Annotated in this window: 52 protein-coding genes and 1 pseudogene (1 of these 53 cut by a window edge); 28 read left to right on the top strand and 25 right to left on the bottom strand. The window is 59.6% G+C overall.

The annotated features are described in order from the left end of the window. Positions 1-5: 5 nt before the first annotated feature. The 4 genes from trkA to def are packed head-to-tail and all read right to left on the bottom strand — an operon-like array spanning position 6 to position 4,232. Positions 6-1,379: a Trk system potassium transporter TrkA gene (trkA, locus tag ACYZT8_RS30160; RefSeq protein ID WP_461956429.1), complete on the bottom strand. Its 1,374-nt coding sequence runs from the start codon at positions 1,377-1,379 to the stop codon at positions 6-8. 22 nt (positions 1,380-1,401) lie between these two features. Further along, complete coding sequence (gene rsmB / locus ACYZT8_RS30165; RefSeq protein WP_461978140.1) at positions 1,402-2,712, bottom strand: 16S rRNA (cytosine(967)-C(5))-methyltransferase RsmB; 1,311 nt, start codon at positions 2,710-2,712, stop codon at positions 1,402-1,404. After that, entirely contained in the window at positions 2,709-3,668 is a 960-nt protein-coding gene (gene fmt, locus ACYZT8_RS30170) for a methionyl-tRNA formyltransferase (RefSeq protein ID WP_461978142.1), read from the bottom strand. The genes rsmB and fmt overlap by 4 nt, the downstream gene beginning before the upstream one ends. 57 nt (positions 3,669-3,725) lie before the next feature. Then, on the bottom strand, positions 3,726-4,232 hold the full coding sequence (gene def / locus ACYZT8_RS30175) for a peptide deformylase (protein WP_109627010.1): 507 nt from the start codon (positions 4,230-4,232) through the stop codon (positions 3,726-3,728). A gap of 167 nt (positions 4,233-4,399) precedes the next feature. On the opposite strand from def, the gene ACYZT8_RS30180 reads away from it, so the two are divergent. The 3 genes from ACYZT8_RS30180 to ACYZT8_RS30190 all read left to right on the top strand — a co-directional run bounded on the left by ACYZT8_RS30180 (position 4,400) and on the right by ACYZT8_RS30190 (position 7,220). After that, positions 4,400-5,425, top strand: a complete 1,026-nt coding sequence (locus ACYZT8_RS30180; protein WP_461978144.1) for a LysM peptidoglycan-binding domain-containing protein — start codon at positions 4,400-4,402, stop codon at positions 5,423-5,425. 79 nt (positions 5,426-5,504) lie between these two features. Beyond that, on the top strand, positions 5,505-6,608 hold the full coding sequence (gene dprA / locus ACYZT8_RS30185) for a DNA-processing protein DprA (protein ID WP_461978146.1): 1,104 nt from the start codon (positions 5,505-5,507) through the stop codon (positions 6,606-6,608). A 54-nt stretch (positions 6,609-6,662) separates the two neighbouring features. Further along, the gene (locus ACYZT8_RS30190; protein ID WP_461956434.1) at positions 6,663-7,220 is read left to right on the top strand and encodes an L-threonylcarbamoyladenylate synthase; all 558 of its coding nucleotides are present in this window, start codon (positions 6,663-6,665) and stop codon (positions 7,218-7,220) included. Between the two features lie 129 nt (positions 7,221-7,349). Here the strand turns inward: ACYZT8_RS30190 and ACYZT8_RS30195 are convergent, their stop codons facing one another. After that, complete coding sequence (locus ACYZT8_RS30195; RefSeq protein WP_461978148.1) at positions 7,350-8,327, bottom strand: NADPH:quinone reductase; 978 nt, start codon at positions 8,325-8,327, stop codon at positions 7,350-7,352. A 155-nt stretch (positions 8,328-8,482) separates the two neighbouring features. Here ACYZT8_RS30195 and hemF point away from each other — a divergent pair, with 155 nt between their 5' ends. Together hemF and aroE are read left to right on the top strand one after the other, a co-directional pair. Continuing rightward, positions 8,483-9,397: an oxygen-dependent coproporphyrinogen oxidase gene (gene hemF / locus ACYZT8_RS30200; protein ID WP_461978150.1), complete on the top strand. Its 915-nt coding sequence runs from the start codon at positions 8,483-8,485 to the stop codon at positions 9,395-9,397. 13 nt (positions 9,398-9,410) lie between these two features. Beyond that, the gene (aroE, locus tag ACYZT8_RS30205) at positions 9,411-10,232 is read left to right on the top strand and encodes a shikimate dehydrogenase (RefSeq protein WP_461978152.1); all 822 of its coding nucleotides are present in this window, start codon (positions 9,411-9,413) and stop codon (positions 10,230-10,232) included. Between the two features lie 128 nt (positions 10,233-10,360). On the opposite strand, the gene ACYZT8_RS30210 is transcribed toward aroE, so the two are convergent. From ACYZT8_RS30210 to betC, 3 genes are all read right to left on the bottom strand, one after another. Continuing rightward, on the bottom strand, positions 10,361-11,929 hold the full coding sequence (locus ACYZT8_RS30210; RefSeq protein ID WP_461978154.1) for a SulP family inorganic anion transporter: 1,569 nt from the start codon (positions 11,927-11,929) through the stop codon (positions 10,361-10,363). 171 nt (positions 11,930-12,100) lie between these two features. Further along, positions 12,101-13,021 carry a choline ABC transporter substrate-binding protein gene (choX, locus tag ACYZT8_RS30215; protein ID WP_461978156.1) on the bottom strand — a complete coding sequence of 307 codons (921 nt, stop codon included), beginning with the start codon at positions 13,019-13,021 and terminating at the stop codon, positions 12,101-12,103. Between the two features lie 16 nt (positions 13,022-13,037). Next, on the bottom strand, positions 13,038-14,552 hold the full coding sequence (gene betC, locus ACYZT8_RS30220; protein WP_461978158.1) for a choline-sulfatase: 1,515 nt from the start codon (positions 14,550-14,552) through the stop codon (positions 13,038-13,040). Positions 14,553-14,666: 114 nt separating this feature from the next. On the opposite strand from betC, the gene ACYZT8_RS30225 reads away from it, so the two are divergent. Beyond that, the gene (locus ACYZT8_RS30225; protein ID WP_461978160.1) at positions 14,667-15,617 is read left to right on the top strand and encodes a choline sulfate utilization transcriptional regulator; all 951 of its coding nucleotides are present in this window, start codon (positions 14,667-14,669) and stop codon (positions 15,615-15,617) included. Here ACYZT8_RS30225 and ACYZT8_RS30230 read toward each other — a convergent pair. Then, entirely contained in the window at positions 15,604-16,281 is a 678-nt protein-coding gene (locus tag ACYZT8_RS30230; protein ID WP_461978162.1) for an NAD(P)-dependent oxidoreductase, read from the bottom strand. The genes ACYZT8_RS30225 and ACYZT8_RS30230 overlap by 14 nt on opposite strands. 86 nt (positions 16,282-16,367) lie before the next feature. Here ACYZT8_RS30230 and ACYZT8_RS30235 point away from each other — a divergent pair, with 86 nt between their 5' ends. Next, positions 16,368-16,694 carry a DOPA 4,5-dioxygenase family protein gene (locus ACYZT8_RS30235; protein ID WP_461978164.1) on the top strand — a complete coding sequence of 109 codons (327 nt, stop codon included), beginning with the start codon at positions 16,368-16,370 and terminating at the stop codon, positions 16,692-16,694. Here the strand turns inward: ACYZT8_RS30235 and ACYZT8_RS30240 are convergent, their stop codons facing one another. Continuing rightward, a complete protein-coding gene (locus ACYZT8_RS30240) occupies positions 16,695-17,096 on the bottom strand; it encodes a GFA family protein (protein ID WP_461978165.1) in 402 nt (133 codons plus the stop codon). A gap of 433 nt (positions 17,097-17,529) precedes the next feature. Between ACYZT8_RS30240 and ACYZT8_RS30245 the strand changes: the two genes are divergently transcribed. From ACYZT8_RS30245 to ACYZT8_RS30300, 12 genes and pseudogenes are all read left to right on the top strand, one after another. Next, positions 17,530-18,837, top strand: coding sequence for a CitMHS family transporter (locus ACYZT8_RS30245; protein WP_461956445.1), 1,308 nt, complete (start codon positions 17,530-17,532; stop codon positions 18,835-18,837). 85 nt (positions 18,838-18,922) lie between these two features. After that, positions 18,923-19,690, top strand: a complete 768-nt coding sequence (locus ACYZT8_RS30250) for a TerC family protein (RefSeq protein ID WP_461956446.1) — start codon at positions 18,923-18,925, stop codon at positions 19,688-19,690. 273 nt (positions 19,691-19,963) lie between these two features. Next, positions 19,964-20,207, top strand: a pseudogene (locus ACYZT8_RS30255) (PAAR domain-containing protein); the annotation flags it as partial. Then, complete coding sequence (locus ACYZT8_RS30260) at positions 20,202-21,155, top strand: DUF2515 family protein (RefSeq protein ID WP_461982653.1); 954 nt, start codon at positions 20,202-20,204, stop codon at positions 21,153-21,155. The pseudogene ACYZT8_RS30255 and the gene ACYZT8_RS30260, both read left to right, overlap by 6 nt. After that, the gene (locus tag ACYZT8_RS30265) at positions 21,155-21,787 is read left to right on the top strand and encodes a hypothetical protein (protein ID WP_461978167.1); all 633 of its coding nucleotides are present in this window, start codon (positions 21,155-21,157) and stop codon (positions 21,785-21,787) included. The genes ACYZT8_RS30260 and ACYZT8_RS30265 overlap by 1 nt, the downstream gene beginning before the upstream one ends. Before the next feature lie 284 nt (positions 21,788-22,071). Then, positions 22,072-23,730 (top strand): Na/Pi cotransporter family protein, encoded by a 1,659-nt coding sequence (locus ACYZT8_RS30270; RefSeq protein ID WP_461978169.1) that lies wholly within the window; start codon positions 22,072-22,074, stop codon positions 23,728-23,730. A 222-nt stretch (positions 23,731-23,952) separates the two neighbouring features. Further along, positions 23,953-25,329 (top strand): M16 family metallopeptidase, encoded by a 1,377-nt coding sequence (locus ACYZT8_RS30275; RefSeq protein WP_461978171.1) that lies wholly within the window; start codon positions 23,953-23,955, stop codon positions 25,327-25,329. Positions 25,330-25,567: 238 nt separating this feature from the next. Next, complete coding sequence (locus tag ACYZT8_RS30280; RefSeq protein ID WP_461978173.1) at positions 25,568-26,596, top strand: DUF5924 family protein; 1,029 nt, start codon at positions 25,568-25,570, stop codon at positions 26,594-26,596. A 55-nt stretch (positions 26,597-26,651) separates the two neighbouring features. Next, on the top strand, positions 26,652-27,800 hold the full coding sequence (locus ACYZT8_RS30285; protein WP_461978175.1) for an ABC transporter permease: 1,149 nt from the start codon (positions 26,652-26,654) through the stop codon (positions 27,798-27,800). Then, positions 27,797-28,600 carry an ABC transporter ATP-binding protein gene (locus tag ACYZT8_RS30290; RefSeq protein WP_461978177.1) on the top strand — a complete coding sequence of 268 codons (804 nt, stop codon included), beginning with the start codon at positions 27,797-27,799 and terminating at the stop codon, positions 28,598-28,600. Before ACYZT8_RS30285 ends, ACYZT8_RS30290 begins: the two co-directional genes overlap by 4 nt. Position 28,601: 1 nt before the next feature. After that, positions 28,602-29,540 (top strand): MlaD family protein, encoded by a 939-nt coding sequence (locus ACYZT8_RS30295; protein WP_461978179.1) that lies wholly within the window; start codon positions 28,602-28,604, stop codon positions 29,538-29,540. Next, on the top strand, positions 29,537-30,163 hold the full coding sequence (locus tag ACYZT8_RS30300; protein ID WP_461978181.1) for an ABC-type transport auxiliary lipoprotein family protein: 627 nt from the start codon (positions 29,537-29,539) through the stop codon (positions 30,161-30,163). The genes ACYZT8_RS30295 and ACYZT8_RS30300 overlap by 4 nt, the downstream gene beginning before the upstream one ends. A gap of 117 nt (positions 30,164-30,280) precedes the next feature. On the opposite strand, the gene ACYZT8_RS30305 is transcribed toward ACYZT8_RS30300, so the two are convergent. From ACYZT8_RS30305 to ACYZT8_RS30325, 5 genes are all read right to left on the bottom strand, one after another. Continuing rightward, entirely contained in the window at positions 30,281-31,510 is a 1,230-nt protein-coding gene (locus ACYZT8_RS30305; protein ID WP_461978183.1) for a nucleoside recognition domain-containing protein, read from the bottom strand. A gap of 221 nt (positions 31,511-31,731) precedes the next feature. After that, positions 31,732-33,063: a glutamate/aspartate:proton symporter GltP gene (gltP, locus tag ACYZT8_RS30310; RefSeq protein WP_461978185.1), complete on the bottom strand. Its 1,332-nt coding sequence runs from the start codon at positions 33,061-33,063 to the stop codon at positions 31,732-31,734. A gap of 701 nt (positions 33,064-33,764) precedes the next feature. Then, positions 33,765-34,229: an inhibitor of vertebrate lysozyme family protein gene (locus ACYZT8_RS30315; protein ID WP_461978187.1), complete on the bottom strand. Its 465-nt coding sequence runs from the start codon at positions 34,227-34,229 to the stop codon at positions 33,765-33,767. 2 nt (positions 34,230-34,231) lie between these two features. Then, positions 34,232-34,396 (bottom strand): DUF1328 domain-containing protein, encoded by a 165-nt coding sequence (locus ACYZT8_RS30320; protein WP_003177151.1) that lies wholly within the window; start codon positions 34,394-34,396, stop codon positions 34,232-34,234. Positions 34,397-34,478: 82 nt separating this feature from the next. Then, positions 34,479-34,766, bottom strand: coding sequence for a hypothetical protein (locus ACYZT8_RS30325; RefSeq protein WP_461978189.1), 288 nt, complete (start codon positions 34,764-34,766; stop codon positions 34,479-34,481). A 460-nt stretch (positions 34,767-35,226) separates the two neighbouring features. On the opposite strand from ACYZT8_RS30325, the gene algB reads away from it, so the two are divergent. Both algB and ACYZT8_RS30335 read left to right on the top strand, forming a co-directional pair. Further along, the gene (algB, locus tag ACYZT8_RS30330) at positions 35,227-36,573 is read left to right on the top strand and encodes a sigma-54-dependent response regulator transcription factor AlgB (protein ID WP_010465602.1); all 1,347 of its coding nucleotides are present in this window, start codon (positions 35,227-35,229) and stop codon (positions 36,571-36,573) included. 7 nt (positions 36,574-36,580) lie between these two features. Beyond that, complete coding sequence (locus tag ACYZT8_RS30335) at positions 36,581-38,368, top strand: ATP-binding protein (protein WP_461978191.1); 1,788 nt, start codon at positions 36,581-36,583, stop codon at positions 38,366-38,368. Between the two features lie 15 nt (positions 38,369-38,383). Here ACYZT8_RS30335 and ACYZT8_RS30340 read toward each other — a convergent pair whose 3' ends face one another. The 7 genes from ACYZT8_RS30340 to ACYZT8_RS30370 form a co-directional block, all read right to left on the bottom strand. Beyond that, positions 38,384-39,997 (bottom strand): EAL domain-containing protein, encoded by a 1,614-nt coding sequence (locus tag ACYZT8_RS30340; RefSeq protein ID WP_461978193.1) that lies wholly within the window; start codon positions 39,995-39,997, stop codon positions 38,384-38,386. A gap of 75 nt (positions 39,998-40,072) precedes the next feature. Further along, positions 40,073-40,852 carry an N-acetylmuramoyl-L-alanine amidase gene (locus tag ACYZT8_RS30345; RefSeq protein WP_461978195.1) on the bottom strand — a complete coding sequence of 260 codons (780 nt, stop codon included), beginning with the start codon at positions 40,850-40,852 and terminating at the stop codon, positions 40,073-40,075. Between the two features lie 103 nt (positions 40,853-40,955). Further along, positions 40,956-42,992 carry a GGDEF domain-containing protein gene (locus tag ACYZT8_RS30350; RefSeq protein ID WP_461978197.1) on the bottom strand — a complete coding sequence of 679 codons (2,037 nt, stop codon included), beginning with the start codon at positions 42,990-42,992 and terminating at the stop codon, positions 40,956-40,958. Further along, positions 42,993-43,868 (bottom strand): endonuclease/exonuclease/phosphatase family protein, encoded by an 876-nt coding sequence (locus tag ACYZT8_RS30355; protein WP_461956466.1) that lies wholly within the window; start codon positions 43,866-43,868, stop codon positions 42,993-42,995. Positions 43,869-43,882: 14 nt separating this feature from the next. Next, complete coding sequence (locus ACYZT8_RS30360; RefSeq protein ID WP_461956467.1) at positions 43,883-44,524, bottom strand: thiol:disulfide interchange protein DsbA/DsbL; 642 nt, start codon at positions 44,522-44,524, stop codon at positions 43,883-43,885. A 200-nt stretch (positions 44,525-44,724) separates the two neighbouring features. Further along, entirely contained in the window at positions 44,725-45,336 is a 612-nt protein-coding gene (locus ACYZT8_RS30365) for a c-type cytochrome (RefSeq protein ID WP_461978199.1), read from the bottom strand. Positions 45,337-45,382: 46 nt separating this feature from the next. Next, positions 45,383-45,673 carry a c-type cytochrome gene (locus ACYZT8_RS30370; protein ID WP_060540368.1) on the bottom strand — a complete coding sequence of 97 codons (291 nt, stop codon included), beginning with the start codon at positions 45,671-45,673 and terminating at the stop codon, positions 45,383-45,385. A gap of 191 nt (positions 45,674-45,864) precedes the next feature. Between ACYZT8_RS30370 and yihA the strand changes: the two genes are divergently transcribed. After that, positions 45,865-46,509, top strand: coding sequence for a ribosome biogenesis GTP-binding protein YihA/YsxC (gene yihA, locus ACYZT8_RS30375; RefSeq protein WP_046055303.1), 645 nt, complete (start codon positions 45,865-45,867; stop codon positions 46,507-46,509). A gap of 287 nt (positions 46,510-46,796) precedes the next feature. Here yihA and polA read toward each other — a convergent pair whose 3' ends face one another. Then, positions 46,797-49,568 carry a DNA polymerase I gene (gene polA, locus ACYZT8_RS30380; protein WP_461978202.1) on the bottom strand — a complete coding sequence of 924 codons (2,772 nt, stop codon included), beginning with the start codon at positions 49,566-49,568 and terminating at the stop codon, positions 46,797-46,799. Positions 49,569-49,642: 74 nt separating this feature from the next. Between polA and ACYZT8_RS30385 the strand changes: the two genes are divergently transcribed. After that, on the top strand, positions 49,643-49,933 hold the full coding sequence (locus ACYZT8_RS30385) for a DUF2782 domain-containing protein (RefSeq protein ID WP_034149452.1): 291 nt from the start codon (positions 49,643-49,645) through the stop codon (positions 49,931-49,933). A 58-nt stretch (positions 49,934-49,991) separates the two neighbouring features. Then, the gene (locus ACYZT8_RS30390) at positions 49,992-50,942 is read left to right on the top strand and encodes a homoserine kinase (RefSeq protein WP_461978204.1); all 951 of its coding nucleotides are present in this window, start codon (positions 49,992-49,994) and stop codon (positions 50,940-50,942) included. 123 nt (positions 50,943-51,065) lie between these two features. Here the strand turns inward: ACYZT8_RS30390 and ACYZT8_RS30395 are convergent, their stop codons facing one another. After that, the gene (locus ACYZT8_RS30395) at positions 51,066-51,986 is read right to left on the bottom strand and encodes a zinc ABC transporter substrate-binding protein (protein ID WP_461978206.1); all 921 of its coding nucleotides are present in this window, start codon (positions 51,984-51,986) and stop codon (positions 51,066-51,068) included. Between the two features lie 66 nt (positions 51,987-52,052). On the opposite strand from ACYZT8_RS30395, the gene zur reads away from it, so the two are divergent. The 4 genes from zur to ACYZT8_RS30415 are packed head-to-tail and all read left to right on the top strand — an operon-like array spanning position 52,053 to position 54,855. Continuing rightward, positions 52,053-52,535: a zinc uptake transcriptional repressor Zur gene (zur, locus tag ACYZT8_RS30400; RefSeq protein WP_461978208.1), complete on the top strand. Its 483-nt coding sequence runs from the start codon at positions 52,053-52,055 to the stop codon at positions 52,533-52,535. Continuing rightward, entirely contained in the window at positions 52,535-53,320 is a 786-nt protein-coding gene (gene znuC, locus ACYZT8_RS30405) for a zinc ABC transporter ATP-binding protein ZnuC (RefSeq protein WP_461956473.1), read from the top strand. The genes zur and znuC overlap by 1 nt, the downstream gene beginning before the upstream one ends. After that, positions 53,313-54,101 (top strand): zinc ABC transporter permease subunit ZnuB, encoded by a 789-nt coding sequence (gene znuB / locus ACYZT8_RS30410; protein ID WP_017341765.1) that lies wholly within the window; start codon positions 53,313-53,315, stop codon positions 54,099-54,101. Before znuC ends, znuB begins: the two co-directional genes overlap by 8 nt. 37 nt (positions 54,102-54,138) lie before the next feature. Continuing rightward, positions 54,139-54,855 (top strand): PA5502 family lipoprotein, encoded by a 717-nt coding sequence (locus ACYZT8_RS30415; RefSeq protein ID WP_461978210.1) that lies wholly within the window; start codon positions 54,139-54,141, stop codon positions 54,853-54,855. 122 nt (positions 54,856-54,977) lie between these two features. On the opposite strand, the gene katE is transcribed toward ACYZT8_RS30415, so the two are convergent. After that, positions 54,978-56,634, bottom strand: partial view of a catalase HPII gene (katE, locus tag ACYZT8_RS30420; protein WP_461978212.1) — the 3' portion only. 482 nt of this gene lie beyond the right edge of the window; only the last 1,657 of its 2,139 coding nucleotides appear in the window; its start codon lies off the right edge, out of view; the stop codon is at positions 54,978-54,980.

A 56,634-nucleotide genomic window follows, 5' to 3' on the forward strand; every position in this document is an offset into this window, starting at 1 on the left:
CGAGATCAGAAGAAGCTGAGCCCCACATGAAACAGCTTCTCCACATCCCGAATATGCTTTTTATCCACAAGGAACAAAATCACATGGTCGCCCGCCGCGATCACCGTGTCGTCGTGGGCGATGATCACTTCTTCATCACGAATGATCGCGCCAATCGTCGTGCCCGGCGGCAGACCGATGTTCTCGATGGACTTGCCAATCACCTTGCTCGACTTCGCATCGCCATGGGCAATCGCCTCGATGGCCTCCGCCGCCCCGCGCCGCAATGAGTGCACGCTGACGATATCGCCGCGTCGCACGTGGGCCAGCAACGTGCCGATGGTCGCCAGTTGTGGGCTGATGGCGATGTCGATATCGCCGCCCTGGATCAAATCAACGTAGGCCGGGTTGTTGATGATCGTCATCACCTTCTTCGCGCCCAGGCGCTTGGCCAGCAGCGAGGACATGATGTTGGCTTCGTCATCGTTGGTCAGGGCCAGGAAAATATCCGCGTCGGCAATGTTCTCTTCCATCAGCAAGTCTCGGTCGGAGGCACTGCCCTGCAACACCACGGTGCTGTCGAGGGTGTCCGAGAGATGGCGGCAGCGGGCCGGGTTCATCTCGATGATCTTCACCTGATAACGGCTTTCGATCGCCTCGGCCAGACGCTCACCGATCTGCCCGCCACCGGCGATGACGATGCGCTTGTAGGTTTCATCCAGACGGCGCATTTCGCTCATCACTGCGCGAATATTCGCCTTGGCGGCGATGAAAAACACTTCGTCGTCGGCCTCGATCACCGTATCGCCTTGGGGCAGGATCGGCCGGTCACGGCGGAAAATCGCGGCGACGCGGGTTTCAACGTTGGGCATGTGTTCACGCAACTGGCGCAGTTGCTGACCCACCAATGGCCCGCCGTAGTACGCCTTCACTGCCACCAGTTGCGCTTTGCCTTCGGCGAAGTCGATCACCTGCAACGCGCCCGGATGCTGGATCAGGCGCTTGATGTAATTGGTGACCACTTGTTCCGGGCTGATCAGCACGTCCACTGGAATCGCGTCGTTATCAAACAGCTCGGAGCGCGTCAGGTATGCGGCTTCGCGGACCCGGGCGATCTTGGTCGGGGTGTGGAACAGGGTGTGGGCAACCTGACAGGCCACCATGTTGGTTTCGTCACTGTTGGTCACCGCCACCAGCATGTCGGCATCGTCCGCGCCGGCCTGACGCAGCACCGTCGGCAGTGAGCCGCGGCCCTGCACGGTGCGGATGTCCAGGCGATCGCCGAGGTCGCGCAGGCGTTCGCCATCGGTGTCGACCACGGTGATGTCGTTGGCCTCGCTGGCCAGATGTTCCGCCAGCGAACCGCCGACCTGCCCTGCGCCGAGGATGATGATTTTCATCCAGTCACTCCCTTAAAACCCATTAACCGCGCGCGGCGGCGATCTTGATCAGCTTGGCGTAGTAGAACCCGTCGTGGCCACCTTCCTGGGCCAGCAACTGGCGACCGTGAGGTTGCTTGATACCGGCCGCCGTGGCGAGGTCCAGTTCGCGAGCGCCAGGCGTTCGAGCGAGGAAGGCTTCGATGACTTCGGTGTTCTCGGTCGGCAGCGTGGAGCAGGTGGCGTAAAGCAGAATCCCGCCGACCTCCAGCGTTATCCACATGGCATCGAGCAATTCGCCCTGAAGCACCGCCAGTGCCGCGATGTCATCCGGTTGGCGGGTCAGCTTGATGTCCGGGTGACGACGGATCACGCCGGTGGCTGAGCACGGTGCGTCGAGCAGGATGCGCTGAAACGGTTTGCCGTCCCACCAGGTGGCGGTGTCGCGGCCGTCGGCGGCGATCAGTTCGGCGCTCAGGCCCAGGCGTGCGAGGTTCTCGCGCACGCGCACCAGACGCTTGGCTTCCAGGTCCACCGCCACGACGCCAGCCAGTTTTGGCTCGGCTTCGAGGATGTGGCAGGTCTTGCCGCCCGGTGCGCAGCAGGCGTCGAGCACCCGTTGGCCCGGCGCGAGGTCGAGCAGGTCGGCGGCCAGTTGCGCCGCTTCGTCCTGCACGCTGATCCAGCCTTCGGCGAAGCCCGGCAGGCTGCGCACGTCAGACGCAGCTTCGAGGATGATGCCGTCCTGACTGTAAACGCACGGCGTGGCGGCGATGCCGGCCTCAGTCAGTAACCCGAGGTAAGCATCACGGGTGTGATGACGACGGTTGACCCGCAGAATCATCGGCGGATGCGCATTGTTCGCCGCGCAGATGGCTTCCCACTGCTCAGGCCAGAACGCCTTGAGGGATTTTTGCAGCCAGCGCGGATGCGCGGTGCGCACCACCGGATCGTGTTCCAGCTCAGCCAGCAGTGCTTCGCTTTCACGCTGGGCGCGGCGCAAAACAGCGTTGAGCAAGGCTTTGGCCCAAGGCTTTTTCAGCTTGTCGGCGCAACCGACGGTTTCGCCGATGGCGGCGTGGGCCGGGACGCGGGTGTAGAGCAACTGATAAAGGCCGACCAGCAGCAGCGCCTCGACATCGGCGTCCGCTGCCTTGAAAGGTTTCTGCAGCAACTTGGCCGCCAGCGCCGACAAACGTGGCTGCCAGCGCGCCGTACCGAACGCCAGGTCCTGGGTGAAGCCGCGATCACGGTCTTCAACCTTGTCCATTTGGGTCGGCAGCGAACTGTTGAGTGAGGCTTTTCCGTTAAGAACAGCAGCGAGTGCCTTGGCGGCGGCCAGACGTGGATTCATTGAGCGCCCGCCGCTTGACCGAGCAAGGTGCCGACGGCGAATTTCTCACGACGGCTGTTGAACAGGTCGCTGAAGTTCAGCGCCTTGCCGCCGGGCAATTGCAGACGGGTCAGGCACAGGGCTTGCTCACCGCAGGCGACGATCAAGCCGTCCTTGCTGGCGCTGAGGATTTGCCCCGGTGCGCCCTGCCCTTCGGCGAGGCTCGCGGCCAGCACTTTCAGCGCTTCACCGTTCAGCGTGCTGTGGCAGATCGGCCACGGGTTGAAGGCGCGGACCAGGCGTTCCAGCTCAACGGCCGGACGGCTCCAGTCGATGCGCGCTTCGTCTTTGTTCAATTTGTGAGCATACGTGGCGAGGCTGTCGTCCTGCACTTCGCCTTCCAGCGTTCCGGCGGCAAGGCCGGCAATCGCCTGAATCACGGCTGGCGGACCCATTTCGGCGAGACGGTCGTGGAGGCTGCCGCCGGTGTCTTCAGCGGTGATCGGTGTGGTGACTTTCAGCAGCATCGGCCCGGTGTCGAGGCCCAGTTCCATGCGCATCACGGTCACGCCGCTTTCGCTGTCGCCCGCCTCGACGGCACGCTGGATCGGCGCCGCACCGCGCCAGCGTGGCAGCAACGAGGCGTGGCTGTTGATGCAACCCAGGCGCGGAATATCCAGCACCACTTGCGGCAGGATCAGGCCGTACGCGACCACCACCAACAAATCCGGCTTGAGTGCGGCCAGTTCAGCCTGAGCGTCTTCGTTGCGCAGGGTTGGCGGTTGCAACACCGGGATATTGTTTTCCAGAGCCAACTGCTTGACCGGGCTCGGCATCAGCTTTTGCCCACGGCCCGCCGGACGGTCCGGCTGGGTGTAAACCGCGACGATCTCGTAAGGGCTGTCGAGCAGGGCCTTGAGGTGTTCGGCGGCGAATTCCGGGGTGCCGGCAAAGACGATGCGCAGTGGCTCAGTCATGGGAGCAATCTCTGAAAAGAAAAAGGCTTGCCGCAGCAAGCCTTTGAAAGAAGGGCATCAAGCGTTCTGGCGATGGAGCTTTTCCAGTTTCTTCTTGATTCGGTCGCGTTTGAGGTTGGACAGGTAGTCGACGAACAATTTGCCGTTGAGGTGGTCGCATTCGTGCTGGATGCACACGGCGAGCAGGCCTTCGGCGATCAGTTCGTAAGGTTTGCCGTCGCGGTCCAGGGCCTTGACCTTGACCTTCTGCGGGCGGTCGACGTTTTCGTAGAAGCCCGGCACCGAGAGGCAGCCTTCCTGGTATTGCTCCATCTCGTCGGTCAGGGATTCAAACTCCGGGTTGATGAACACCCGTGGTTCGCTGCGGTCTTCGGAGAGGTCCATCACGACGATACGTTTGTGCACGTTGACCTGGGTCGCGGCGAGGCCGATGCCTGGCGCTTCATACATTGTTTCAAACATGTCATCGACCAACTGACGCACTTCGTCGTCCACTACGGCCACAGGTTTGGCGATAGTGCGCAGGCGCGAGTCGGGGAATTCGAGGATGTCTAAAATGGCCATAAGCTTAATTGCTGCACGTGTGAGGTAAAGTCGGGCGATGGCCTGGCGGGTCCGAAGATGCCGGCTACCGTTGTGAAGCGTAGCTCCCTTTTCTTTTCAGAAACGAGGAGCGAGCCACGAGGGCTCTGGCGTTTCACGCGAACGCACATAATAAAGGGATTCACCGCATGAGGAAATCACTACTCGCCTTGCTCCTTCTGGCCTCGGCCGGTTTGGCGCACGGGCAAGTGCAACTCAAGGAAGGTTTTCCACAGCAATACACAGTGGTGGCGGGCGACACACTTTGGGACATTTCGGGAAAATACCTCCGGGAGCCGTGGAAATGGCCTGAGCTGTGGCAAGCCAATCCACAGATCGAAAACCCCAATCTCATCTACCCCGGCGACTCGTTGTCGCTGGTCTACGTCAACGGTCAGCCGCGCCTGACCCTCAATCGCGGGGCTTCGCGCGGCACCATCAAGCTCTCGCCACGGGTGCGCAGCAACCCGGTGGCCGATGCGATCCCGAGCATTCCGCTGAAATCGATCAACAGCTTTCTGCTGAGCAACCGCATCGTCGACAAGGTCGAGGACTTCGACAAGGCGCCCTACATCGTTGCTGGCGATGCCGAACGCGTGCTCAGCGGCACCGGTGACCGCATCTTCGCCCGTGGCCATTTCGATCCGAACCAGCCGGTTTACGGCATCTTCCGTCAGGGTAAGATTTACACCGATCCCGACAGCAAAGAGTTTTTGGGGATCAATGCCGATGACATCGGCGGTGGCGAGATTGTGGCCACCGAAGGCGACGTCGCCACGTTGGCGCTGCAACGTACGACTCAAGAAGTGCGTCTTGGTGACCGTTTGTTCAGCGGTGAAGAGCGATCCATCAACTCGACCTTCATGCCCAGTGCGCCAAAAACCCAGGTCAATGGCTTGATCATCGATGTGCCGCGCGGGGTCACCCAGATCGGCGCGCTGGATGTCGTCACCCTGAACAAGGGCCAGCGTGATGGCCTGGCTGAAGGCAACGTGCTGGTGGTGATGAAAACCGGTGAAACCGTGCGTGACCGGATCACTGGCCAACCGCTGAAAATTCCCGATGAGCGTGCCGGTTTGCTGATGGTTTTCCGCACTTACGACAAGCTCAGCTACGGGTTGGTACTCCACGCTTCGCGCTCGCTGGCCGTCATGGACAAGGTGCGAAACCCTTAGCCTGCTCCACAAGTTACCAACAGAGTTATCCACAGCTTATTCCCGTTTGAACGGGGCTCATAACGATCAAGGATGATCCATGTCGCTGTCTGCTGTCACACCGGTTTCCCCTGCGGAACTGGAAGCTCGTCTACGTCTGCATCGGTTGCCGGAACTCGGGCCGGCGCGTTTCAAGAAATTGCTCGAAGCCTTCGGCTCGGCGTCAAAAGCCATCAGTGCACCGGCCAGTGCCTGGCGTTCGCTGGGCTTGCCACTGGCGTGCGCCGAGGCCCGACGCGCCAACGAGGTGCGTGATGGCGCGAGCCACGCATTGGCCTGGCTAGAGCGTCCGGGCCAGCATTTACTGATGTGGGACCAGCCTGAGTACCCGGCGCTGCTGGCGGAAATCAGTGATGCGCCGCCGCTGTTATTTGTGGCAGGCGATCCGGGCATTCTGGAAAAACCGCAATTGGCTATGGTTGGCAGTCGTCGCGCCTCGCGGCCGGGCATGGACACCGCAGCTGCGTTTTCGCGCAGTCTGGCCAGCGCCGGTTTCGTCATCACCAGCGGTCTGGCGCTGGGCATCGATGCCGCCGCGCATCAAGCCGCGCTGGACGTCGGCGGGCGAACGGTCGGGGTACTTGGCACGGGACTTGAAAAGTTTTATCCACAGCGCAATCGGCGGCTGGCCGATGCCATGATCGCGTCGGGCAGTGCGGTGCTTTCCGAGTTCCCGCTGGACGCCGGTCCCAGCGCCGGCAACTTCCCTCGGCGCAACCGGATCATCAGCGGTTTATCCCTCGGTGTGTTGGTGGTCGAGGCGAGTGTCGCCAGCGGTTCATTGATCACCGCGAGACTGGCGGCGGAACAAGGGCGCGAGGTCTACGCGATTCCAGGGTCAATCCATCACCCTGGGGCCAAGGGGTGTCATCAATTGATCCGCGACGGCGCAATGCTGGTTGAAACCATCGAGCATATCCTCGAAGCCTTGCGCGGCTGGCAACGGCTGCCGTTATCCACAGAGACGCTGCAAGCACCCACTCATCCACTGCTCATGTTGCTTCACGCCGCGCCCCATACCAGTGAAGCGTTGTCGGTCAGCAGTGGCTGGACCTTGTCCAAAGTGCTGGCAGCGCTGACGGAACTGGAAATGGATGGCCTGGCGGTGTGCGAAAACGGGCGCTGGTTTGCGCGGGTGAGCTAGGTTTTATAAGGAAGATCGGTAAACTGCGCAGAGCCTTATTCCGGAGAGTTTTTCATGGTCAACAATTGGCGTGTGCAACAAGCCGCACAAGCCGTTCGCTCAGGGGCGGTGATTGCCTATCCAACCGAAGCGGTCTGGGGCCTGGGTTGTGATCCTTGGGACGAAAGCGCGGTTTCTCGTCTGCTGATGATCAAGGGCCGGTCTATGGAAAAGGGCCTGATTCTGGTGGCCGACAATATTCGTCAGTTCGACTTCCTGTTCGAAGACTTTCCCGAACTGTGGATGGACCGCATGGCCAGCACTTGGCCGGGGCCGAACACCTGGCTGGTGCCGCATCAGAATTTGTTGCCCCTGTGGATTACCGGTAAGCATGAAACGGTGGCGCTGCGCGTGAGCGACCACCCGCAGGTGCGGGATTTGTGTGCGATGGTGGGGCCGTTGGTGTCGACCTCGGCTAACCCTCAAGGGCGACCGGCGGCGCGGACGCGGATTCGCGTCGAGCAGTATTTCCGAGGGCAGGTGGATTTTATCCTTGGCGGTAACCTTGGCGGGCGCAAAAATCCGAGTGTGATTCGCGATCTCGCGACCGGGAACGTCATTCGCCCGGACTAAGAGCGAGTCATCGTTCATCGCGGGCAAGCCCGCTCCCACAGGATTTCGGTCGTTTACATATTTTGTGACCGACCCGGTACCTGTGGGAGCGGGCTTGCCCGCGAAGAGGCCCTTACAAACACTATAAATTTAAGGCAGCAGAACAGTCGAACCCGTCGTACGACGCGCCGACAACTCGGTCTGCGCCTTCGCCGCTTCAGCCAACGAATACTTCTGGCTGATATCGACCGTAAGCTTGCCGCTGATGATCATCTCAAACAGCTCATCCGCCATGCGCTGCAGGTTTTCTGCATTGTTCGCGTAAGTCGCGAGCGTCGGCCGGGTCACGTACAACGATCCCTTCGCCGACAAAATCCCCAGGTTCACCCCGTCCACTGCGCCGGAAGCATTACCGAAGCTCACCACCAGACCCCGTGGTGCCGCGCTATCGAGCGACGTCAGCCAGGTGTCCTTGCCAACGCCGTCGTACACCACCGGGACTTTTTTGCCGTCAGTCAGTTCCAGTACGCGTTGTGCGACGTTTTCGTGGCTGTAGTCGATGGTCGCCCAGGCACCGTTGGCTTTGGCCAGTGCGGCTTTCTCCGGTGAGCTGACCGTGCCGATCAACTTCACACCCAAGGCCTTGGCCCATTGGCAGGCCAGGGAGCCGACACCACCGGCAGCGGCGTGGAACAGGATGGTTTCGCCGCCCTTGAGTTCATAGGTCTGGCGCAGCAGATATTGCACGGTCAGGCCTTTGAGCATCACACCGGCGGCCTGTTCGAAGCTGATGGCATCCGGTAGATGAACCAGGTTGGCCTCCGGCAAAACGTGAACGTCGCTGTAGGCGCCCAACGGACCACTGCCGTAAGCCACGCGATCGCCGATCTTGAAGCGGGTCACTTGGCTGCCCACGGCCTCGACCACGCCCGCACCTTCCGAACCCACCCCCGATGGCAGCGCGGGCGGTGGATAGAGACCGCTGCGGTAGTAGGTGTCGATGAAGTTGAGTCCGATGGCCTTGTTGGTCACGCGAACCTGCTGCGGGCCGGGCTCGGCGGGTTGATAGTCGACATACTCAAGTACTTCGGGGCCGCCATGGGCGCGGAACTGGATACGCTTTGCCATCAGAACTCTCCTTAGGTCATTTGCGAAGCTCCCTATCGGACTCCTAAGCTTGATCTTCGTCAACTGTGGCGGGGCAAGGTGCAGTGTTATCCTACGCAGCAATTTGCCGCCGGCCGTCAAACGCCGCGCAGCTTTGCCCGATTCAAGGTGATGACATGACGACCCGCACCGAGGCCGTAAAAGCCTATCTGCTCGACCTGCAAGACCGTATTTGCGCTGCCCTGGAAGCTGAAGACGGTGGCACGCAATTCGTCGAAGACGCCTGGACCCGGCCTGCCGGCGGTGGCGGTCGCACGCGAGTGATCGAAAACGGCTCAGTGATCGAAAAGGGCGGCGTCAACTTTTCCCACGTCTTTGGCAGCGGTCTCCCACCGTCCGCCAGCGCCCACCGCCCCGAATTGGCCGGCCGTGGCTTCGAAGCCCTGGGCGTGTCGCTGGTGATCCACCCGCACAACCCGCAGGTGCCGACTTCCCACGCCAATGTGCGCTTTTTCATCGCTGAAAAAGAAGGCGAAGAACCGGTCTGGTGGTTCGGTGGCGGTTTCGACCTCACCCCTTACTACGGCAATGAAGAAGACTGCGTGCACTGGCACCGCGTCGCCGAGCAGGCCTGCGCGCCGTTCGGCCCGGACGTCTATCCGCGCTACAAGGCCTGGTGCGACAGCTACTTCCACATCAAGCATCGCCACGAACCGCGAGGTATCGGCGGTCTGTTTTTCGATGACTTGAACGAGTGGGACTTCGACACCAGTTTCGCTTTCATGCGTGCCATTGGTGACGCCTACATCGACGCGTACCTGCCGATCGTGCAGCGCCGCAAGAACGATGCGTTCACCGCCAAGCAGCGCGAATTCCAGGAGTTCCGCCGTGGCCGTTACGTCGAGTTCAACCTGGTTTACGACCGCGGCACGTTGTTCGGTCTGCAATCGGGCGGGCGTACCGAGTCGATCCTCATGTCCCTGCCACCGCAAGTCCGCTGGGGCTACGACTGGAAGGCCGAGCCGGGCAGCGAAGAAGCCCGCCTGACCGAATACTTCCTGCAAGACCGCGATTGGTTGGCCAAGGCCTGAACGAGGAGTTCTGATGGACCGTTACGTCGTATTCGGCAACCCGATTGGCCACAGTAAATCGCCGCTGATCCATCGCTTGTTCGCCGAGCAGACCGCTCAGCAACTGGACTACAGCACCTCGTTGGCGCCACTCGACGACTTTTCCGACTTCGCCCGGGCGTTTTTCCTCGAAGGTCGCGGGGCGAATGTGACGGTGCCGTTCAAGGAAGAGGCCTATCGCCTGGCCGACAGTCTGACGGCACGGGCGCAACGGGCCGGCGCGGTCAACACCCTGAGCAAACTCGCCGATGGCAGTTTGCTGGGTGACAACACCGACGGCGCCGGGTTGGTGCGGGACCTGACGGTCAACGCCGGTTTCAGCCTCAAGGGCAAGCGCATCCTGCTGCTGGGTGCCGGCGGCGCGGTGCGGGGTGCGCTGGAACCGTTGTTGGCCGAGCAACCGGCGTCGGTGATCATCGCCAACCGTACGGTGGATAAAGCCGAGTTGCTGGCGGAATTGTTCGCGGACCTGGGGCCAGTGTCGGCCAGCGGTTTCGACTGGCTGCGGGAATCGGTGGACCTGATCATCAACGCAACGTCTGCGAGTTTGTCAGGTGATGTGCCGCCGATTGCCAGCAGCCTGATCGAGCCGGGCAAGACGGTTTGCTACGACATGATGTACGGCAAGGAACCGACCTCGTTCTGCCGCTGGGCCAGTGAACACGGCGCGGTGGTGTCGATGGACGGCCTGGGGATGCTCGCTGAACAAGCGGCAGAAGCGTTCTTCCTGTGGCGCGGTGTGCGCCCGGATACGGCGCCGGTGCTGACAGAACTCCGCCGCCAGCTGGCGCTCTAGGCTTTTGTGGCGAGGGAGCTTGCTCCCGCTCGGGTGCGAAGCGCCCGCAGATTTTCAGGGCTGCTTCGCAACCCAGCGGGAGCAAGCTCCCTCGCCACAGGTTATGTATTCGCCATCACTGTGGTTTTTCAATCCTCGAAGCGGATCGGGCATTTCTCAGCACCTTCAAGCTTGCGCAATTCCTCCACCACCTGCGGCCGTGCGCGGCGCAAGGTCAGGCTGCGATCCTGTTTGAGCAATCGCCGCGCTTCCTGATGCAGCATTTCCACACCTGAATAGTCGATAAAGTTGATCTGCTGCGCCTCGATCACCACGCGTGTGCCGTGCATCCGTTGCAGGCGCACTTGCAGGTAATGGCTGGCGCCGAAAAAGATCGAGCCGCCGACTCGCAGAATGTCTTCATCGCCTTCGCGCCAATGTTGAACCCGCGGTTGCGAAGTGCGCTTGAGGTAGAAAAACAGCGAAGCCAGCACCCCGGCATAGATTGCTGTCTGCAACTCAAGCAACAGCGTGGCGACACAGGTCAGCGCCATGACCAGAAACTCGGCGCGGCTGACCCGCAACAGCGCACGAATGCCCCGATGGTCCACCAAGCCCCAAGCGATCAACAGAATGCTGCCGGCCATGGCCGGGATCGGAATGTGCGCGATCAACGCCGCGCCGAAGATCGCAAACAACGCCACCCACAAAGCCGAAAAGACGCCGGCCATCGGCGAGCAGGCACCCGCTTCGTAGCTCAGGCCCGAACGAGTGAAAGAACCGGCTGACAGCGAGCCGGAGAAAAACGCCCCGACCATGTTCGAAAAACCCTGGGCGCGGACTTCCTGATTCGCGTCGAGCAATTGCTGTGAGCGAGCCGACAGGGAGCGGGCAATCGACAGACTCGTCACCAGCCCGAGCATCCCCACCGCCACGGCGCTGGGCAGCAGGCGCAGGATAAGGTCAAGGTCCAGCGGCAGCGGACTGAAGGGCGGCAGTCGCCCGACAAACGCGCTGACCAGCTTCACATGGCCGAACATCGACGGCCACAACCACACCAGCAGTCCGCTCAGCACCAAAGTGATCAAGAGCGTCGGCCAACGCGGCAGCAGTAATTTAAGGATCACGCCCACTACGACGGTTGCCAGCCCCAGAGCCAGCGAAGGTTTATCCACAAAACCGAGGTGTTTGAACACCATCAAAAAGCTGTCCAGTGCGGTGGACTGATTGGGCAGGTCCAGCCCCAGCAGGTTCGGCAGTTGTCCGATGGCAATCACCACCGCCGCGCCGAGGGTGAAGCCCAGCACCACCGAGTGAGACACGAAATTCACCAGGGCGCCAAAGCGCAGCAAACCGAGCAACCACTGGAAAATCCCGGCGAGCAGTGTCAGAAGCAGGATCAGGGTGACGTAGTCCTCTGACGCGGGTACAGCCAGAGGACTGACGCTGGCGTACAGGACGATGGAAATCGCTGCCGTAGGACCGCAGATCAGGTGCCACGACGAACCCCAGAGACAAGCGATCAGCACCGGGATGATCGCGGCGTACAGGCCGTATTCCGGCGGGAGACCGGCGATCAGGGCGTAGGCAATGGATTGCGGCAGCGCAAGAATGGCGCCGCTGAGGCCAACGATCAGGTCACGACCGACGCTGGCACGGGTTTGCCGGGGCAACCAGGAAAGGAAGGGGAAGAGTGAATGGCGGCTGGGGAAGGCCATGGGTCCTCTCGGTTGGGAATTTTGCGCAAGGGTATCAGGACCCTACGCTGATCGTTCCCACGCTCTGCGTGGGAATGCCGCCATGGGCGCTCCGCGTCCGCTTCAAGATGTGACGCGGAGCGTCACGGGATGCATTCCCACGCAGAGCGTGGGAACGATCGGCGGTGGGGATTAAAGCTTGGCTTTCACCGCCGACAACGCATCCTTCCCATCCACGGTCTTCACGCCATCCAGCCATTTATCCAGCACGGCAGGATTCGCCTTGATCCACGCCTTTGCCGCATCGGCATTGCTGACTTTGTTGTTCACCACCTCGGCCATGATGCTGTTCTCCATCTCCTGGGTGAAACTCAGGTTGGTGAGCAGCTTGCCGACGTTCGGACAGGCCTGTGCATAACCTTTGCGGGTGAGTGTATGAACGCTGCCGGTATCGCCGAAGTACTTCTCGCCGCCCTTCAGGTAATGCATTTTCAACTGCACGTTCATCGGGTGCGGCGTCCAGCCGAGGAAGGTCACGAACTTCTGTTTTTTCACCGCGCGGGACACTTCCGCCAGCATTGCCTGCTCGCTGGATTCGACCAGTTTCCACTGACCCATGTCGAAGTCATTCTTCTTGATGATCTCTTGCAGCGAGATGTTCGCCGGGGCGCCCGAGCCGATGCCGTAGATCTTCTTGTCGAACTTGTCGGCGTACTTGTTCAGGTCGGCAAAGTTATGCACACCCGCGTCCCACACATAATCCGGGACGGCCAGCGTGAACTCGGTGCCGTCGAGGTTCTTCGCCAGTTGAGTGACATCGCCCGTGGCGACGAACTTGTCGTAGAAGCCCTGCTGCGCCGGCATCCAGTTACCCAGGAACACGTCGACCTGGCCATCCTTCAACCCGCCAAAGGTGATCGGCACCGCGAGGGTATCGACCTTGGCCTTGTAGCCCATGCCGTCCAGCAGAAACCCGGTAATGGCGTTGGTCGCGGCGATGTCGCTCCAGCCCGGATCGGCCATTTTCACCGTGTCGCAGCTTTGATCGGCAAACGCCGATGCACTGCCCAGAGCCAGGAGCCCGACCGTCAGTACTGTGGATAACTTTTGCATGGACTTCCCCTTAACATTATTGGTTTTGGCAGGGTTGTGGATAACGTGCTTTTCGCTCCAGATCGTCGAGGTCGATGTGGTTGCGCATGTACTGCTGACTGGCGTCCACCAGTGGCTGGTGATCCCAGCTCTTCAGCTTGCCGAGGGTCAGTGCATCGGCGACAAAACGCCGACGGCGCTGACTGGCGAGCACCTGTTGGTGAATTGCCGGAATGTCCCATTTGGCCCGCGCTTCAGCCAGAAAATCATCGAACAACGGCCGATGTTGCAGCGATTGGCTGAGTTCTTCCTGTTCGCGCGGATCATTGTGTACATCGAAGAGTAGGCAAGGGTCGTCTTCGCTGTAGATGAATTTGTAGGCGCCGCGGCGGATCATCATCAAAGGACTGATGGTGCCTTCGGCCATGTATTCACCGAAGACTTCGTCGTGACCGCCCTGCCCTTGCAGGTGCGAGAGCAGCGAGCGACCATCCAGCGGCAAACCTGGCTCCAGTGAACCACCGGCCAGTTCCACGAAGGTGGGCAGCAGGTCGGCAGTGGAAACGGCGGCGCTGACTCGGCCGGCCCCGAATTGTCCCGGTGCACTTATCAACAGGGGCACGCGGGCAGCCATTTCGAACCAGTGCATTTTGTACCAGAGCCCGCGCTCGCCAAGCATGTCGCCGTGGTCGCCGGAGAAGACAATGATGGTGTCGTCGATCAGCCCGGTTTCCTCGAGTGTTTGCAGGAGTTTGCCGACGTTGCTGTCGATATAGCTGCACGCACCGAAATACGCGCGGCGAGCGTCGCGAATCTTATCCACAGGCAGCGGCTTGTCCCACAGGTCATACACCTTGAGCAAACGCTGGGAGTGCGGATCAAGTTCGGTTTGCGCCGGGGTCTCGGGCAAAGGGATGTCCGCGTCGTCGTACATGTCCCAAAAAGCCTTGGGAATCGTGTACGGATCGTGTGGATGAGTCATCGATACGGTCAGGCAGAACGGCTGTTCACCGTCCTCGCGGATGTGATCGAACAGGTATTGCTGGGCCTTGAACACCACCTCTTCATCGAAATCCAGCTGATTGGTACGCACACACGGCCCGGCTTGCAGCACCGAAGACATGTTGTGGAACCAGGTCGGACGCACGTCCGGCTCATCCCAGTTCACAGACCAGCCGTAATCGGCCGGGTAGATGTCACTGGTCAGGCGTTCTTCATAGCCGTGGAGCTGATCCGGACCACAGAAATGCATCTTGCCCGACAACGCGGTGCGGTAGCCGAGTCGACGCAGGTAGTGGGCATACGTTGGTACATCGGCGGGGAAATCGGCCGCGTTGTCGTAGGCGCCGATCTTGCTCGGCAACTGACCGCTGACCAGGGTGAAACGTGACGGCGCGCACAGTGGGCTGTTGCAATAAGCGGCGTCGAACACCACGCCTTCGGCGGCGAGGCGGCTCAGATTAGGCAATTTGATCGGCGAAGGACCGTAGAACGGCAACATTGGCGCGGCCATCTGATCGGCCATGATGAAAAGAATATTCTTGCGCTTCATGTGATCGCGGCATTCCATAGTGAATATTTATGCGAGAGTGCTGCGATCGAGCATGGAGTCCATGCACTTTGTGGTAAAGCCCATGCACGGCAATGACTAGGATAAGCACAGCTTATGTATGACGCCCTTGGTGATTTGTCTCTGGATCTGCTCCGCGCCTTTGAAGCGGCGGCCCGTCAGCGCAGCTTCACCGCCGCTGCGGTCGAGCTCGGCACCACGCAGCCGGCGATCAGCCAGCAGATCAAGCGGCTGGAAGAACAACTTGCTACGCGCCTGTTTGATCGCATCTATCGCGGCATCGAGCTGACGGAGGCTGGAACCATACTTTTCGAGCAGGTTCAGCTCGGATTACAGAATATCGACGCAGGATTGAGCGCGATCACCGCACAGCAGCAACATGAGGTGTTGCAGGTCGCAACCGACTTCGCCTTCGCTGCGTATTGGCTGATGCCACGTTTGCACCGTTTTCACGCGGCCAATCCTCAAGTGGACGTGAGCCTTGTCACCAGCGAACGCAGCCACAACATGTTGCGCACGGATATTGATGTGGCGGTGCTGTTCGGTGATGGCCGGTTTAAACAGGGCGAAAGCCATTGGCTGTTCAGCGAAGAAGTGTTTCCGGTGTGCAGCCCACTGTTATTGAAAGACCGTCCCCTGCCCTTGCCGGCCCAGGCATTGCTGGAATTCCCGCTGCTACATCTGCGGGGTGAAAACAGCAGTAACTGGTTCGACTGGAGCGGCGTATTTCGCGAGTTGGGGATTACGTCGGCGCCGGCCCCCGGGCAATTGCGGTTCGACAATTACACGTTGCTGATTCAAGCGGCGATCGGCGGCCAAGGCGTGGCGATAGGCTGGCGGCACCTTGTGGATAACTTGCTGGCGCAAGGTCTGTTGTGTCGACCGATTGCGGATACGGTGATCTCCAGGCTCGGCTATTACGTGGTCCTGCCCCAGCGAAAGCGGCGTGGGGCGCTGATTCAACAGTTTGTGGACTGGTTGATGGCAGAGCAGGCCAGCAGCGCCCAATCGCTTAAAGGCATGCCCCTGCCGTCTATCGCGGTGTAGGGTCGGTCGCAACGAAGTTCACGTGCTCGCGAACGTGAAGATTGCGCTGCAGCTCATCGGCAATCCCCACCGCTACGCGGTTCAGCCGTTCAAGCGGTTCAGTCAGACCCGGTTCAAGGCTGCTGCTGATGTGGCTGAAATGTTCGATCGTCAGCCCCGGCACGCCGCGAGGTGCATTCACCAGGGTCCAGTGCAAGGCGCTGCTTTGCAGCGCATCAAGGATTTCCTCGGCGGCATGCCGTTGAAGGGGATTCAGTGCTTCAGCCTCCGTTTCGTCGAGTTCGGCGAAATCCCCCACCAGGAACAGTCGGGCAATGCCCGCCGCCTGCATGCCCTCGATCAGGGCGTCCACGGCCAACACCTGTTCGACCGGGCCTGGCACGATGGTTTTTTCCACGTACTCGCTGTTGAAGGGCAATCCCGGTGCGTCCAGCAGGCAAATAACCGCCGAACTGCCCGCCACGCTTTGCTTGACGCGTTCAGGTTCAAACAGATCGCCGGTCTTGGTGCGCAAACCCGGGCGCGGTGGGAGCGCCGTCAGGTCGTCCAGAATCGCGATCACTTCATGTTGGCGCCGCAGCATTTCAGCCATCAGCGCACTGCCCAGGCTACTCATGGCACCATAAAGCACCACTTTCACCACCGGGGTTTCGGCATTTTTCATGGCTGGGATTCCTTGTTTTACGACGTATATGTCGTGTGACCTGCAGCAATCGGTGAGGGTTCGACTGGGTTTTTAGAGGGTTTCAGATGCAACAGATCAAGGGTTACCACGCCCATGTCTATTTCGACGCCAGCAGCATTGATCAGGCGCGAGCGCTGTGTGAGCAAGCCGCGCACTTATTCCCGCTGAAAATGGGCCGCGTGCACGAACGCCCGGTAGGCCCGCACCCGGACTGGAGTTGCCAATTGGCGTTCGGGCCGGAGCTGATCGGCGACGTGCTGCCGTGGCTGGCCCTCAACCGCAAAGGTTTGGTGGTGTTCCTGCACCCGGACACCGGCGACGATTTGATGGACCACACCGAGCACGCCATCTGGATGGGCGCGATCAGGCCGCTGAATCTGTCTATTTTTTGATCAGATGTTTTCTTCGGCTTCACTCGGCAACTGCTCGTCCAGGTGCAGCCAGGGTAAACGGCTGTCGGTCCAGATATGTCGCTCGGCCGGGGCCTGCTCCGGGTGATCGAGGGTGGCGATGGTCACGTCGATGCTCTCGGGGCTGAGATGCGTCGTCAGCGCCATTTGCGCCCCACAGTTCGAGCAGAAATAGCGTACGCAGGTTGTCGAAGAATCGTACTGGGCCGGTTTCCCTTTCAGCCATTTGAAGGCCGATGAGGGCACGGTGATCCAGGTCGTCACGATCCCGCCGCTGACTCGCCGGCAGATCGAGCAGTGGCAGTGGGCGATGTCCTGCAATGGACCGCTGAATTGATAGCGCAACTGTCCGCAGTGGCAGCCGCCTGTGTGAATGTTGGTCATGACCTTGCCTCCTGATGCGATTTTACGGCCGCCATCGCGGGCAAGCCCGCTCCCACAGGTTTTTGCGGCGAAGCTGCTATCTGCGGCACACACCCATCACTGTGGGAGCGGGTTTGCCCGCGATGGCCTCAACTCGGTTTAACACCCTGCCCAGTCCGACGACCGGTCACACATCCGGTGAATGCTTTCACCAGCGAAAGCTGGCTGAAAGCTTCCCCGATTAGGATCGCCCCACTACCGGCAACAGACCGGTCGGCCAATGCCAGTGTTTTATCGCTCGCACAGCCCATTTAACAACAACAATGGTGATTCTGATGTCCTCTATTACCCGCCGCTTCGCTGCAACTCCGCCCGTACGCCTTGTGCTTCCCGTTCTGCGCTGACCCCACCCGGTTCGCTCATTCCCTAGCCGCGCTACGCCTGGAGTAATCCCATGCTGACTTTCCTTGGCTTCGCCATGGTCATCACGTTCATGTTCCTGATCATGACCAAGCGCCTGTCTGCGCTGATCGCCCTGATCATCATTCCAATCGTCTTCGCCCTGTTCGGCGGTTTTGCGCCGAAGATCGGCCCGATGATGCTCGAAGGCATCACCAAGCTTGCGCCGACTGGCGTGATGCTGATGTTCGCCATTCTGTATTTCGCCCTGATGATCGACTCCGGCCTGTTCGACCCGGCCGTGCGCAAGATCCTCAAACTGGTCAAGGGCGACCCGTTGAAAGTTTCGGTCGGCACCGCCGTACTGGCGCTCGTCGTTTCCCTCGATGGTGACGGCGCGACCACTTATATGATCTGCGTGGCCGCCATGCTGCCGCTCTACAGCCGTATCGGCATGAGCCCGCGGATCATGGCCGGTCTGATCATCCTCGCCGGTGGCGTGATGAACATGACCCCGTGGGGCGGCCCGACGGCCCGTGCGGCCAGTGCGCTGCACGTGGACCCGTCGGACATCTTCGTACCGATGATTCCGGCGATGGCTTTCGGTGTCCTGGCCATCCTGGCCATCGCGTATTTCTACGGCAAACGTGAACGTGCGCGCCTGGGTGAGCTGCACCTGGTTGGCGACGAAATCGACCACAGCGAAATCAGCGTTTCGCAGTTCCCGGATGCCCGTCGTCCAAAACTGATCTGGTTCAACGGCGCCCTGACGTTCGCACTGATGTGCACCTTGATCGCCGGTCTGTTGCCGCTGCCGGTACTTTTCATGGTGGCGTTCAGTATTGCCATGATCGTCAACTATCCTTGCCTGCAACAGCAGAAGGATCGCGTGGCAGCTCACGCCGGTAGCGTGCTGGCGGTGGTCGGTCTGATCTTTGCCGCGGGCATTTTCACCGGTATCCTGACGGGCACCGGCATGGTCGATGCCATGTCGAAAAGCCTGCTGGCGGTCATCCCTGATTTCCTCGGCCCGTACCTGGCCGTGATCACAGCGCTGGTGAGCATGCCGTTCACGTTCTTCATGTCGAACGACGCATTTTATTACGGCGTGTTACCAGTACTTGCCGAAGCAGCCAGTCATTACGGTATAACCGCGGTTGAAATGGCACGTGCCTCGATCGTCGGTCAGCCCGTCCACTTGCTGAGCCCGCTGGTACCATCGACTTACTTGTTGGTGGCCCTGGCCGGTATCGATTTCGGTGACCATCAGCGCTTTACCCTGAAATGGGCAGTGCTGGTGTGCATGTGCATACTGGTTGCAGCATTGCTGATGGGGATCTTTCCGCTGTTCAGCACTCTATAAGCCCAAGACTCACCACAACGGGTCCAGGCTTCGCTGTTCGAAGCCCGGGCCCGTTCTGGTTTAACACTCGCTCAAAGGAATACACATGGAATGGCTGACCAACCCTGAAATCTGGGTTGCCTTCTTTACCCTGACCGCCCTGGAAATCGTCCTGGGTATCGATAACATCATCATGATTTCGATCCTGGTCAGCCGCATGCCCAAACACATGCAGCAGCGCACCCGGATCTTCGGCCTGGCGCTGGCCATGGTCACGCGGATTCTGTTGCTGCTGTCGATCACGTGGGTCATGCGCCTCACCGCTGACTTGTTCGAAGTGTTCGGCCAGGGCATTTCCGGGCGAGACCTGATCCTGTTCTTCGGTGGTCTGTTCCTGCTGTGGAAGAGCTCGCAAGAGATGTACCACGCGCTGGAAGGCGAGGATGAGACCCACGAGGAACCGACCGCCAAGGGTGGCAGCTTCCTGTACACCATCATCCAGATTGCGATTATCGACATCGTGTTCTCCCTGGATTCGGTGATCACCGCCGTGGGTATGGTTTCCCATGTGCCGGTCATGGTCGCAGCGATCATCGTCGCCGTACTGGTGATGATGCTGGCGGCTGGCACCATCAGCGAATTCATCGACAAGCACCCGTCGCTGAAAATGCTGGCGCTGTCGTTCCTGTTGCTGGTCGGTACCGTGTTGATTGCCGAGTCCTTCGAAGTGCATTTGCCAAAAGGCTACGTCTACTTCGCCATGGCGTTCTCGCTGGCGGTTGAAGCGATCAACATCAAGATGCGCACCGCGATTGCGAAAAAACGCAAACAGCAAGATCCGGTGAAACTGCGCAAGGACATTCCGGGGCAATAACCCGAGTCCGTGCACTGACTGATGTCAGTCAGTGCACAAAACCTGTGGGAGCGAGCCTGCTCGCGATTGCGGCCTGTCAGTCAACATCAGTGTTGAATGTGACGGCCTCATCGCGAGCAGGCTCGCTCCCACTTTTTTTTGCGCGGTGATTACCCTGGCGGATCGAGGTTATCCAGCACTCGATTGCGCGAAGGTTTGTTCAAAGGTTGACGCACCGAGCTCTGGTGGTTAGCGTCCCTCGCTCGCTTCAACCGACAATGACAAGGAATGCATATGTCAGGAAAACCGGCTGCACGCGTCACGGACCCCACCACCTGTCCCCTCCCCGGCCACGGCACCAACCCGATTGCCAGCGGTTCTCCCGACGTCTTTTTCAACGGTCTTGCTGCCGCACGGGTCAGCGACACATGCACCTGCGGCCCAGGCCCTGAACGGTGGATTCTCTTCAACCGTGTTCATCAACGGCCTGAACGCCATGACGCTCGATAGCACCACCAGCCATGGCGGCGTGGTGATTGCCGACCCGCAAGCTCGTAACCGCAAGATCAACGCGGCCTATGCACAGTTGTGGCTGGCGGATAACCGGTTTCAATGGGCAGGGTTGGCGGCGTTTGCTTCGAAGCAGGTGGGGTGTGGGTTGATTCATGCCACCAAGTTGCAAACGGCTATTGCGGCGCAGAAGGCGGCGCAGGAGAAATTGCGGACGGGGAAGTCGGAAACCCTTTTCGAAGGGTTTGGCTTCAAGCTCAGCAAGACTGATCCAGAAATCGAGAAAGAGTTAGCGAACGCTAAAGCGGCCAATCCTCTTCCCACTGAGGATATTACCTTCGGCGACAACTCCCGTTCCGCTGTTCAGCAGCAGTTGGACTACGTGTATGAAATGCTGGCCCTCGGTAACACCTCGCTGTTTCTGGATGTTTATCCGTTGCATCGGTTTTTTATGGTGCGGGGATTCAAAGAAATGGAAGCCTGTCTTTCCAAACGCAACCAACTAAAAAATGAAGTTCTGTGGCCCATCGCTGACAAAGTAGAGTTCGGTGTAGTGCGTGCAGAAGTGACCGATACTTTCAAAGCCATAGATGAAGGAAGAATTACCAAAAGCGTCGAATTCATGGCCCGTCACGAACAGCTGAACATTTTGCAACCTGCAATGTATGACGATTCCCACTTCGCTTACCTAATGCGCGGCACCCATGCTGGTGATGTCGTATCCGTGGTCACAGGGATGTTGTCCGGAGCCGCAGAAGAAATCCAGTTGACGCTGGCAAGTCAATGTAAAGCAGCAGACGGACGAAAGGTTGCCTTCGGCAGTAATCCAATGGCCAATCTGGCAAACAAGGATCAACGAATGGAATTCGTACTTCGTGCTGCAACACAGTTCGATGCTTTATTAAAAACCCCCACTTCAAAAGCCCAACTAAAGCAATCCATTACAGAAATATCTCAAGGTGGAGGGATCCGCTGATGAAGCCCCTCACCAGGCTATCTCTGATAAGCATGAGTGCAATTGTTATTGGGCTGTGTGTTGCCTACTTCAATTGGAATACGGAAGTTTTGAGTGCTCATATTGGGAAGTCTTACAAGGATACCGTTGAGGACTCCACGTTCTCGGTGCCTGCGAATACCGCTTTTTATCCAAGCACGCCACCGCATCCTAGTTCTACATGGATATCAGAGCCAGTCATCATCCATTTTGATGATCCTGAGCATGGTTTTACGCTACCAGCAACCAAGTTTGGCGCCGTTGGTTTTGATGAAGGTAAAGTCTCGACCATGACGACTTCTCCAATGTTGGAGACCTTGCCTTTCAATCAGCTGATTCCCTTACTCACTCAGTTGCAGGGGATGCTAAAAGACTCGGGCTGGGTACCGCGCAATCCACAAGACAACTCTTGGTTAGCCGTCGGCAGCGAAGTGGAAAAAAACGCTTTGCAGAGGCAGTTGTTCGATCAGGTAGTCGTCGTGATGCTCCTGATACCCCACAAATACAGTCTTGCGCTTAACGTCAAATGCTACGCCCGCTGTGATGAGCGCGACCCGAAAACGGCGAAGTATCTGATTGATGTCAGTGTCGGTTCGGATTACTACAGCGAATGAAGAGTCGCTCCAGACGAGGCTGTTGCGCAGTCCAGCGGGAGCAAGCTCCCTCGCCACAGGGGTTGTGTTCGAGCGCCTTTTCAATTGAGGGGCTGAGACCTTCGGGCCCCGTCTTCATTTCTGCATGAACCTGTTTTCATGACAGTTTTGTTTCAATCACTTCTTTAGCTATGCGATGCTGGCGCCCAGACCGTTAGCCAACTACAGCTTAAGTACAGAACGTAGAACGTCGCGCGGCACCGTCAACTTGCCCCTTTGGGGCGCTACCACCACAGGGGGCCTGCATGCTCACCCTGCTCAATTTGTTATCTGCCGTGGCCTTGTTGATCTGGGGCACGCACATCGTCCGAACCGGCATCTTGCGGGTCTACGGTTCCAATCTGCGCCATGTGATCGGCCAGAACATGTCCAAACGCTGGCTGGCGTTCATCTCGGGGATCGTCGTCACCGCGATGGTCCAGAGCAGCAACGCCACCGCCATGCTTGTCACCTCTTTCGTCGGTCAGGGCCTGATGGCGTTGACTCCCGCTCTCGCGACCATGCTCGGCGCGGATGTCGGTACCGCACTGATGGCGCGGGTGCTGACGTTCGATTTGTCGTGGCTGTCGCCGCTGCTGATTTTTATCGGGGTGATTTTCTTCCTGTCCCGCAAGCAGACCCGACTGGGCCAGATGGGCCGCGTCAGCATCGGCCTCGGGCTGATCATTCTGGCGCTGCAGCTGATCGTCGAATCCGCCGCGCCGATTACTCAGGCGCAAGGCGTGAAGGTGATTTTCGCCTCTCTGACCGGCGACATTCTGCTCGATGCCCTGGTTGGCGCGTTGTTCGCGATGATTTCCTACTCCAGCCTGGCCGCCGCCCTGCTGACTGCTACCCTGGCGGGCGCCGGCGTGATCAGTTTGCCGGTGGCCATCGGCCTGGTGATCGGCGCCAACATCGGCAGCGGCGTCCTCGCGTTCCTCAGCACCAGCATGCAAAACGCCGCCGGTCGGCAGGTGGCGCTCGGCAGCCTGCTGTACAAGCTGATCGGCCTGCTGCTGATCATTCCGGTGCTCGACCCGTTGGTGCACTGGATCGACAGCCTCGACTTCAGCCCTCAGGAAATGGTCATCGGCTTCCACCTGCTCTACAACACCGCGCGCTGCCTGATCCTGTTGCCCAGCGTCGGCCCGATGGCCAGGCTCTGCGCGTGGCTGCTGCCGGAGCGGCCGGAGCTCAACGGCATGGCGAAACCCCGGCACCTCGACCCGACAGCGCTGGTCACCCCCAGCCTGGCGCTGGCCAACGCTGCCCGGGAAACCCTGCGCATGGGCGATCTGATCGACAATATGCTCGAAGCGATGCTTGACGTGCTGCGCGGCAATCAATCCGCCATCACCCAGGAAATGCGCAAACTGACCGATGATGTCGAAGCGCTCTACAGCGCGATCAAGCTCTACCTGGCGCAAATGCCCCGGGAAGACTTGAGCGAGCAGGACAGTCGGCGTTGGGCGGAAATCATCGAACTGGCGATCAACCTTAAGCTGGCCAGTGACCTGATCGAACGCATGCTGCGCAAGGTGCAGCAGCAGAAAACCTCTCAGCGCCGGTCTTTTTCCGAGGTCGGTCTGGAAGAATTGGCCGGGTTGCACAACCAGTTGATCTCAAACCTGCGTCTTGGGTTGTCGGTATTTCTCAGTGCCGACAAGGAAAGTGCCCGCCAGTTGCTGCGTGAGAAACGTCGCTTTCGCGCACAGGAACGCCGCCTGGCCCATGCTCACGTCAGCCGCTTGCAACGTAAGATTGTGCAGAGTATCGAGACCAGTTCACTGCACCTGGAGCTGATCGCCGACATGAAGCGTTTGAATTCGTTGTTCTGCAGCAGCGCTTATGTGGTGCTGGAAACGTCGGACACGGGTGCCTTGGCGGTTGACGATATGGCTGATATCACGCATTCACCTTGAACGTCTGGCGGTGGGGTCAGTCAGTAACATTGGTTCAGCCTCAAGTCCGTCTTCGCGGGCAAGTCGAATCGTCGCACCGCCGCTCCCACAGGTTTCGCGGTGGCTACAAATGATGGGTCACCGCCGGTTCTTTGTGGGAGCGGCGGTGCGACGATTCGACTTGCCCGCGATAGCGGCCTGAAGGACGACACGGATCTCCGATTGGTTGCCTGGAAGCTTGCTATGCGTTGTCTGTTGTTCGCCTGTCTATTGCTTGGCTCATTTCCTTCGTTTGCCCTGGATCGCTTTCAGGTCGAGGGCTATACGCTGCCCAACGGCCTGCAATTGCTGCTTAAACCCGGCACCGAGCGCGGGCATGTGGCGATCCGTCTGGTGGTCGGCGTTGGGCTGGATGATTTCAGCTGCGCCGACAAGGAGCTGCCGCATCTGCTTGAGCACTTGCTGTTCAGTGGCATCGACGCCAATGGCGAAGGCGGCCTGGAAGAACGGATGCAGGCGTTGGGCGGTGAGTGGAACGCGTTCACCAGCAACGCCGACACTACATTCGTCATCGAAGCCCCGGCGAAAAACCAGCGCAAGGTGCTCGACCTGCTGCTGGCGCTGCTGACGCAGACTCGAATCGACGACAACGCCATTAACGCGGCCAAACAAGTGGTCGAGCGCGAAGACGGTGGCCATTACTCTCATTTGCAGCGCTGGCTGGACCGTCAGGACCTGGGCCACACGGCGAGCAATCAGCTGGCGGTGGAACTGGGCCTCAAATGCCCCGAGCGGGCCGAGGTCGATCACCTGACCCGCGAGCAACTGGAAGCGGTGCGCAAGGCTTGGTATGCGCCCAACAACATGTCGCTGATCGTGGTCGGCGAGCTCGACAAGTTGTTGCCGGCGTATCTGGAGCGCTCGTATGGCGCCCTTGAAGCGGTCGACCCCAGTGATCACCTGCCCTTGCCGGAAATCCAGGCCAGCGCCGCCCATGAGCGCACGCTGAGCAACGGATTCGTCGGTGGTGGTGCCAAGCTGCACTGGCTGGTGCCGGAACCGGTGCTGGAGGATCAGCACGACGAAACCTTCGACCTGCTCAAGGACTATCTGGACTGGGCGCTCTATCGCCAATTACGCCTGTCCCACGGTTTGTCCTACGGCCCCTCGGCCGAGCGCGAGGTGTTTGGCGGAGTGGGCTTCATGAGCCTGAACGCAGACCTCGAGCGCGACGACGTGCCTGAAGCCGAACAGGTGCTGGAGGATTTGAAGGCCGGTTTGCTCAAGGACGGTCTCAATGCAGGCACCTTCAACCGCCTCAAACAGGCCGCCATCGCCCGCCAGGCCTGGGCTGTGCAAGGCAACAGCGCGCTGGCCGATTATTACTGGAGCGCGCTTGGGGACTATCAGGACGGGCGTTTCGCCGACCCAGCCAGGGAGCTGCAAGGCGTGACGCTGGAAGAAGCGAACAAGGCCATGCGCGAGTTGCTCATGCAGCCGGGGTATCTGCGGATCGAGAAGCCGGTCATGAGTTATGACCAGTTGATGTGGGCGATGGCCGGGGTGTTTGGGTTGATTGTGCTTGGGTTATTGGGTTGGCGAGTTCATCGCCGAAAGTAACAGTTCCCTGTGGCGAGGGAGCTTGCTCCCGCTGGGGTGCGAAGCGCCCCCAAAACCGGACACTGCGTATTATCAGATAGAACGCATGCACCGGTTTTACGACTGCTGCGCAGCCGAGCGGGAGCAAGCTCCCTCGCCACAATGCTGCATGGGTCAAACGGACGTATCCCCCTCGCCACGCCTGCGCCCGGGCGGTACTCTGTCGAGGATTTTTCCCACGACTATTGTGAACCGCCGAATGCCTACTCTGACCCTGTACGTCCAGCGCATCCTGGAACTGATGAAGCGCTATCCAGGGGTGATTGCGCTCGGCGGTTTTATCTCCGGGGTCGGCAGCTTCATGCTGGTGGATCGTCAGCAAGGCCTGGCGACCTGGATCACCATCATCATGGTGCTCAGCTGGATATGGCTGATGCTGGAAAACAGCCTTACCAAGCTCTTCACCCGAATCTTCAAACGCGAAATTCCCCAGCCGTTGCTGCGCTATGCCACGCAGATGATTCACCAGGAAAGCCTGTTCTTCGTCCTGCCGTTCTTTTTCATCACCACCACCTGGAACAGCGGCCAGTTGTTTTTCACCGGCCTGTTGGGCATCGCCGCGCTGATTTCCATCACTGATCCGCTCTACTACAAATGGCTGGCGCCCCGGCGCTGGGCGTTCCTGGCGTTGCACACGTTGACCTTGTTTGCGGCGCTGCTGACCGCCCTGCCCGTCATCCTGCACCTGACCACCTCACAGAGTTTCAAACTGGCGCTGGGCACGGCGGTCATCCTGTCGTTCCCGAGCCTGGCGTCGATCTTCCCGATCCGCACGGTGCGCAATGCGCTGGCGATCCTGAGTATCACCGTCGGCATCGGCGGCGTGGGTTGGGTGCTGCGCTCGTGGGTGCCGCCGGCCACGCTGTGGATGACCGATGTAGCGATCAGCACTCAGCTGCAGGACCGCACGCCCGGCAAAAGCCTGGAAGAAGTCAGCGCCGAGCAGATCCGTGGCGACGGCCTGTACGCCTACACCGCGATCAACGCCCCGCGCGGCCTGGACGAACGGATTTATCACGTGTGGACGTTCAACGGCAAAGAGGTCGATCGCATCCCGCTGGACATCCACGGCGGGCGCAAGGAAGGCTATCGCGCCTGGACCCACAAGCAGAACTTCCCCGGTAACCCGGCGGGCAAATGGCAGGTCCGGGTGTTGACCGAAGACGGCCAGTTGATCGGTGTGTTGCGCTTCAAAATCACGGACAGCACACCGATCAAAGAAAAGTAATCCGGTTCGTGCTATTACGTAGATCTGCGCAAATAGCCGAACAAGCACGGAGCTTATGACCAACAGCATTACGGCCGGCAATGCCCAGCTAGACGCCTCTCACTCGCCCGCACAACTGCGGGTCACGGGTGACTGGACGCTCGCCCATTACGCCGATCTCAAAGACCTGAGCGAAAAGCTCCGCGGCCAATACGACGACAGCACGCACATCGATCTCAATGGCCTCGGTGCACTGGACACGGCCGGTGCGTCGCTGCTGGTCGAATTGCTTGGGTCCGAGCGTTTGGGCCGATCCGCCGAACATCCCGATTGCACACTGTCCCCTCCCGACCGCGCCTTGTTGCAGACGGTTTATTGCTCGCTCAGTGACTTCTGCGTGCCGATCAAGGAACCGGAAATCAGCGTCGGCATTCAGCTGCTGACCCGTATAGGTCGGGCGGTCGATACGGTCTGGCAAGACACCCTGCAACTGCTGGGCTTTGTCGGGCTGATCCTCGAAACCATCGCTCGCGGGCTGTTTCGCCCCAAGCGCTGGCGCATCACACCGATGGTTGCGCACATCGAACAGACCGGGCTCGACGCCGCGCCCATCGTTGCGTTGCTGACCTTCCTGGTCGGTGCCGTGGTGGCGTTTCTCGGCGCGACGGTGTTGGCGAGTTTCGGCGCGAGTATTTTTACCGTGGACCTGGTGGCGTTCTCCTTTCTGCGCGAGTTCGGCGTGTTGCTCACCGCAATCCTGATGGCCGGCCGTACCGCCAGTGCGTTCACCGCGCAGATCGGCTCAATGAAGGCCAACGAAGAAATTGATGCCATCCGCACACTCGGTCTCGATCCGATGGAGCTGCTGGTGGTGCCGCGGGTATTGGCGTTGCTGGTGGCGCTGCCGATGCTGACCTTTCTGGCGATGCTCTCGGGCATTATCGGCGGTGGCGTGGTGTGTGCCTTGTCGCTGGATATTTCGCCGGCGATGTTCCTGTCGCTGCTGCAAACCGATATCGGCGTTCAGCACTTTCTGGTGGGGATCGTCAAAGCGCCGATCTTCGCCTTCCTGATTGCTGCGATCGGTTGCCTTGAAGGCTTCAAGGTCAGTGGCAGCGCCGAGTCCGTTGGCGCGCACACCACGTCGAGCGTGGTGCAGTCGATTTTCGTGGTGATCGTGCTCGACGCCGTGGCCGCGTTGTTTTTCATGGAGATGGGCTGGTGAGTCGTGTACCCCGAGCGCCCTCTGAGGCGGTGATCGAAGTCCGTGGGCTGTGCAATCGCTTCGGCAGCCAGAGCGTGCACGAGAACCTTGACCTCGATTTGTACAAAGGTGAAATCCTTGCCGTGGTGGGCGGTTCCGGCAGCGGCAAATCGGTGCTGTTGCGCAGCATCGTCGGCTTGCGCCAGCCCAGCGAAGGGATGGTGAAGGTCTTTGGCAAAAACCTGCCGACGCTGTCCGAACACGAGCGCTCGATGGTCGAGCGGCGCTTCGGCGTGCTGTTCCAGAAGGGCGCCCTGTTCTCTTCGCTGACCGTGACCGAGAACGTCGCGCTGCCCCTGATCGAGCACGCTGGCCTGAGCCGTGAAGACGCCGAGCACCTGGCGGCAGTGAAACTGGCGTTGGCCGGGCTGCCGCTGTCGGCGGCGGACAAATACCCGGCTTCGCTGTCCGGCGGCATGATCAAGCGCGCGGCGCTGGCCCGGGCCTTGGCGCTGGACCCGGACATTCTGTTTCTCGACGAACCCACTGCCGGTCTCGATCCGATTGGCGCCGCAGCCTTTGATCAACTGATCCTGACGCTGCGTGATGCCTTGGGCCTGAGTGTGTTCCTGGTGACTCACGACCTCGACACGCTCTACACCATCACCGACCGGGTGGCGGTGCTGGCGCAGAAAAAAGTGCTGGTGGCGGACGCCATCGACAAGGTTTCGGAAACCGACGATGCGTGGATTCACGAATACTTCCATGGCCCTCGCGGCCGCGCGGCGCTGACGGCCGCTCAACAGTTGAACGAGGTCTGACATGGAAACCCGAGCCCATCATGTATTGATCGGTCTGTTCACCGTGATTGTGGTGGCAGGCGCCCTGCTCTTCGGTCTGTGGCTGGCCAAGTCCAGCGTCGACACCGAGTTCAAGGATTACGAAGTCGTCTTCAACGAGGCGGTCAGCGGTTTGTCCAAGGGCAGCGCCGTGCAGTACAGCGGGATCAAGGTCGGCGACGTGGTGACGTTGCGCCTGGACCCGAAAGACCCGCGCCGGGTGTTGGCGCGAATTCGCCTGGGCGGTGATACACCGATCAAGGAAGACACCCGGGCCATATTGGCGCTGACCGGGATCACCGGCACCTCGATCATCCAGCTCAGCGGCGGCACGCCGCAAAGTCCGAACCTCAAGGGCAAGGACGGCTATCTGCCGGTGATTATCGCGTCGCCCTCGCCCATCGCCCGTCTGCTGAACGACAGCGGCGACCTGATGGCGGGCGTGAACACGCTGATGCATAACGCCAACCTGATGTTTTCCACGGAGAACGTCGAGCGCATCAGCAAGACGCTGGAACACTTGGAACAAACCACTGGCACCATCGCCGATCAGCGCGGCGATATTCGTCAGGCGATGCAGCAACTGGCGTCGGTCGGCAAACAGGCTGGCGCCATGCTGGAGCAGACATCGGCGTTGATGCGTAACGCCAACGGCCTGCTCAACGACCAGGGCAAGCAGATGTTCGGCAGCGCCGAGCAGGCGATGAAATCGCTGGAGCAAAGCAGCGCGACCATCAACACGTTGCTCACGACCAATCAGAATTCTTTGAACAGCGGCATGCAGGGCCTCAATGGCCTGGCGCCAGCGGTGCGTGAACTGCGCGACACCCTGACGTCGTTGCGGGCCATTTCCCAACGCCTGGAAGCCAACCCTAGCGGTTATTTGCTGGGCAATGACAAGAACAAGGAGTTCACGCCATGAAGCTTGCGCCCCTCGCCCTCCTCGCCAGCTTCACGTTAATCAGTGCCTGCTCGATCTTGCCCAAATCCGAGCCGTCGGATGTCTATCGCTTGCCGTCGGCCCCGAGCAGCGTATCGGCCAGTCACGGTACGCCACAACGCTGGTCGCTGCGCTTGAACAAGCCTCAGGCCAGCGAAGCGTTGAACAGCCCGAAAATCGCCGTGATCCCGCAAGGTGATCTGATCAGCAGCTACACCGCCTCGCGCTGGAGTGATCCGGCGCCGGTGTTGCTGCGTAATCGACTGCTGGATGGTTTCCAGCGGGACGGTCGGGTGCCGTTGCTGAGTACGGATGACAGCAACTTCCAGGCAGACCTGGAATTGGGCGGCAATCTGCAGGCGTTCCAGACTGAATACCAAGGCACCGCTGCGAGCGTGGTCGTGCGGCTGGATGCATTGCTGGTGCGCGGGTATGACCAGCGAATACTCGCCAGCCGACGCTTCGAAGTGCGTCAGCCATTGAGCGATGTGAAGGTGCCGGCGGTGGTGGTCGGGTTTGGCCAGGCCAATGACAAGTTGACGGCGCAGGTGGTGAGTTGGGCGGTTGAGCAAGGTCAGAAAGTCGCCCCGCCACCCCGCCCTTAAACCCAACCATGATCCCTGTGGGAGCGGGCTTGCCCGCGATGGCGTAGTGTCAAACAACATTTATGCTGAAGGATAAATCGCTATCGCGGGCAAGCCCGCTCCCACAGGGATGTGCGCTTAACCGAAGAACCAGTAGCAAACGCCGATGGCGCCTAAAACGCCGGCTAACTCCGCCAGCAACGCACATCCCACCGCATGCCGCGCCCGCTGAATCCCCACAGCACCGAAGTACACCGCCAGCACGTAGAACGTCGTTTCAGTACTGCCCTGAATCGTCGCCGCCACCAACGCCGGGAAGCTGTCCACCCCGGAGGTCTTCATGGTCTCGATCAGCATCGCCCGCGCGGCGCTGCCGGAGAACGGTTTGACCATCGCTGTCGGCAGTGCATCGACGAAGCGCGTGTCCCAACCGGCCCACTCCACCAGATGCCGAATGCCGTCCAGACCAAAGTCCAGCGCCCCGGACGCGCGCAGCACGCCCACCGCGCAAAGCATCGCCACCAGATACGGCAGCAGGTTCTTGGCCACGTCGAAACCTTCTTTGGCGCCTTCGACGAACGCCTCGTAGACCTTCACTTTGCGCAAGGCGCCGATCACCAGAAACAGCATGATCAGCCCGAACAGCGTCAGGTTGCCGAGGATCGAGGACAAGCCGGCCAGAGCGGTCGCCGAGAGCGTCGCCAGCAGCGCCATGAAGCCACCGAGGGCCAGGGCACCGGGAATCAGATACGCGAGCACCACCGGGTCCCACAGCCGCAGACGCTGCATGAACGCCACCGACAGCAGGCCGACCAGCGTCGAGCAGCTGGTGGCGAGCAGGATGGGCAGAAACACCAGCGTGGGATCGGGCGCACCTTGCTGGGCGCGGTACATGAAGATCGTCACCGGCAGCAGGGTCAGGGAGGAGGCGTTGAGCACCAGGAACAGGATCTGCGCGTTGCTGGCGATGGTGTCGCTGGGGTTGAGCTCTTGCAGCGACTTCATGGCTTTAAGGCCGATCGGCGTGGCGGCGTTGTCCAGGCCCAGGCCATTGGCGGCAAAGTTCAGCGTGATCAGGCCGATCGCCGGGTGACCGGCCGGCACTTCCGGCATCAGGCGCAGGAACAAGGGGCCCAGCGCCCTGGCCAGCCATTCGACGATCCCGGCCTTCTCGGCAATGCGCAGAAAGCCCAGCCAGAGGGTCAGGGTGCCGAACAGCAGGACCATGACCTCGACTGATAACTTGGCCATGGCGAAAATGCTTTCCACCATCGCCGCGAAGATTCCGGCGTTACCGCCGATCAGCCATTGCGCCAGCGCCGAAACGGCCGCCACGATGAAGAAGCTAAGCCACAGGCCATTGAGCATCAGTTAAATCCCCCGAAGAATGCCGCGAATGATAGCGGGGTAGCCAGAAACGACAAACCCCGGATTTCTCCGGGGTTTGTTTGTGAGGCTTGCTCGGGTCACTGTGGGAGCCAGCCTGCTGGCGATGAGGCCGGCAGGTTCAACATCTCTGTTGATTGATACACCGCTATCGCCAGCAGGCTGGCTCCCACATAAAAGCCAGACTCCACAGGGTTCAGCTATCAGTTGCTGGAGACTTCGCCAGCAGGCAGCTTTTCCTTGCTGCGCCAGTGCGGCAGCGAGTTCCAGTAGCGCTGGCCCTTGGCGTCGTCGTACATGCCTTCCCAACGGGAGATGACCAGCACGGCCAGGGCATTGCCGATCACGTTCAAAGCGGTACGCGCCATGTCCATGATGCGGTCGACACCGGCAATGAACGCCAGGCCTTCGAGCGGAATACCCACGCTGCCCAGGGTGGCCAGCAGCACCACGAAAGACACGCCCGGTACGCCGGCGATGCCTTTGGACGTCACCATCAGGGTCAGCACCAGCAGCAATTGCTGGCTGATCGACAGGTCGATGCCGTAGAGCTGGGCAATGAAGATGGCCGCGATGCTCTGGTACAGGGTCGAACCGTCGAGGTTGAACGAGTAACCGGTTGGCACCACAAAGCTGCAAATGGCTTTCGGCGCGCCGTAGGCTTCCATCTTCTCGATCACGCGCGGCAGCACGGTTTCCGAAGAGGCGGTGGAGTAAGCCAGCACCAGCTCATCCTTGAAGATGCGCATCAGCTTGATCACCGAGAAGCCGAACAGCTTGGCGATCAGGCCCAGCACCACAAAGGCGAAGAAAGCAATGGCGACGTAAACCAGGATCACCAGTTTGGCCAGCGGTACCAGGGACGCGAAACCAAAGTTGGCCACGGTCACCGCGATCAGTGCGAACACGCCGATCGGGGCGTAGTTCATGATCATGTGGGTGACTTTGAACATGCTTTCCGACACGCCCTGGAACATCTTCACCAGCGGCTCGCGCAGGTCCGATTGCAGGCTCGACAAGCCGAGACCGAACAACACCGAGAAGAAGATGATCGGCAGCATCTCGCCGCGGGCCATGGCCGCGAAGATGTTCGACGGGATCAGGTTGAGGATGGTTTCGATGAACGCGTGTTCATGCTGAACCTCGGCAGCCGTCGCCTGGTACTTGGAAATATCCACAGTACCCAGGGTGCTCATGTCGATGCCGGTGCCCGGATGGAACACGTTGGCCAGCACCAGACCGACCAGGATGGCGATGGTGGTGACGATCTCGAAGTAGATGATGGTCTTGAGGCCGATACGCCCGAGTTTCTTCGCATCACCTACGCCCGCGATGCCGACGATCAGCGAGGAGATGACGATCGGAATCACGATCATCTTGATCAGACGGATAAAGATATCGCCTGCCGGTTGCAGGACGTTGCTGATCCACCAGGCTTTTTCGGCACTGAAATGGTTGAGCAGCGCACCGATTGCTATCCCCAGAACCAGACCGATGAGGATCTGCCAGGCGAGGCTGAGCTTTGCCTTCTTCATATCTTTACCCTTACTTGCGTTTGACTCAGGCGAATGCAAGAACTGGAACGCTCGTGGCGAAAAAGTCTGTGCATCTGCCCCCGTATAAGGTGCCCCGGAGCGCTTTATTACGGCTCTCTGGCAGGCGAAAAAAGGCGCAACTATTCCGATGCAAGGAAGCGACGTCTAATGCCGTAAACGCCTACCCTATGCCGAATCGGCATGAGCTTTTTTAATTGAAACGCGCGTCCCAACCGGTTCGAATACGACATTTCGGCAGGCATAAGTGCCGTGTACCGGCCATTTCAGAGGAGGTTGGTTAATTTTTAAACAGTTGAATTCATGGCAAAATTTGCGAAAAAGCCTACGTTTGACAGCGAAAGCTCACACGCCGAAAGTCGAAGGTTTCTCGATATACGGTCGTGAAGAAACACCGCGAAACGGTTTTGCGGGGAATATGCAGCAGAAGGGAATGAGCGCAGTGCTCTAGATCAACGTTTTGCACGTTGAAGCTCTTCGCAAGTCCGTCGAGCCACTCGGGGCTGGCGAACTTGCGTCGCAGCTTTATACCTACCTGACCCGGCCCTTGCGCAGACACTCCATGTGCCCGTAGGTCACTCCGCCCCAAAAACAGGCAGAACGTCCCGACCCCTTGGTCATGCGCCTGCCTTCCTCGGGTGGCGCACTGGAAAGGAGCATGCTGCTCCTCTCGTGTTACAAACTCAGTACCAGTTCGGATCTTTCTTGAGTTGTTCCATCAACAGGTCCTGCATGCCCTGGTCTGGCTTCCCGAGGAAGCGGTAGTCGGCATGTCGCGTTGGCGACTTGTCGGCCGGCAGTCCCGCAGGCACTTCGACCAGCATGGCGTAGGCGTCCTTTTTGTCGAAGCTGAAGGCCACGATCAAGCGCTTGTTCAGGCACGTCGGTTGCGTTTCGCAAAGCGGCCCGACCAGGTACTTGTCGCCATCCTCTTCAACAGCATTCATTTGCTCCGCATCGCCAGACAGGTTCATCACCCATTCCGGCAGTCGCTCTTCCTTTTTAACGACTTTAGTCCACGTTTCACGGTACTGCGGGTCCGAATTCAGCAATTCGCTGGCCCGCGTCTGGCCGTCATTGGCCGCCACCGCCATGGCACTACCGCCCAGAAGCAGGGCGGCTGCCAAAGTCTTTAACAAAACGCTCATATTCAGCCTCGACCGCGACGGCCAAAGAAGAACGAAGCAATGAACATCACCAGGAACACGACAAAGAGAATCTTGGCGATACCCGTGGCGGTGCCCGCGATACCACCGAAGCCCAGTACGGCGGCGATGATGGCAATGATCAAGAATGTGATTGCCCAGCTCAACATGGTGATTCTCCTTACGCTTCTATATTAGAGATGTTGCTTGTGGTGCTTTTCCCGGCGCATCGAACGCGCCAAGTTCGTTTGCTCAGAACACCCAACGTTCCTGAAGAGGCATCTCATCCACAGGCTGAGCCTGGTCGACGTCCATCATTCGCATCGGGGCGAGGTCAGCCTGATTGCTGCTGACAGCGCTGAAGTGGGTCTGGGTTGCGCGTTGAATCGACACGTGCGGCGCCTCGGGTTGCTGGCTCTGTTCCCACATCAGGAACTGCTGGCCGGCGATCAGCGTGATCAGCAGCGCCAGGAGGCCAAACAGTCCTTGTTGAATATGCAAAGGCGAGATGCGCAATGGGGCGACACGTTGGCGATTCATCCTGAAACTCCTCCCACTCTGGTGGTGATCTTGTTAGAGGGCGTCGATTCAAAATGGCCCTGATTACCCAGACTATTGCAGCCTGCATGCCAGCTTTTTATTAGGAAAAAACCGTTTTAAATCAACATGTTAGTTTAATGGTGGAAATCACGGTGGACGCATCCTGCACGATGGGCCGCGCAGAGTCGTGCGTATTGCACGATCGATATCCGGGGACTTTGATTATTTTTGAATTGCGAGGAGGGCGCAGATGTCAGAAAAGGATATGGGTAACCACCGAAAGCGGTCTTTTGGTAAAAAACCAGGGAAATCAGCTCATTAGCTAATGGTTGAGTAGACAGCTACCCTGCCATGGCTGGAAAGGATCAGAATCAACCATGCAACTTGCCCGATTTTTCCGGGACTAATCCAGATCATTCATTAGACTGACCAAGATCATTCATTAAAGGAGCGCAGGAACATGGAATCAGCCACTGAGCATCAAGGCCGCATTCTGCTGGTGGATGACGAATCCGCCATTCTGCGAACCTTCCGTTATTGCCTCGAAGATGAAGGCTATAGCGTGGCCACCGCGAACAGCGCGGCGCAGGCCGATGCTTTGCTGCAACGTCAGGTGTTCGATCTGTGCTTCCTCGATCTGCGCCTGGGTGAAGACAATGGCCTGGATGTGCTGGCCCAGATGCGGATTCAGGCGCCATGGATGCGGGTGGTGATCGTCACCGCTCACTCGGCCGTGGACACCGCCGTGGATGCGATTCAGGCCGGTGCCGCTGACTACCTCGTCAAACCTTGCAGCCCCGACCAATTGCGCCTGGCGACCGCCAAGCAGCTGGAAGTGCGTCAGCTATCGGCCCGCCTGGAAGCCCTTGAAGGCGAAGTGCGTAAACCCAAGGACGGTCTGGATTCCCATAGCCCGGCGATGAAAGTGGTACTCGAAACCGCACGCCAGGTCGCCAGCACCGACGCCAACATTCTGATCCTTGGCGAGTCCGGTACTGGTAAAGGTGAACTGTCCCAAGCCATTCACGGCTGGAGCAAGCGCCAGAAGAAATCCTGCGTCACCATCAACTGCCCGTCGCTGACGGCGGAATTAATGGAAAGTGAGCTTTTCGGCCACAGCCGAGGCGCGTTCACCGGTGCCAGCGAAAGTACTTTGGGGCGTGTCAACCAAGCGGATGGCGGCACTTTGTTTCTCGACGAAATCGGCGATTTTCCACTGACGTTGCAACCCAAGTTGCTGCGTTTCATTCAGGACAAGGAATACGAACGCGTGGGTGATCCGGTGACCCGCCGCGCCGATGTGCGAATTCTTGCGGCGACCAACCTGAACCTCGAAGACATGGTGCGCGACGGTCGTTTCCGTGAAGACCTGCTCTATCGTCTGAACGTCATCACTTTGCACTTGCCGCCACTGCGCGAACGCCGGGAAGACATCCTGAACCTGGCCGACCGTTTCCTGGCTCGCTTCGTCAAAGAGTACGCGCGTCCGGCGCGGGGCTTCAGCGACGAGGCCCGTGAAGCGTTGCTGGGTTACCGCTGGCCCGGCAACATTCGCGAACTGCGTAACGTGGTAGAGCGGGCGAGCATTATCTGCCCTCAGGAACGGGTCGAGATCAGCCACTTGGGCATGGCCGAGACCCCGACCAACAATGCGCCGCGTATTGGTGCGGCGTTGAGTCTGGATGAGTTGGAGAAAGCCCACATCGGCGCCGTCCTCGCCACCGCCGACACGCTGGATCAGGCAGCCAAGACCCTCGGCATTGATGCCTCGACCCTGTACCGCAAACGTAAGCAGTACAACCTGTGAGCCTGCGATGAAACTGGCGATGAAGCTGCGGACTCGGCTGTTTCTGAGTATTTCGGCGCTGATCACCGTAGCGCTGCTCGGGCTTTTGCTCGGGCTGGTCAGCGTGATGCAGATGGCCGGGACCCAGGAAGTGCTGGTTCGCAACAATTTAGTCACGCTGGACCTGGGGTTGAAATTGCGTCAGACCCTGGGCGACCAGCTCATGATCATGATCAGCGACAAGCCTGATCCCGCGGCATTCGAGGCTACCAGGCAGCACTACCTCGAGTTGCTCGAAGAAGGCATCACCCTTCAGAAATCCGGCAACGGCGGCTACGGTTTCATACAGGCCAAGGCTGACTATCTCGACTTTCTTCAGGTCTACGATCAGACACAAGCGCCGACCCCTGCGTTGAGCGGCAATGAGGCGCTGACGGAAAAATTCAATATTTTGCGCAACGGTCTGGTCACTGAACAAAAGCGCGCACTGGATAACATCAACGATACCGAGCGTAAGGCCCGTGAACGCGCGTTGCTGATTGCCGGTCTGCTCGGGTTGGTGGGGTTGGCGGTGCTGATCATCGGTTTCGTGACTGCTCACGCGATCGCCCGGCGGTTTGGCGCTCCGATCGAAGCGTTGGTCCAGGCCGCCGACAATATCGGCCAGGGTAATTTCGAAGTCACCCTGCCGGTTTCCTCTGCCGAGGAAATGAACCAACTGACCAAGCGTTTCGGCATCATGGCCGAGGCGTTGCGTGAGCACCAGGCGATGAACGTCGACGAACTGCTCGCTGGTCAGCAACGATTGCAGGCAGTACTCGACAGCATCGACGACGGATTGTTGATGATCGACCGCGAAGGCCATTTGGAGCACCTCAATCCAGTGGCCCAGCGGCAGTTGGGTTGGGACTCCGATCGTCTCGGTCAAGGGCTGGGTACGGCGCTTGAACGTCCCGAACTGGATGAGCAGCTGCAACTGGTGCTGCGCGGCGGAACGCTGGAGCGGGCGCCGGAAGACCTGAGCATTGAGGTCGACGGCGAATCGAGGTTGCTGACCTACAGCCTTACCCCGGTCAGCCACACACAAGGCCATATCCTCGGCGCCGTGATGGTGTTGCATGACGTCACCGAACAGCGTGCCTTCGAACGGGTGCGCAGTGAGTTTGTCTTGCGCGCCTCCCATGAGCTGCGCACCCCGGTCACCGGGATGCACATGGCCTTCGGCCTGTTTCGCGAGCGGGCGAAATTTCCTGAGGACTCCCGCGAAGCCGACTTGCTGGACACCGTGAACGAAGAAATGCAGCGCTTGATGCAGCTGATCAACGACCTGCTGAATTTCTCTCGCTACCAGAACGGATTGCAGAAGCTCACGCTGGCGCCGTGCTCAATCGAAGATTTACTGGGGGAGGCTCAGGCGCGTTTTGCCGGGGCTGCGGTGCAGAAGGGCATTGAGCTGCGGGTGGAAGTGCAGGGGCCGTTACCCCGGTTGCAGGCCGATCAGGCGCAATTGGACCGGGTGCTCGATAACCTGATCGATAACGCTTTGCGCCATACCGCCCATGATGGACTGATACGTCTGCAGGCGCGGCGCCATGGGGAGCGGGTGATTATCAGCGTGGAAGACAACGGTGAAGGCATTGCCTACGGTCAGCAGGGGCGGATCTTTGAACCCTTTGTTCAGGTTGGCCGCAAGAAGGGCGGTGCCGGACTTGGTTTGGCGTTGTGCAAGGAAATCGTGCAGTTGCATGGCGGGCGGATGGGCGTCTATTCGCGGCCGGGGCAGGGAACGCAGTTCTACATGGCGCTGGCGGTTTAAGCCGCAGCAGTCTCCTCAGGCTTCATCATCCAGGCGTCGATTGCTCATTCGGCGACCACGGGTAATCAGTTCGATGAACTGCACGGCGCTCAGTGCATGGGCGAACAGCCAGCCCTGACCGTACTTCACCCCTTCGCTGCTCAGGAACGCCGCTTGGGCTTCGTGTTCGATGCCCTCGGCAATCACCCTGAGTTGCAGGGCCTGGGCCATGTGAATGATGTGTGGTGCCACGCCACTGCTGGCGGCGTCATGGCCCAGGGCATCAATGAACGCCTTGTCGATTTTCAGGCAGTCCACCGGCAGGGTTTGCAGGTAGGCGAGGCTGCAATAGCCAGTGCCGAAATCATCGATCAGCACCTGATGCCCGACATCGCGCAAGGCTTGCAGGTTTTCCCTGGCCACCACCACATCGATCAAACCCCGCTCAGTCACCTCAAAGGCAATCTGTTTTGCCGCGACCCGGTGCAAGGTCAGCAGGCGTGCCATCACCTGGCCGATACGCGGCACCATGACATCGCAAGCTGCTAGGTTGACGGAGATGTACAGCTGCGGATTGGCGCGTAGCAGTTGCCCTAGTTGTTCGAGAAGTCGCTGCAATACGAAGTCGGTCATCTGGCGTATCTGGCCGGTGTTTTCCGCCATCGGAATGAACAGGTCCGGGCTGGTCAGCGTGCCGTCCGGTCTCCGCCAGCGCAGCAAGGCTTCGGCCCCGACACAGTTACGGCTGTCGAGATCGAAGATCGGTTGATACAACACCTGCAATTCGCCTCGTCGAATGGCGCCGTTCAGTTCGGCGTCCAGTGACTGACGCTGGCGCACCAGCAGAAACACCATGAAACCGACTAACATGCCTAGCGCCAGACTGGCCGGCAGCAACCACCACCACACGCCCGGCACATTCATGCCCGTTCGCGGGGTGATCAGCACTAATTGGTATTCGGGATTGTTGGTGGGCATACGGTAAATCAAGCGGGTTTGTGTCACTTGCAGCGCATCGCGGCTTGTCAGGGGCAAGGATTCCGTGGGTGGCCAGGCCTGAGGGACACCCAAAACAGGAATTGCGCGGGTGCCATGGTCAAGTACCACTAGCAGGCTACTTCCCGGCGACAGATCGACCATGTCGGTCAAATGGCCGCGAGAGGTTGCGACCCGAAAATTGCCGCGGCCGAGCATCAGCGCCGCACGGTTTTCATCGGGTTCGGTGGTGGTGTTCAGCCAAAAACTGTAGGTGGGGCCCTTGATGTCCGGGGAGCGAATCATCGACTTCCCTTCCTGGCGAGGGCGATTCGAGCAGATCCGCGACGCATCCATGTAAGTGGCTTCGTAAACGAATCGGTAGTTGAAGCTGACCTGTTGCAAGGTCGCGATCATTTCATCATCGCAGCCTCGCAAGGGCTGGGCTTCCAGATCGTCGAGGCTTTCGCGCAGCTGCCCGAACAGTTGCTCCAGCCGGGCGAGGAAGCGCTCGCCCTGGGCATTCATTTCCTGGCTTTCCCTCTGTTCGACCTGATTCATCGCTACAAACAGGCTGGCGGCCATTAACAGCGTTGCGCTCAAGGCAGCAGCCAGCATCGCCAAAAACCAGGGGCGATAGAACCAGCTACGAAGCGTCTCTCGAGCTACAGTCATTATGAATATCCGAAGAATTACCAATGAGTTATAGCTGCTGATTGAGAAAAAGCCCTTACCGTCGGGCGGGCGTCATTATTTTGTCTGATTCAAGACTTGCAGGAGCGCCGCCGTCTGAGCGTCCGGTGTGCCGTCGAATCGGGAGGGGCGGAAATGCATCTGGAAGGCTGCCAGTACGTGGCGCGTGGCCACATCAAGCTCGCCTGTTTGTGGTGTGGCATAACCCAGTCGAGCCAGCTGTCCCTGATACCAACTGATGCTCGGCAGTTCTGTTGCAAACCGGGCTTGCTGGCGGGCGACGGACTGCTCGTTTGGCCAGACACCGAGGCCTTCGGCGGCCAAGCGCTTCCAGGGGAACAGCGGACCGGGATCGAGTTTGCGCAGCGGCGCGATGTCGCTATGGCCGATGATGGAGTGAGGGTTGATGTTGTAACGCTTGCTGATGTCCTTGAGCAGGAAGATCAGCGACTGAACCTGATCTTCACTGTAGGGGTACCAGAGGCGACCGGTTGGCGTGTCTTTGAAGCCAGGATTGACGATCTCGATGCCGATGGAGCTGGAATTCAGCCACGTCCGGCCTTGCCATTCGCTTTCGCCCGCGTGCCAGGCCCGAAGATTTTCATCCATCAGCTTATAAATTGTGGCGCCTTTGTCGTCGCCGATCAGGTAGTGACTGCTGACTTCGCCGTGGGTCAGCAATTGCAGCGAGCGTTCGAGCGAGGCGGAGGTGTAATGCACCACCACGAACTGAATACGACTGTCGTGATTGGCTGAAGGGTGGCTGGTGTCGATCCGGGGGCCGCTGGCACAACCGGCCAACAGAAGCAGCGACACGATAAGGGCAAGACATTTCATGGCAAGAAGGCATACACGCAAGACAGTAATGCAACAGTGTAACGTACTGCCTTGCGTGCCGAGGGCAAAAGCACTGTTTTAAACAAAATGGAACAATTGACTATCAGCCTGCCTCAACTCGATTGCGACCCGCATTTTTCGCACGGTATAGCGCCTGATCGGCTCTTTTCAGTACAAGATCGCTGTGTTCGCCGGCTTTGAATGCAGTCACACCCATGGAAATGGTGATCGTCACTCGCTCGCCCTTGAAATGAAAAGGGCAGGCTTCGATTGATGCGCGCAAGGATTCCAGGAGTTTCGCTCCGGCAGCCAGTGGCGTAGCGGGCATCAACAGGACAAATTCCTCGCCGCCAAACCGCGCAATGAAATCCGTTCCACGCAGGCGTTTGCGCAGCACGCTGGCGATGATTTTCAGCACCTTGTCGCCTGCCAGGTGGCCGTAGTTATCGTTGATGCGTTTGAAATGGTCCAGATCGAGCATCGCCAGCAACAGGGTGTTGCCGTGTTGCTGCCATTGGTGGACTTCGTGTTCCAGTCGTTCACTCCAGGCCGCGCGATTGGGCAGGCTGGTGAGTGGGTCGATCAGGGCTTTCTGGCGCTGCTCTTCAAGGTGTTCACGATAACCCAGCGCTTCCTGTTCCATGTGTGCCACGCGTTCGGCCAGGCTATGCAAGCGTGCCGCGACTTCCTGTTCACGTTCGTCGCGCTGCTTCTGGTGTTGATCCATGGTGCCGAGCAAGCCTTCGAGATGGTTCTCCAGGACGTGCTTGAGGTCGTCCAGGTCCGCCGCTTCCTGCATGCTGCTCTGCAGGCCATCGACTTGCTCACGGATTTGCGTATCCATCTCGCGCGCGGCAGAGCGGTTGTCGGCATGGCCTTCGCTGGCGGCCTGCAAGTTGCTCTGGAACGACTCGAGGCGCTCGTTGAGTTGCTGCAGGTAAGCTTCGAATTCGTGCTGACCGCTGTCGGTGATCGCCAGCATCAAAGTCGCCAGATCGTCGAGGATCGGGATCAACTCATACCAGTTCAAACCGTTTTGCAGGCGATCACGCATTGCTTCGGCTTGCGGTCGATGGCGTTCGGGCAACGTCAGGTCGTCGAGCAGGCCCAGGAGCGTGTCTTCGATGTGCTTGGCGACGGAGCTGTAGGACGGCTCGGGCGAGTCGGGCAGGGCGTAAAGAATATGCTCTGGCTCGAGGTGGCCCACATCGAGGGTCGCCAATGCCGGGGTCAATTCATCCGGGTTGATTGCCTGTTGAGGAAGCTCGGCTGGCACGATGTCTGGAAGCGCTGGCTCTTGCAGTTGTTCAATGTTCGGCTGTACGTGTGGCTCTACAGTTTGCGCAGATGCAGTCTCTGGCTGAAGCACAGGCGGGACAAAGGCCACCACTTCAGGAGAGGGTGCCTCTGCGGCTGATGGCTGTGTCTCCAGGGTTTCAGGAGTGGCTGCGGCGGGTTGGGCGTCGAGTACCGTTGGCGGTACGACTGGCGGCTGCACGACCGCAGATGCGAGTTCGACCGTTTCATTCGGGGTTGCGGCCAGCGGCGCGGCAACGGGTTCGACAGTAGCCGTTTGCACCGCAGGAGCGGCGATTTGCGGCGCGGCTTCATCCGCTTCCCGATTGCCGAACAGTCGTTGCAGAAAACCGGGACGATCAGGTTCTGCCGGGGTATCCAGTTGGCGCAGGGCTTTGCCTTGCAGGCCGCTCAGTTCGCTGAGTAGCAACGGAATCTCTCGCGCCTGACTGACTCGGCCATCCAGTTGTTTGGCAAAGTTCTTGAGCGGCCGGCTGACTTCGCGAGGCAGCGGCAGGGTTTGCAGCTGGGTCACCAGTGCTGTCAATGCGGCGCTGGTTTGATTGATCCGGGTTTCCCGGCGCTGCTCGGAATCGAGTACGGCTTTTTCCAGACGCGGAAGCAGGGCGGCCAGGCCGGCGTCCATGTCATCGGTGCGCACGACTTCGCGCATTTCCTTCATGCACAGGTCAACGGCGCGATCAGTGCCTTCTGCGGCCAGCGTGCTGCGCACCAGCCCACGACGCAGCAAGTCGAGCCGGGCGTCCCATCGGCGTTCGAGCTTTTCCTGTTGTTCGATGCTTTTGAGGTATTTCTCTTTCCAGCGCTGTGTTTCGTCGCTCATTCAGGGGATCCGCGAAGGGGCAGGACTCAACGCGGGGAAAGCATCGGCCGTGAGCGAACCCGGCAGACGAATCTCTACCGCGACGGGCAGGTGATCTGAAATTGGTTGTGCCAGCACCTCGACCTTTTCAAGGGTCAGAGTGGGGCTGAGCAGAATATGGTCCAGGCAACGCTGCGGGCGCCAGCTGGGGAAGGTCGCTTCCAGTTGCGGCGCGAGCAGGCCGAGGTCACGCAACGGGGAGGTTTGCAGCAAGTCACTGGCGTGGGTATTCATGTCGCCCATCAGCACCTGGTGTTTGTAACCGCCAATCAACTCGCGGATGTAAGCCAGTTGCATGGTGCGGGCCCGAGCGCCCAGCGCCAGGTGCATCATTACCACTACCAGCGCCTCCGGACCCTCGCCGAAGCGCACCAGAATCGCCCCGCGACCCTTGGGCCCCGGCAGCGGATGATCTTCAATCGCCCACGGGCGCAGGCGGCTGAGCACGCCATTGCTGTGCTGGCCGAGGCGACCGAGGTTGCGATTGAGTTGTTGATACCAGTAGGGGAAGGCGCCGAGCTGCGCCAGGTGTTCAACCTGATTGACGTAGCCTGATCGAAGGCTGCCGCCATCGGCTTCCTGCAAGGCGACCAGGTCGAAGTCGCCCAACAGATTGCCGATCTTTTGCAGGTTGTCGGCACGACCGGTGTGCGGCAACAGATGCTGCCAGCCTCGAGTCAGGTAGTGCCGATAGCGCTCGGTACTGATGCCGACCTGGATATTGAAGCTGAGCAAACGCAGACGGCTGTCTGCGGGCAGGCCCGTCGATTCCAGATGATGCTCGTTGACCCGCGGATCATGCAGGCCAACGACGCGTTCAGTACCCCAGCGGCGCATGGCAGTCGCCGCGCTTAGTTGGCAGCAGCCTTGTTAGCCGCTCGCTCTTTGTCGATCAGCTTGTCGGCCAGTTGCAATGCTTGCTCGGCGCCGCCGGCAGAGCCCACGTCGAAGCGATACTTGCCGTTGACGATGATGGTCGGAACGCCGGTGATTTCGTACTTTTTGGCCAGGTCAGTGGCCTTGACGATCTGGCCCTTGATGGCGAAGGAGTCGAAGGTGGCCAGGAACTTGTCCTTGTCTACGCCCTGAGTGGCCAGGAAGTCTGCCATTTCATTCTTGTCGACTAGCTTTTTGTGTTCTTTCTGAATGGCGTTGAATACCGCAGCGTGAACCTTGTTTTCGACGCCCATGGCTTCAAGGGTCAGGAACAGCTGGCCGTGTGCGTTCCACGGGCCGCCGAACATGGCCGGAATTCGTACGAAATTCACATCGGATGGCAGTTTCTCCACCCAAGGATTGATCACCGGCTCAAACGCGTAGCAATGCGGGCAGCCATACCAGAACAGCTCCACGACTTCGATCTTGCCAGGCACGGCGACCGGAACCGGGTTGCTCAGTTCGACATAAGGGGCGGCGGGTGCTTCGGCGGCTTGGGCAGTCATGCCGAACAGGCTGGCAGCGACGAGTGCGGCGCTGATGATCAGATTACGCATGCTTTACTCCTGGACAATTTTGGTCGCCTCGCGCGACCTGTTTTCAGACAGGTCCTGGCGGGCTTGAGTTCTGTAGTGTAACGGCAGCGGCCACAAAAAAGGGCGGCCTGAGCCACCCTTTTTATACTTGCTGCGACGGATTAATAGAGCGTTAACGTTGCAGGAGATGTAAGCCCTGCCCGACGCCCTATTGGCCGGTCTTAGTGCAGGCCCTGAATGTAGCTGGACACCGCTGCGATATCTTCGTCGCTCAGCTTTTTGGCAATACTCTGCATCGGTTTGGTATCGCCATCGTTGGCACGACCGCCTTCTTCTTTGCGGAAGTCGGTCAATTGCTTGGCAACATACTGAGCATGCTGGCCACCCAGGTGCGGGAAGCCGGCAGCCGCGTTGCCCTTGCCGTCCGGAGAGTGGCAGCCGGTACAGGCTGGCAGGCCCTTGGCCAAGTCGCCGCCACGGAACAATGCTTCACCGCGAGACACGACTTTAGGGTCGGCGGCGCCAACGCTGCCTTTCTGGCTGGCGAAGTAGGCGGAGATATCGGCCAGGTCCTGATCGCTCAGGTTGGTCAGCAGGCCGGTCATTTCCAGAACGGTGCGCTTGCCGGACTTGATGTCGTGCAGCTGCTTGTTCAGATAACGCTCGCCCTGGCCTGCCAGTTTCGGAAAGTTAGGCGCCATGCTGTTGCCATCCGGGCCATGACAGGCGCCACATACTGCGGCTTTCGCCTGACCAGCAGTTGCATCACCTGCAGCATGGGCTACGCCGGAGATCCCCACGGTCAACAGCAGACTCACGATCAATTTGTTCATCAGCTAATCCAACTACGGCTAAGGGTTAAAGAGTTATGGGCCGGGATCACTCGCTCATCCAATGGATGATGGCTTGGTAATCCTCGGCACTGCAGTCCATGCACAAACCACGCGGCGGCATCGCCTTGAAACCCTGGGTCACGTGTTGCACCAGCGTCTCCATACCTTTCGCCAACCTCGGCGTCCAAGCTTCCTGATCGCCCTTTTTGGGCGCCATGGGGAGTTGGCCGGAATGACAGGCACCACAAACACGGTTGTACACAGCTTCCGGATCCTGTGTAGCCTGAGCGCTGTAAAGCGGCATCAAGACACCGGCAGCTAGCAGCCATTTCGTCATAAAACGACCTTTTCAGGGTTGAGAGCGTTCTGCGTTCTAATGCGCAATCAAGGTCAATCGCTCTCGTGAACTTCATCCTACGCTGGGACAAAGCGCACACAAAATCTGCGGCATTATATACTGGCGTCACTGAAACGGAAACGACACCGCTTGCCGCGTCCATTCCCGGCGCCGCCCACATCGGAAATCCCATGCAACTCAAGAACCCCATCCTCGGCCTGTGCCAACAGTCCACCTTCATGCTCAGTGCTGCCAAAGTCGACCAATGTCCCGACGACGAAGGCTTTGAAGTGGCCTTCGCCGGGCGTTCCAACGCCGGCAAGTCCAGTGCGCTGAACACTTTGACGCACGCCAGCCTGGCGCGGACCTCGAAAACGCCGGGTCGCACGCAACTCTTGAACTTCTTCAAGCTAGACGATGATCGTCGTCTGGTCGACCTCCCGGGCTACGGTTACGCAAAAGTACCTATCCCGTTGAAGCTGCACTGGCAGCGTCACCTGGAAGCTTATCTGGGTGGTCGCGAGAGTTTGAAGGGTCTGATTCTGATGATGGACATCCGTCATCCAATGACCGACTTCGACCTGTTGATGCTCGATTGGGCCGTCGCCAGCGGCATGCCGATGCACATTTTGCTGACCAAAGCCGACAAGCTGACCTACGGCGCGGCGAAAAACGTCCTGCTCAAGGTCCAGACAGACATCCGCAAAGGGTGGGGCGATGCGATCAGTATTCAGCTGTTCTCGGCGCCAAAACGCATGGGCCTGGAAGACGCCTACACTGTACTGGCAGGCTGGATGGAACTGGCGGACAAAGGCTCCGAGATTGCCGAGCAATAAATCGCAGGCAAAAAAAACCCCGGACTTCTTATGGGGAGGGGGAAGTTCCGGGGTTCAAGTTCCGGACCGTTAGGGCGGGGTCCAGATATCTGCCAACACTTAACACAACATAGGAGCATCGAAGGGCTTCACCAGCCATTCAGTAACTCTGAGTGGCGGTTCACGGGTTTAGTTCCTGAGTGGGTCAAAATCCATTCGGAATAAGCCCAAGCATTTTTCGAAATAACAGCCCTTCGACCTTTCTGCCGCGGCGCTATGCCGCAGCAGAAATCGCCTTTTCAGACGGCTCAGTGAGCCTCGTCCCAGTTATTGCCTACACCCACCTCTACCAAAAGTGGCACATCCAGTGTCACGGCTTCGCTCATGTGCGCACGAATTTCATCGCGGACCTGGTCGACCAGATCCTCACGCACCTCAAGCACCAATTCATCGTGCACCTGCAGAATGACTTTGGCGTCCAGGCCCGAAGAGGTCAGCCAGGTATCCACCGCCACCATGGCTTTCTTGATGATGTCCGCCGCCGTGCCTTGCATCGGGGCGTTGATCGCCGTGCGCTCGGCACCTTTGCGCAGGGCCGGGTTTTTCGCGTTGATTTCCGGCAGGTACAGGCGACGACCGAAGATCGTCTCGACAAAACCTTGCTCGGCTGCCTGGGCGCGGGTGCGTTCCATGTATTCCAGAACACCCGGGTAGCGGGCGAAATAACGGTCGATGTACGCCTGGGATTGCTTGCGATCAACGCCGATCTGCTTGGCCAGGCCAAACGCGCTCATGCCGTAGATCAAACCGAAGTTGATCGCCTTGGCGCTGCGACGCTGATCGGTGGTGACATCGGCCAGTTCCACGCCGAACACTTCGGCGGCGGTGGCCTTGTGTACGTCCAAGTCATTGCGGAACGCATGCAACAAACCTTCGTCCTTGGCCAGGTGAGCCATGATCCGCAGTTCGATTTGCGAATAGTCCGCCGCCAGCAGCTTGTAGCCTTTTGGCGCGACGAACGCCTGGCGAATCCGACGCCCTTCGGCGGTACGGATCGGAATGTTCTGCAAGTTCGGATCACTGGACGACAAACGCCCGGTCGCCGCGACAGCCTGATGATAAGACGTGTGAATCCGCCCGGTGCGCGGGTTGATCTGTTCCGGCAGGCGATCGGTGTAAGTGCTTTTCAGTTTGCTCATCGAGCGGTACTGCATCAGCACTTTGGGTAGCGGGTAATCCTGCTCGGCCAGTTCCGCGAGGACAGCTTCGGCGGTGGACGCCTGACCCTTGGCAGTTTTGCTGAGGATCGGCAACCCGAGCTTTTCGTACAGGATCACGCCCAATTGCTTCGGCGAGCCGAGGTTGAATTCTTCGCCTGCGATGGCGAATGCCTCACGCTCCAGTGCGACCATTTTGTCGCCCAGCTCAACGCTTTGAATGCCCAGCAGGTTGGCATCGACCAATGCGCCCTGGCGTTCGATTCGCGCGAGTACCGGCACCAGCGGCATTTCGATTTCGCTCAAAACTTTGCTCAGGCTCGGGATGGCATTGAGCTTTTCCTGCAAGGTTTGATGCAGGCGCAGCGTTACGTCGGCGTCTTCGGCGGCGTAAGGCCCGGCCAATTCCAGCGAGATTTGGTCAAAGGTCAGCTGTTTGGCACCCTTGCCGGCGATGTCCTGGAAGCTTGTGGTGGTGTGGTTCAGATACTTCAGCGCGAGGCTGTCCATGTCGTGACGGGTCGCGGTGGAATCCAGAACGTAGGATTCGAGCATGGTGTCGAAAGCGATGCCCTGCACGGTGATGCCGCAGCTCTGGTCACCGCCGATGGCGCAGTTGGCCAGGATGTTCATGTCGAACTTGGCGTGCTGGCCGACCTTGAGTTTGTTCGGGTCTTCCAGAATCGGTTTCAGCGCGCGCAGCACGGTGTCGCGATCGAGCTGATCCGGCACGCCCATGTAGGAATGGGTCAGCGGGATGTAGGCCGCTTCATTGGCTTTTACAGCGAAAGACAGGCCGACCAGTTGCGCCTGTTGCGCGTCGATGCCGGTGGTTTCAGTATCGAAGGCAATCAGCTTGGCGTCGTTGAGCTTCTTCAGCCACAGGTCGAAATCGGCCTGGGTGAGGATCGTGGTGTACTTGAGTTCAGTCTCGACAGCGGCTTCTTCAGCCACCGGAGCGATGACTTCTTGGCCGGAGCGCTTGGCGTCGCGCTGATTCTCGTCAAACCAGCTCTTGAATTCCAGCAGGGTGTAGAGCTCGGCGAGTTTGTCGTGATCCGGCTGGCCCATTTGCAGGTCATCTAGACCGATGTTCAGCGGCACGTCGATCTTGATGGTCGCCAGTTGATAGGAGAGGAACGCCATCTCCTTGTGCTCTTCGAGCTTGGCCGGCAGGGTCTTGGCGCCGCGAATCGGCAGGGTCGGGACGATGTCGAGCTGTGCGTACAGCTCGGTCAGGCCGCCGTTCACTCCGACCAGCAAGCCGGAAGCCGTCTTCGGACCAATGCCCGGTACGCCCGGAATGTTGTCGGAAGAATCGCCCATCAGTGCCAGATAATCGATGATCTGCTCGGGAGCGACGCCGAATTTCTCCTTCACGCCCTCCACGTCCATGCTGCTACCGGTCATGGTATTGACCAAGGTAATGTGGCCGTCGACCAGTTGCGCCATGTCCTTGTCGCCGGTGGAGATCACCACCGGGCGGTCAGCTGCCGCACTGCTGCGGGCCAGCGTGCCGATTACGTCATCGGCCTCGACGCCTTCGACGCACAGCAGCGGGAAGCCCAGCGCGATCACGCTCTGGTGCAGTGGCTCGATCTGCACGCGCATGTCATCCGGCATGCTCGGACGGTTGGCCTTGTATTCGGCGTACATGTCATCGCGAAACGTCCCACCCTTGGCGTCGAACACCACGGCGAACGGACTGCCCGGGTACTGCTTGCGCAGACTCTTGAGCATGTTCAGCACGCCTTTGACCGCTCCGGTCGGCAGACCTTTGGAAGTGGTCAGCGGCGGCAGGGCGTGAAAGGCGCGGTACAGGTAAGAAGAACCGTCCACCAGGACGAGGGGGGCTTGGCTCATGAGCAGGATCAACCTTTTCGGCGGGTCCGGCGCTAGAATAGCGGGACCGTTGACGACAAAGGGACAAGGTTATCATGCGCACACTAAATCGCCTGTTGCTGGCTGGCTTGTTTGCAACCGTTCCCCTGGCTGTCATGGCGGCGGACGATGCGCCGACACCGGAGCCGGAAGTCACAATCCGCACGGAAGGGGACAAGGTCATTCAGGAATACCGCCAAAACGGTTTCCTGTACGCGATCAAGGTCACGCCGAAGGGGGCACCGCCCTATTTTCTGGTGCGTGCGGACGGTACCGATGCAAACTTCATCCGCTCGGATCAGCCGGATATGCTGATTCCGTCGTGGAAAATTTTTGAGTGGAAGTAGTTTCTTAATTTCAATCGGCGCTGGCTCAAGCAGCGGCGCCCGTACTGGCAGTTTAAACATGTCTGTGTTCACCCCGCTGGCTCGGCCCGAGCTGGAAACCTTTCTCGCCCCATACGGGCTCGGCCGCCTGCTTGATTTCCAGGGGATTGCCGCCGGAAGTGAAAACACCAATTTCTTCATCAGCCTGGAGCAGGGCGAATTTGTCCTGACCCTGGTTGAGCGCGGTCCGGTGCAGGAGATGCCGTTCTTCATCGACCTGCTCGACGTGCTGCACGAAGCCGATCTGCCGGTGCCGTACGCCTTGCGCACCACCGATGGCGTTGCCTTGCGCGAACTGGCCGGCAAGCCTGCGTTGTTGCAGCCACGTCTGGCCGGCAAGCACATCAAGGTCGCCAACGCGCAGCATTGCGCTCAAGTCGGCGAGTTGCTGGGCCATCTGCACCTGGCGACCCAGGCCAACATGATCAAGCGCAAAACCGATCGTGGCCTGGACTGGATGCTGGAGGAGGGCACGCAGTTGCTGTCCCATCTGAATGCCGAGCAAAGCGATCTGCTGCGACGGGCGCTGGACGAAATCACTCAGCAGAAGACGAAAATTCTGGCGTTGCCACGGGCCAACATCCACGCCGACCTGTTCCGCGATAACGCGATGTTCGAAGGCACGCACCTGACCGGGCTGATCGACTTCTACAACGCCTGTTCGGGACCGATGCTCTACGACGTGGCGATTGCCTTGAATGACTGGTGTTCGGATGACGACGGGCTGATCGACGGACCGCGAGCGCGAGCATTGCTGGGGGCTTATGCGGCGTTGCGGCCGTTCACGGCAGCCGAAGCCGAGCTGTGGCCGACCATGCTACGCGTGGCGTGTGTGCGGTTTTGGTTGTCACGGTTGATCGCCGCGGAATCTTTCGCCGGGCAGGACGTGTTGATTCACGATCCGATGGAGTTCCAGCAGCGGTTGGCGCAGCGGCAGAAGGTCAGCACGCCGCTGCCGTTCGCCCTCTGAATTGTGGCGAGGGAGCTTGCTCCCGCTGGCCTGCGCAGGAGGCCCCTTCTTTTTAGGTAGAGAGTGGGGCCGCTTCGCGGCCCAGCGGGAGCAAGCTCCCTCGCCACAGGGTTATCGCTGTATTTACAACGACTCCAGACACCCCGCCAAATCATTCCCCAACTTCTCCAACACCTGCTCATACCCCTGAGCAGTCGCCGGCGTGTACCCGCCCAGCGCATCCAGCTCCGCCAATTTTACCGGCAGGCCCGCCACCAGCGTTTCCGCCAGGCGCGGACGCAACGGCGGCTCACTGAACACGCAAGTCTTGCCGACTTCCTGCAAGCGTGTGCGCATGGCCGCGACATGTTGAGCACCCGGCTGCACTTCCGCAGCGACGCTGAACACACCGGTGTGCTTGAGGCCGTAAGCCTCTTCGAAGTAGTCGAACGCCTCGTGGAACACAAAGTAAGGTTTACCGGCGATACCGGCCAGGCGTGCCTTCAGTCGCAGGTCCAACGCATCCAGACGCTCATCGAACGCCTTGAGGTTGCTCTGATAACGCGCCGCATTGGCTGGATCGGCTGCACTCAGGTCAGCAGCCATTTTGCTGGCGATTACGCGGGCGTTCACCGGTGACAACCACAAATGCGCGTCCAGGCTGCCTGGACGATGATCGTGGTCATGTTCGTCGGCTTCTTCCGCGTGGGAATGGCTGTCCTCGGCGAAACGGCGCAGTTTCAGCCCCGGCAAATCTTGCACGGCGACGCTCGGCAGCGTACGACCGTTCAACACGCGAGGCAGGAAACCTTCCAAGTCCGGACCAATCCAGTAAACCAGATCCACCGATTGCACCTTCCGTACGTCGGACGGGCGCAAGGCATAGTTATGCGGCGAAGCTCCCGGTGGCAGCAGCACCTCCGGAATCGCCACGCCGTCCTGTACCGCAGCGGCAATCAGCTGTAGCGGCTTGATGCTGGCAAGGACTTTGACGTCGGCCTGGGCCGAACCGATCAGCAGAAAACTTGCGACAAATGTGACAAAGATAGAAAAAAGTCGGGACACGATGACCACTCGAAGAGGCGAGAACGGGTAACATAATAACGTCTCTCACAAAACTCGTCGCCGCTCATGCCTAAAACACCGATTGCCAGCCGTCCCCACGACCACTCTCATTGCGTGCACAGCGCTCTGTCAGAGGCCGATGCTTTGTGCGCTCGTCAAGGCCTGCGCCTGACCGCGTTGCGTCGGCGGGTGCTGGAACTGGTGTGGCAAAGCCACAAACCGCTGGGTGCCTACGACATTCTGGCAGTGCTCAGCGAGCAGGACGGCCGCCGCGCCGCGCCGCCCACCGTGTACCGCGCGCTGGATTTCCTGCTGGAAAACGGCCTCGTCCACCGCATCTCCTCGCTAAACGCCTTCATTGGCTGCAATTACCCGGAGCATGCCCACCAGGGCCAGTTCCTGATTTGCCGCGAATGCAACGCCGCCATCGAGCTCGAACAGAAATCCATCAGCGACGCGATCATCAGCAGCGCCAAGGATGTCGGGTTTGTCGTCGAAGGCCAGACCGTTGAAGTCGTTGGTCTCTGCTCGGGTTGCCAGGGGGCTTGATGAGCAACGCGCTGATCCGCCTCGAGCAGGTTGCCGTCACCTTTGCCGGGCAAAACGTGCTGGATAACATCGAGCTTAGCGTCGAGCCGGGGCAGATCGTCACCCTGATCGGCCCTAACGGCGCCGGCAAGACCACGCTGGTGCGTGCTGTACTCGGTCTACTGAAACCGGACAGCGGTAGCGTCTGGCGCAAGCCGAAACTGCGGGTCGGTTACATGCCGCAAAAACTTCACGTCGATCCGACGCTGCCACTGTCCGTGCTGCGCTTCTTGCGTCTGGTGCCGGGCGTGGACCGCGCCAGGGCCTTGGCAGCACTCAAGGAAGTCGGCGCCGAGCAGGTGATCGACAGCCCGGTGCAAAGTGTTTCCGGTGGCGAAATGCAGCGCGTGCTGCTGGCTCGGGCTTTGTTGCGTGAGCCGGAACTGCTGGTGCTCGACGAACCAGTGCAAGGTGTCGATGTGGCCGGTCAGGCCGAGCTCTACAGCCTGATCACGCGACTGCGCGACCGTCACGGCTGCGGCGTGTTGATGGTCTCCCACGATTTGCACCTGGTCATGAGCACCACCGATCAGGTGGTTTGCCTGAATCGTCATGTCTGCTGCTCCGGGCACCCGGAACAGGTCAGCGGCGATCCGGCGTTCGTCGAGCTGTTCGGAAAGAACGCACAAAGCCTGGCGATTTATCACCACCACCACGACCACGCCCATGACCTGCATGGCTCGGTGGTCAGCGCGGCCCCGGCGGCCCACACCCATGTCCATGGAGATAGCTGCAAGCATGGCTGATTTTCTGCTCTACGCCCTGCTTGCAGGTCTGGCTTTGGCACTGGTCGCAGGACCGCTGGGTTCGTTTGTGGTCTGGCGGCGCATGGCCTATTTCGGCGACACCTTGTCCCACGCGGCCTTGCTCGGTGTGGCGTTGGGCTTTTTGCTGGATGTCAGCCCGACCGTGGCCGTCACCGTCGGCTGCTTGCTGTTGGCGGTGCTGCTGGTGACGTTGCAACAGCGTCAGCCGCTGGCGTCCGACACCCTTTTGGGAATTCTCGCACCGAGCACGCTCTCTCTGGGCCTTGTCGTACTAAGCTTCATGCACGAAGTGCGGATCGACCTGATGGCTTATCTGTTCGGTGACTTGCTGGCGATCAGCCCGACCGATCTGGCCTGGATACTCGGCGGCAGCGCGGCCGTTCTAGCCTTGTTGGTGACATTGTGGCGGCCATTGCTGGCAATCACGGTGCACGAAGAATTGGCCAGAGTGGAAGGTTTGCCAGTGCCGGCGCTGCGCCTGACCCTGATGTTGCTGATCGCTGTGGTGATCGCTGTGGCGATGAAAATCGTCGGTGTATTGCTGATTACTTCGTTGTTGATCATCCCGGCCGCTGCGGCACAACGTCACGCCCGCTCGCCGGAGCAGATGGCACTGGGCGCGAGCCTGCTGGGCATGCTCGCGGTCTGTGGCGGGTTGGCGCTGTCGTGGTTCAAGGACACACCGGCGGGCCCATCGATTGTTGTGACGGCCGCCGCACTGTTTCTGCTGAGTTTTGTCCTGCCCCGTCGAGGGGTGTAGACTTGCTCGTTTTTTGCGCAAATAGAGAGTTGCAGGAATGAAGCTGTTAGCCTCCCGTTATCTGCTCCTTGCCGCATTTTCGCTGGTACTGGGCGCATGTCAAAGCACGCCATCGGCCACTACTGAGGCGACCGGTGCACGGGCCGCGGCCATCGCGCAGCTGGAACAAAACCTTGCCAGTAGCGAGCTGGCCACCGCCGAGGACCAACTGGCAACCTTGCAGGCCCAGTCGCCCGACGACCCGTCCCTTGTGCAATATCAGCGGCAATTGGCCGAAGCCTATCTGCGCCGCAGCCAGATCGTGCTGCAAAAGGGCGATGTGAATGCGGCCGCCACGGCGCTGGCTCGAGCTCGGGCGTTGATGCCAAAGGCTCCGGCGCTGACGGGCGGGCTCAACAACGCTATCGTCGATGCCCGTAAAGCCGAGCTGGACAGGGCGGAAGCGGCGTTGTTGGCTGCTGAGGCCAAGCCACAGGCCAAAGTCATTGATCCTACGGCTGAAAGCACCACGGTTGCGTTGAACCTCACCGATATGACCAAGCTTCGCCGCCAATTGGATGCGATTGCCGCTGATGTGGTGAATTATCAATGTGACGTGAGCATTCAGGCGCCGCGCACCCAGGATTACCCTTGGTTGGCCACGTTGCTGACCAAACGGGTGAAGAAGCTGGATTCGGGGTTTGATTTGAACCTGGAGAGACAGATCCTGCGCAACGTTCCGGCGCAGATGGTCTTGAGCCCGCGTAAACCCTAAAAAGCATCGCGAGCAGGCTCGCTCCCACAGGGTTTGTGGTTGACCACAGATTTGTGATCACCTCCAACCCACTGTGGGAGCGAGCCTGCTCGCGATAGCGTCCTGTCTAACGATACAAATTCTTAAGCCGGAATCGCCTTGGCCTTAGGTTCCCGATCCCAAACCCGATGCTGCCCGATCGCGGCAAAAAACGGTTTGATCAACTTGGCATCCGCTCCCACGATCAACCCCGCATCCACCTCAAGCTTCAACACATCCAGCAACTGCTTCGCCTCGCCATGCAACGCAATCGCCTTCAAGTGCTTGTACGCTTCCAGCAGGTAATGCAGCGCCACGCCATCGCCGCTCAACGCCTTGATCGACGCAGCGCCACCGGGCACGAACACCGCGTCGAACGCCACTGACGGCAAGCCTTCCATCGACGCATCCACCGGCAGTGACTTGCCATCGGCAGTGGTCACGGGCGCGGAAGTCGGGCCGAGCAACTTGGCGTGCGCCCCTTCGGCCTTCAGCGCCTTCTTCATCGCATCAATCGCAGCACTATCGACACCGTTAGCCGCAAGAATCGCCACTTTCCGGGTTTTGATATTCGCCGGCAGCAGGTTGGCCTGGCTCAAGGCCGGTGAGCGGTCCAGCGAGGTTTTACGCACTTCGACAGTGCCAGCCTTTGGCGCCGGCAAGCCGAGGTTCTGTGCCACGCGCTTGGCCAGTTCCAGATCGATGTTGGCCAGGATCTCATTCACCTGACGTGCACGGATGAACTCACGCTCGACCTTGCCCAATTCAAAGCTGTAAGCCGAGATGATGTGTTCCTGCTCGTGCTTGCTCATGCTGTGGAAAAACAGCCGCGCCTGGGAGAAATGGTCGCTGAACGACTCGCTGCGCTGGCGAATCTTGTTGGCGTCGATGCGCTCTGGATAACTCTCGAACCCACCGTCCTGCGCGGCGGGTGGCGTTTCTTTCGGCCAACCGCCATCGATGGAATTCGGCTCGTAGGCCGCGCGGCCCTTGTCGATGGTGGTGCGATGCAGGGCATCGCGCTGGCCGTTATGGAACGGTGCCACCGGGCGGTTGATCGGGATCTCGTGAAAGTTCGGCCCGCCGAGTCGGCTGATTTGCGTATCGGTGTAGGAGAACAGTCGACCCTGCAGCAAAGGATCGTTGGAGAAGTCGATGCCCGGCACGATATGGCCTGGGCAGAACGCAACCTGCTCGGTTTCCGCAAAGAAGTTGTCGGGGTTACGGTTGAGGGTCATTTTGCCCAACGGGGTAATCGGCACCAGTTCTTCCGGGATCAACTTGGTCGGGTCGAGGATATCGAAGTCGAATTTATGTTCGTTTTCTTCCTCGATGACCTGCACGCCCAGTTCCCATTCCGGGTAGTCGCCCATCTCGATCGACTCCCACAGATCACGACGGTGATAGTCGGTGTCTTTACCGGCGAGCTTCTGCGCTTCATCCCACACCAGCGAGCAAGTACCGGCGGTAGGGCGCCAGTGGAATTTGACGAAGCGTGATTTTCCTTCGGCATTGATCAAGCGGAACGTGTGCACACCAAAGCCTTGCATGCTGCGCAAGCTCTTCGGGATCGCCCGGTCGGACATGGCCCAGATCACCATGTGTGCTGATTCCGGCACCAGAGAAACGAAGTCCCAGAACGTATCGTGCGCCGAGCCGCCGGTAGGAATTTCGTTATGTGGCTCGGGTTTCACGGCATGCACGAAGTCAGGAAACTTGATCGCATCCTGAATGAAAAACACCGGCATGTTGTTGCCCACC

The sequence above is a fragment of the Pseudomonas sp. LB3P93 genome (assembly GCF_054898025.1).

Excerpts from the sequence above, each read along its gene's own strand:
- dprA (WP_461978146.1), top strand. The coding sequence starts at position 5,505 with ATGTCGCTGTCTGCTGTCACACCGGTTTCCCCTGCGGAACTGGAAGCT.
- polA (WP_461978202.1), bottom strand. The coding sequence starts at position 49,568 with ATGAGCCAAGCCCCCCTCGTCCTGGTGGACGGTTCTTCTTACCTGTAC.
- rsmB (WP_461978140.1), bottom strand. The coding sequence starts at position 2,712 with ATGAATCCACGTCTGGCCGCCGCCAAGGCACTCGCTGCTGTTCTTAAC.
- betC (WP_461978158.1), bottom strand. The coding sequence starts at position 14,552 with ATGAAGCGCAAGAATATTCTTTTCATCATGGCCGATCAGATGGCCGCG.
- ACYZT8_RS30315 (WP_461978187.1), bottom strand. The coding sequence starts at position 34,229 with ATGAGCGTTTTGTTAAAGACTTTGGCAGCCGCCCTGCTTCTGGGCGGT.
- ACYZT8_RS30240 (WP_461978165.1), bottom strand. The coding sequence starts at position 17,096 with ATGACCAACATTCACACAGGCGGCTGCCACTGCGGACAGTTGCGCTAT.
- ACYZT8_RS30230 (WP_461978162.1), bottom strand. The coding sequence starts at position 16,281 with ATGAAAAATGCCGAAACCCCGGTGGTGAAAGTGGTGCTTTATGGTGCC.
- ACYZT8_RS30385 (WP_034149452.1), top strand. The coding sequence starts at position 49,643 with ATGCGCACACTAAATCGCCTGTTGCTGGCTGGCTTGTTTGCAACCGTT.
- ACYZT8_RS30270 (WP_461978169.1), top strand. The coding sequence starts at position 22,072 with ATGCTCACCCTGCTCAATTTGTTATCTGCCGTGGCCTTGTTGATCTGG.
- ACYZT8_RS30195 (WP_461978148.1), bottom strand. The coding sequence starts at position 8,327 with ATGGCAAAGCGTATCCAGTTCCGCGCCCATGGCGGCCCCGAAGTACTT.
- aroE (WP_461978152.1), top strand. The coding sequence starts at position 9,411 with ATGGACCGTTACGTCGTATTCGGCAACCCGATTGGCCACAGTAAATCG.
- ACYZT8_RS30340 (WP_461978193.1), bottom strand. The coding sequence starts at position 39,997 with ATGACTGTAGCTCGAGAGACGCTTCGTAGCTGGTTCTATCGCCCCTGG.
- ACYZT8_RS30370 (WP_060540368.1), bottom strand. The coding sequence starts at position 45,673 with ATGACGAAATGGCTGCTAGCTGCCGGTGTCTTGATGCCGCTTTACAGC.
- zur (WP_461978208.1), top strand. The coding sequence starts at position 52,053 with ATGCCTAAAACACCGATTGCCAGCCGTCCCCACGACCACTCTCATTGC.
- ACYZT8_RS30250 (WP_461956446.1), top strand. The coding sequence starts at position 18,923 with ATGGAATGGCTGACCAACCCTGAAATCTGGGTTGCCTTCTTTACCCTG.
- ACYZT8_RS30210 (WP_461978154.1), bottom strand. The coding sequence starts at position 11,929 with ATGGCCTTCCCCAGCCGCCATTCACTCTTCCCCTTCCTTTCCTGGTTG.
- ACYZT8_RS30325 (WP_461978189.1), bottom strand. The coding sequence starts at position 34,766 with ATGAATCGCCAACGTGTCGCCCCATTGCGCATCTCGCCTTTGCATATT.
- ACYZT8_RS30245 (WP_461956445.1), top strand. The coding sequence starts at position 17,530 with ATGCTGACTTTCCTTGGCTTCGCCATGGTCATCACGTTCATGTTCCTG.
- ACYZT8_RS30390 (WP_461978204.1), top strand. The coding sequence starts at position 49,992 with ATGTCTGTGTTCACCCCGCTGGCTCGGCCCGAGCTGGAAACCTTTCTC.
- ACYZT8_RS30280 (WP_461978173.1), top strand. The coding sequence starts at position 25,568 with ATGCCTACTCTGACCCTGTACGTCCAGCGCATCCTGGAACTGATGAAG.
- ACYZT8_RS30225 (WP_461978160.1), top strand. The coding sequence starts at position 14,667 with ATGTATGACGCCCTTGGTGATTTGTCTCTGGATCTGCTCCGCGCCTTT.
- gltP (WP_461978185.1), bottom strand. The coding sequence starts at position 33,063 with ATGAAGAAGGCAAAGCTCAGCCTCGCCTGGCAGATCCTCATCGGTCTG.
- ACYZT8_RS30300 (WP_461978181.1), top strand. The coding sequence starts at position 29,537 with ATGAAGCTTGCGCCCCTCGCCCTCCTCGCCAGCTTCACGTTAATCAGT.
- trkA (WP_461956429.1), bottom strand. The coding sequence starts at position 1,379 with ATGAAAATCATCATCCTCGGCGCAGGGCAGGTCGGCGGTTCGCTGGCG.
- znuC (WP_461956473.1), top strand. The coding sequence starts at position 52,535 with ATGAGCAACGCGCTGATCCGCCTCGAGCAGGTTGCCGTCACCTTTGCC.
- ACYZT8_RS30265 (WP_461978167.1), top strand. The coding sequence starts at position 21,155 with ATGAAGCCCCTCACCAGGCTATCTCTGATAAGCATGAGTGCAATTGTT.
- ACYZT8_RS30415 (WP_461978210.1), top strand. The coding sequence starts at position 54,139 with ATGAAGCTGTTAGCCTCCCGTTATCTGCTCCTTGCCGCATTTTCGCTG.
- ACYZT8_RS30235 (WP_461978164.1), top strand. The coding sequence starts at position 16,368 with ATGCAACAGATCAAGGGTTACCACGCCCATGTCTATTTCGACGCCAGC.
- ACYZT8_RS30350 (WP_461978197.1), bottom strand. The coding sequence starts at position 42,992 with ATGAGCGACGAAACACAGCGCTGGAAAGAGAAATACCTCAAAAGCATC.
- algB (WP_010465602.1), top strand. The coding sequence starts at position 35,227 with ATGGAATCAGCCACTGAGCATCAAGGCCGCATTCTGCTGGTGGATGAC.
- yihA (WP_046055303.1), top strand. The coding sequence starts at position 45,865 with ATGCAACTCAAGAACCCCATCCTCGGCCTGTGCCAACAGTCCACCTTC.
- ACYZT8_RS30295 (WP_461978179.1), top strand. The coding sequence starts at position 28,602 with ATGGAAACCCGAGCCCATCATGTATTGATCGGTCTGTTCACCGTGATT.
- ACYZT8_RS30355 (WP_461956466.1), bottom strand. The coding sequence starts at position 43,868 with ATGCGCCGCTGGGGTACTGAACGCGTCGTTGGCCTGCATGATCCGCGG.
- hemF (WP_461978150.1), top strand. The coding sequence starts at position 8,483 with ATGACGACCCGCACCGAGGCCGTAAAAGCCTATCTGCTCGACCTGCAA.
- fmt (WP_461978142.1), bottom strand. The coding sequence starts at position 3,668 with ATGACTGAGCCACTGCGCATCGTCTTTGCCGGCACCCCGGAATTCGCC.
- ACYZT8_RS30360 (WP_461956467.1), bottom strand. The coding sequence starts at position 44,524 with ATGCGTAATCTGATCATCAGCGCCGCACTCGTCGCTGCCAGCCTGTTC.
- znuB (WP_017341765.1), top strand. The coding sequence starts at position 53,313 with ATGGCTGATTTTCTGCTCTACGCCCTGCTTGCAGGTCTGGCTTTGGCA.
- ACYZT8_RS30285 (WP_461978175.1), top strand. The coding sequence starts at position 26,652 with ATGACCAACAGCATTACGGCCGGCAATGCCCAGCTAGACGCCTCTCAC.
- ACYZT8_RS30275 (WP_461978171.1), top strand. The coding sequence starts at position 23,953 with ATGCGTTGTCTGTTGTTCGCCTGTCTATTGCTTGGCTCATTTCCTTCG.
- ACYZT8_RS30365 (WP_461978199.1), bottom strand. The coding sequence starts at position 45,336 with ATGAACAAATTGATCGTGAGTCTGCTGTTGACCGTGGGGATCTCCGGC.
- ACYZT8_RS30320 (WP_003177151.1), bottom strand. The coding sequence starts at position 34,396 with ATGTTGAGCTGGGCAATCACATTCTTGATCATTGCCATCATCGCCGCC.
- ACYZT8_RS30190 (WP_461956434.1), top strand. The coding sequence starts at position 6,663 with ATGGTCAACAATTGGCGTGTGCAACAAGCCGCACAAGCCGTTCGCTCA.
- ACYZT8_RS30180 (WP_461978144.1), top strand. The coding sequence starts at position 4,400 with ATGAGGAAATCACTACTCGCCTTGCTCCTTCTGGCCTCGGCCGGTTTG.
- def (WP_109627010.1), bottom strand. The coding sequence starts at position 4,232 with ATGGCCATTTTAGACATCCTCGAATTCCCCGACTCGCGCCTGCGCACT.
- ACYZT8_RS30345 (WP_461978195.1), bottom strand. The coding sequence starts at position 40,852 with ATGAAATGTCTTGCCCTTATCGTGTCGCTGCTTCTGTTGGCCGGTTGT.
- ACYZT8_RS30305 (WP_461978183.1), bottom strand. The coding sequence starts at position 31,510 with ATGCTCAATGGCCTGTGGCTTAGCTTCTTCATCGTGGCGGCCGTTTCG.
- choX (WP_461978156.1), bottom strand. The coding sequence starts at position 13,021 with ATGCAAAAGTTATCCACAGTACTGACGGTCGGGCTCCTGGCTCTGGGC.
- ACYZT8_RS30335 (WP_461978191.1), top strand. The coding sequence starts at position 36,581 with ATGAAACTGGCGATGAAGCTGCGGACTCGGCTGTTTCTGAGTATTTCG.